Below are 56,429 nucleotides of genomic sequence, written 5' to 3' on the forward strand. Positions count from 1 at the left end.
AGCTTCGCGCGGTCGGCGCCGCACCGCTCCTGCCACCGCCTGGCGTGCGTATTGCCCGGCGTGATGAGCGTCGCCCGGTCGTACACCTCGGCGGCGAGCCTGCCGTGGAAGGCGGCGAGCAGCGCCCGTACCGGCGCGCTGCGGGCCGGGTCACCCGCCGCCAGGTAGTGCGCGCGAAGCTGCACGCCGTACTCGGTGACCAGCAGCGGAACACCGAAGAAGCGTTTGCCCAGCAGCCCCGGCAGGGCAGCGGGCCCGCCGGAAGCCGCGTGGCACAGGTCGACGGCCCCGAGGCTCTCGTCGTCGTACCAGTCCAGCGAGAGCGGCCGCAGGGCGCGTTCCAGCAGGTCGACGCATTCGAGGTAGTCGGGGACCTTCGCGGCGTGTACGGCGCGGTTCGCGCCGGGGGCGCGGCAGGCGGCCTCAAGGGCGCGCACGGCGGTTTCGGAGCGCAGGGCGGCGTGCAGCCCGCCGCGCTCCCCCGCCAGTTCCGCGAGCCCGTAGAGACCGGCGGCGAAGCGCTCACCCGCGCCTTCTTCGTCCGGCGCGCAAATCGCACCGGCCAGCTCGCCGAAGTGCTCTGCGAAGCGACGCCGTTCGCGCCGTCCGTACGTACCGCCGTTGTCCTGCGGTGCCCACAGCGGCGCGGTGCGCACGCGCCGCACCTGGGGCGGTAGCTGGGTCCAGCCCCCGGCCTCCTGGCGGGCGCTGCGGCTCAGGGCGTAGATGTCGTACTCGTGCTGCGCGAGCCCGCGCACGAGCCGGTCGCACCAGAGCCTGGACTCACCTGTCGCATACGGGTAGCCACCCTCGGTAAGCAGTCCGATCCGCACGAGTGCACCCCCGATCTCCCTTGTGGGCGGCCGCCGTTGGTCCGGCGACTCGCAGCGGGACCGACCGTATGCGGACATGCCGGTGACGCGACGGACGGTTGTCCATCGCGCCACCAAAAGGGGTGAACACGCGTAACTTTCGCCTCGCCGTAGCGTTCTGTCGCGCTATGAGGCTGATCGGTTACGAAGTGTCAGGCTGCGGCCGGCGTGTGGAGGTACTCAACTGCCGGGGAAGACCCAGGGGTTGGGCTTGCATGCGATGCCGCCGATGTCGAGCGACTTCGTCTGCTGCTGCATGATCGGGGCGAGTTCGCCGGGCGTTTCACAATTCTTGTGACCGTGCCCGAGCCGGTGGCCGACCTCGTGATTGATGAGCATCTGCCGGTACGCGAACATCTTGTCCTTGCCGAACGTCTCGGCACCCTGCGCCCACCGGTACGCGTTGATCATGACGCGCTCGGTCGCCGCCGAATCGCACGAGACGTTGCCGGAGAGCGTGTCGAGGCCGGACTTCGCGCACCACACGCCGGTCGTGCCCGGGCTTGCGAGCGTGACGACGAAGTCGGCCCGCCCCGAGGAGACCCGCTCGAACGTCATGGCGCCGTTGTGCGCCCAGCTCCGGTCGTCGTTGAGGGTCTCCTGCACGGCGCGGGCGAAGAGAGCGCCGTCGAGGCCCAGCCCCTTCTCGACATCGACCCGGTAGGAGTACTTCTGCCCCTTGCCGGGCGCCTTGTCGAATCCGCCGATCGCCTGGAATTCCCCCCCGCCCGTCAGCTTCGGGTCGATCGGGTACGTCCTGGCCATCTGCTGTTCGTACGTCGCCGGGGCGGCCGCCGCTTCCCGCGACGGCGTCGGCCGGGCGTCCGAACGCGAGGCGTCGCTCTCGACGGTGTTCCGGTCACCGGTGGCCGGGGACGCCACGGGGGCCTTCTCGCCCTGAGCGACCTGCCCGGCCACGACAACGGCGAGCACGGTGGTCACGGCGGCTGCGGCGATCCCGGTGAAGGCCCGTCCCTTGCCGCTCTTGGCCGGTGCGCCGTGGACCTCGTGGCCGTCCTGGCCGTCGCCGGAATCGCCGTCGCGACTGTCACGGCCGTCGCGGGCGGCGCCGCCGGCATCCGTGACCGAGCCGACGGGACCGGCCGCCGACGGGAACCTCGGCGCGGCGTCGAACGCGTCGACGAACTCCTGCCGCGGTCCCGGAATCCGGGCTCCGGCCGCCGTGTAACGCGCCTGGGCCTGGCCCGGCCCTCCGTGCGCGCCCTGCGCCCCCTGCTGCGCGCCCTGCTGCGGGCCGGGCGGCCCCTGCGGCCCGCGAGGAGCCCCCTGCCAGTCGCCGTACCGGTCGCCGGGCGCGGCGCCCCAGCCGCCGCCGTGCTCGCGCTGCTCGGGATGCCCGCCGCGCACGTGCGGCACCCCGTGAGCCGGAGTGCCGCCGTACTGCTGATGCTGCGGATGCTGCTGCTGTGGCCGCTGGGGCGCGGGCGCCGGTGCGGCGTCGTACGCCGCCGCTCGCGCACGCCCGTGTCGTCCGCCCACCGCGTCCGGACCTGCCGCGACCCCCTCGCCGGGGCCCGGTATGGCGGGTTTTTCGGCCGCCCCCTTGGGTGCGGGGCCTCGGCGACTATGACGTCCCACGCGCCCGATCAGCTCCTACCGCTGTCGTCCATCAGTTCCCGGACAGCACTGGCGACCGCCTCCGGATATTCCATCATCGCCACGTGTCCGGCGTCGGGCAGGGTCAGCAGCCGTGAATCGCGGAACGCCGCGGCAGCCTTGCGCGCCATACGGTACGACACGAGCTGATCCCGCCCTCCGTACACCAGCAGCGTCGGCGCGAGCACCCGCTCCGCCTGCCGCCACAGACCGTGCTGACCGCCCAGCGTGTAGGCGTCGACGATGCCCCGCGCGGACCGTGTCATCGCGTCCCAGAAGTACGGCAGTTCCAGCCGCCGCTGCATCTCCTGCACGGCGTGCTGGAAGGCCTCGGGCGTGACCGCCTCGGGATCGCCGTAACAGAGCGCCATCACACCGCGCGTGCGCTGCTCCGCCGTCCAGTCCTTGCTGAGCCGGCCGAACAGCGTGGCGACCCCCGGCAGTGCGAGCAGCCCGGTCGGCACCGCCGCGCGCTGCACCCGGAGTTCGGGCAGAGCGGGCGATACGAGCGTGAGCGTGCGCACCAGGTCGGGTCTGACGGCCGCGATGCGCGTGGCGACGGCGCCGCCCAGCGAGTTGCCGAAGAGATGCACCGGTCCGCGCCCCCTCGCGTCGAGCAGCCGGATGCACGCGCGCGCCTGCCCGCTGACGGAGTAGTTGCCGTCGTCGGGCGGCGGGGAGTCCCCGAAGCCGGGCAGGTCGACCGCCTCGCCGTCCACGCGGTCGGCGAGCAGCGGCATCAGGGCCGACCAGTTCTGCGAGGAGCCGCCGAGCCCGTGCACGTACAGCGCGGGCGGCAGTCCGGTGCGCGCCGGAGGCCGTGTGCGTACGTTCAGCGTCAGCCCCGGCAGGGTGACGGAGCGCAGCTTCTCCCCCTCGGCGACCCGCACGGCACTGACCCGCGGCACCGCCGCGGCGGCGGCGAGGCTGGATCCGGGCAGCTCGGTCGAAGACATGCGGCAATGTTACGAGACGATCACGCACTGAATCGTGTGTTCGCCGTCACAGATCTACCCTCGGAGCAAAGGGGGTACGCGCCCGCCCCCCGCTTCCTCCCGAAAGGCAGCCCGCATGTCTCTCGACCCGACCGACCCCGACACCTTCGAAGCAGAGGAGTCCCTCGACGAACCCGACGAGCTCGACAACGACGCCTCCGAGGCCGACGCCGCGGAGCAGCGCAAGGAGTGGCAGGAGGCCCACGACGACCGTCCGACCGGCATCGACACCGGGGAGGCGACCGACGGGGACGCCGCCGAGCAGGCCCGCGTGGTCACCGTCGACGAGGACGACTACCGCTGACGCGACCGGCCGCAGCACCCGGCCGGTGTCCGATCAGCACGTGATCGGCCTTCCGCGGCCGTCCGGTCCGTGAAATTCTCCGTCCGCACCGCGCGCTCCCGCATTACCCAAAAGTACGATGGCGGGCGCGGCGCACACGGCGCACGGAACGGCCGTGCTGTTGAAAGGCCGCGACACTGAAAGACATGGGAGGCGGCGTGACAGCCACCGAGCAGACAGAGGCGGCACGCCCACGCGGCACACGCCTGCCCCGCCGAGCCCGACGCAATCAACTTCTGGGCGCGGCGCAGGAGGTCTTTGTCGCGCAGGGGTACCACTCGGCGGCGATGGACGACATCGCCGAGCGCGCCGGTGTGAGCAAGCCGGTCCTGTACCAGCACTTCCCGGGAAAGCTGGAGCTGTACCTGGCCCTCCTGGACCAGCACTGCGATTCGCTGCTCCAGGCGGTACGTACCGCCCTGGCCTCGACCACGGACAACAAGCTGCGCGTGGCCGCGACGATGGACGCCTACTTCGCGTACGTCCAGGACGAGGGCGGCGCGTTCCGACTGGTCTTCGAGTCGGACCTGACGAACGAACCCGCTGTGCGCGAGCGCGTCGACCGCGTGTCGCTCCAGTGCGCCGAGGCGATCAGCGAGGTCATCGCCGAGGACACCGGCCTGTCCAAGGACGAGTCGATGCTGCTGGCCGTCGGCCTCGGCGGGGTGTCGCAGGTGGTCGCCCGCTACTGGCTCTCCAGCGGCAGCACGATCCCGCGCGACACGGCGGTGCAACTGCTGACGTCACTCGCCTGGCGCGGCATCGCGGGCTTCCCGCTGCACGGCAGCGAGCACTGACGCGGTGCGCCGCGGCACGTGTCCGGGACGTGTTCCCGGTGCGTGTTCGCTTCTGGCGTGCGGCGTCGGAGCGTTCCGTGTCCCCTCACCGGGCTAATGTGTGCTGCGTACAGCGCGGCTGACCGCGCACCGCAGCACTGATGACCGTCGGAGGGACATAGCCGTGGAGGTCAAGATCGGCGTGCAGCACGCGCCCCGGGAGATCGTTCTGGAGAGCGGGCAGTCCACCGAGGAGGTCGAGCGCGCGGTATCCGACGCGCTGGCCGGCAAGGCGCAGCTGCTCAGCCTCAAGGACGACAAGGGCCGCACGGTCCTCGTTCCGGCTGACCGGATCGCCTACGTGGAGATCGGCGAGCCGACGACGCGCAGGGTGGGCTTCGGCGCGCTGTAGGCGCCGGTTGCAGAGCAGCACCACACAGCAACACCACAGACGGAACCGGCCCGGTGGGATGTCCCACCGGGCCGGTTCCGTCTGTTCGTACGTTCGTCGTACGCGTCCCCCGTCGCGGGGCCGGGGGAGGGTTGCCTTCCGCGAGGCGGGGGTAGTACGGGCTACGACCCATTCGCACCCTGGCCGCACGGGAGGAAACCACGTGATCCTGGAAGCTCTCGGCTCCATCGCCCTCGGCTTCGCGCTGGCCTGGGCCGCCGCCCACCGGCTCGGGGACCGGCTGCCCGCACGGCGCGTCGTCCTGGCCGCGGGCCCGCTCGGGGCCCTGTTCGGTGCGTACGTCACACACTCCGCACTCGGGCCGGGTCATGTCGTGGCGACGCTGATCGGCGCGGTGGCGGTGGGAGCGGTCCTGCTGTCGCTCCTCATCCGCCCCAGGGGCCGCATTCGCCGTTCGGCGGCGGCGTAGCGTCCGTACGCGGCGCTACGCCGCCAGGCCGAGCGCGGCCATGCGCTTGGTGTGCGCCTCGGTGATCCGGGAGAACATCCGTCCCACCTCCGCCAGGTCGAATCCGTCGGCGACGCCGCCCACGAGCATCGTGGAGAGCGCGTCGCGGTCCGCCACCACCCGCTGCGCCTGCGACAGCGCCTCGCCCATCAGCCTGCGCGCCCACAGCGCGAGCCGGCCGCCGCAGCGCGGGTCGGCCTCGATCGCGGCGCGTACCTTCTCCACCGCGAAGTTCCCGTGCCCCGTGTCGTCGAGTACGGCGAGCACCAGGGCGCGGGTGTCCGAGTCGAGCCGCTCCGCGACCTCACGGTAGAAGTCGCTGGCGATCGAGTCTCCGACGTACGCCTTGACCAGGCCTTCCAGCCAGTCGGACGGCGCGGTCTGGCGGTGGAAGTCGTCGAGCGCCTTCGCGAAGGGTTCCATCGCCGCGGTCGGCTCCTCGTCGATGGCGGTCAGCCGGTCCCGCAGCCGCTCGAAGTGGTGGAACTCCGCGGACGCCATCTTCGCCAGCTCGGCCTTGTCGGCGAGCGTCGGGGCGAGCTTGGCGTCCTCGGCGAGGCGCTCGAAGGCCGCCAGCTCTCCGTACGCGAGTGCGCCCAGCAGGTCCACGACAGCGGCGTGGTAGTTCGGCTCGGCGGACGCCGTCGCCCAGTCCTGGGCGGCGATGCCGGTCCTGGGTGTCTCTTCGGGTGCAGTGGCGTTGTCAGGCGTCTCCATGAACCGCACAATAGCCCGCTCTCACGGGTGCGTAAGGGCCTGGTCAGCCACTGCCGTCACCCCGTTCCGGTAAATCGTACCGACACACCTGCGCGATTCCGGGGTACAGTGGTAAAGCGCTTAGCAGAGTGTCCAAGACACTTCGCGGCGCATTTGAATGAGGATGCCCGGTCGGTGGCCCGATCGGCTCCGACCCGACAGCCCTCCACGCGGGGCGTACCAAGGCGTACGACCGCAAGATGAGGGGCCCCCTCAGCGACACGAGCGCTTGAGCGACGGCACGTGGTCCCGCGCCCCCGGCCCATTTTTTTGGCCGGACGAGAACCAGGCACGGTACGACCCCCTTCGTTCGCCCCGCGTCGCGTCTCACAGAAGAGGCAGCACCCTGACTACGTTCCGAGACCTCGGGATCCTTTCCGAGACCGCCGAGGCCCTTGAGGCCGTCGGCATCATGTCCCCCTTTCCCATCCAGGAGATGACGCTCCCCGTCGCACTCTCCGGCAGCGACGTCATCGGCCAGGCCAAGACCGGCACCGGCAAGACGCTCGGCTTCGGCCTCCCGCTGCTGGAGCGCGTGACGGTCCCGGCGGACGTCGAGGCGGGCCGGGCAGCGCCCGAGAAGCTCACCGAGGCTCCGCAGGCGCTCGTCGTCGTACCCACCCGTGAGCTGTGCCAGCAGGTGACCAACGACCTGCTGACCGCCGGCAAGGTGCGCAACGTCCGCGTGCTCGCCATCTACGGCGGCCGTGCGTACGAGCCCCAGGTGGAGGCGCTCAAGAAGGGCGTCGACATCGTCGTCGGCACGCCCGGACGTCTGCTCGACCTCGCCGGCCAGAAGAAGCTCGACCTGTCCCACGTGCGTTCCCTCGTCCTCGACGAGGCCGACGAGATGCTCGACCTGGGCTTCCTGCCCGACGTCGAGAAAATCATGAAGATGCTGCCGCCGAAGCGCCAGACGATGCTGTTCTCGGCGACCATGCCGGGCGCCGTCATCGGCCTGGCCCGCAAGTACATGTCGCAGCCGACGCACATCAGCGCCACCTCGCCCGACGACGAGGGCGCGACCGTCGCGAACATCACGCAGCACGTCTTCCGCGCGCACAACATGGACAAGCCGGAGCTCGTCTCCCGCATCCTCCAGGCCGACGGCCGCGGGCTCGCGATGATCTTCTGCCGTACGAAGCGCACCGCGGCGGACATCGCCGAGCAGCTCGAGAAGCGCGGCTTCGCCTCCGGTGCGGTCCACGGTGACCTCGGCCAGGGCGCCCGTGAGCAGGCGCTGCGCGCGTTCCGCAACGGCAAGGTCGACGTGCTGGTCTGCACCGACGTCGCGGCGCGCGGTATCGACGTCGAGGGTGTGACCCACGTCATCAACTACCAGTCGCCCGAGGACGAGAAGACGTACCTGCACCGCGTCGGCCGCACCGGCCGCGCGGGCGCGAAGGGCATCGCCGTCACGCTGGTCGACTGGGACGACATCCCGCGCTGGAAGCTGATCAACAAGGCGCTGGACCTGCCGTTCGACGAGCCGGAGGAGACGTACTCCACGTCTGCTCACCTGTACGAGATCCTCAGCATCCCCGCCGGCACGAAGGGCATACTGCCTCGGGCCGACCGGACCCGCGCGGGTCTGCGCGCGGAGCAGGTCGAGGACCTCGGCGAGACGGGTGGGCGCGGGCGCAAGTCCGCGCCGGCCGCTGCCGCCGCGCCCGCCATCGCTGAGGAGCGTGCCCCGCGTACGCCGCGTCAGCGTCGTCGTACGCGCAACGGCGCACCGGTGTCGGCCGACGAGGCGACGGCGGTTTCGCAGGCCCCCGCGGCCGCCGAGGCCACCGAGGCTCCCGCCGAGCCGCGCACTCCGCGCCGCCGTCGCCGCACCCGCGCGGCCGAGGCCGTCGTGGAGACGGTGGAAGCTCCGGTCCCCGCCCCCGCTGCGGAGCCCGAGGCCCCGAAGGCACCCCGCCGTCGCACCCGCGCCGCCGCCGCCGTGGACACGGTGGACACGGTGGAGACGGCCGAAGGCCAGGTCCCCGCCCCGGCGGCGGAGTCCGAAGCCCCCAAGGCACCCCGCCGCCGGAGCCGCGCGGCCGCCGCCGTGGACACGGCCGAGTCCCAGGTCCCCGCCCCTGCGGCGGAGCCCGAGGCCCCGAAGGCGCCCCGCCGCCGTACGCGCGCCACGAAGCCGGCCGAGGCCGCCACCGAGGCACCCGCGCCCACCGAGGCCGAGGCAGTCACCGAGGCTCCGGCGAAGGCACCGCGTCGCCGCACCCGCGCCGCCGCCGTGGACACGGCCGAAGGCCAGGTCCCCGCCCCCGCAGCGGAGGCGGAAGCCCCCAAGGCACCCCGCCGCCGCACCCGCGCCACCAAGCCGGCCGAGGCCGCCACCGAGGCGGAAGCCGCGCCGGCCAAGGCACCTCGCCGCCGCACCCGCGCGGCAGCAGCGGTGGACACGGCCGAAGGCCAGGTCCCCGCCCCCACGGCGGAGGCGGAAGCCCCCAAGGCACCCCGCCGCCGCACCCGCACCACCAAGCCGGCCGAGGCCGCCACCGAGGCACCCGCGCCCACCGAGGCGGAAGCCGCGCCGGCCAAGGCACCGCGCCGCCGCACCCGCGCGGCCGCTGCGGTCCAGCCGGAAAGCTGAGCAAGGCAGGCTGAACAAGGCAGGCTGAGCAAGCCGGTCCCGATGGCCCGGCCCCCGTTCGCGGGGGCCGGGCCATCGGCGCGTTAGCCTCGTCGCATGAGCAGGCCGCCCACCTTCACCCCGCCCCCCGGCACCCGCGCCCTCCCCCTGCGCACGTCGCGCGGCGTATTCGCCGCGCTCGAAGCGGAGCCCCGGCACGCGGAGCCCAGAGGCACCGCGCTGCTGCTCCCCGGGTACACCGGCAGCAAGGAAGACTTCATCGCGATGCTGGTGCCCCTCGCGGAGGCGGGCTACCGGGTCGTCGCGGTGGACGGGCGCGGCCAGTACGAATCCGAGGGCGCGGACCGTCAGGAGGCTTACGCCCAGAGCGAGTTGGGACTTGACGTACTCGCGCAGGCAGCGGCTGCCGGTACGCCCGTACATCTCGTCGGGCACTCGCTCGGCGGTCAGATCTCCCGCGCGGCCGTCCTGCTCGACGCTTCGCCGTTCGCGTCGCTGACCCTCATGTCGTCGGGGCCCGCCGAGGTTTCGCCCGCGCAGCAGCGGAAGATCGCACTGCTGACGGAGGCCCTGGGTGCCATGACGATGGCTCAGGTGTGGGAGGCCATGGTGGCGCTCGATCCACCGGAGGACGCCGACCTCGACGGCACCGCCCTGCACGCCCGCTGGCTGCGGCACAATCCCGCCCAGCTCATCGCCACCGGCAGGCAGTTGACGGCCGAGCCGGACCGCGTGGCCGAACTCGCCGCGGTGGGACTGCCGGTGCATGTGGTGTCGGGGACCACGGACGACACCTGGCCCGTGCCGCTGATCGACGAGATGGCCGAACGGCTCGGCGCGTACCGGACGGTGATCGAGGGCGCCCAGCACTCACCGAACACCGACCGCCCGGAGGAGACAGCGAAGGCACTGGCGGGCTTCTGGGACGCCCTTTAGCGACCGGCGCCCCCGCCGGCCGGAAGCCGGCAGTCAGCAGTCAGCAGCCTCAGTACTGCGCCTGGAGGTGCTGCCAGAAGCCGTCCCGCAGTGCCCGGCGCAGGTCGGCGTGGCCGCGCAGGGAACGCTGGAGCAGCCGTTCCGCCTCCACCAGGAGTTCCTGGTCCACCGATCCCGGCAGGTAGGGATGGCCCGGCAGCAGGTCAGCCAGCGATTCCCGCCCCCGCGCGCCCAGCCACGCCGCCGCGATCTGCGCGCCGATGAAGCGTACGTCCTCGCGGGTCGGCCGTGGGGTGCCCTCGTTCTCGTACGTCGTCACCGGGCGCCGTGTGACGTACGGCTTGCAGAAGTCGAGGTCGAACGTGCGCTGGCTGTCGACCTCCCACAGGAGCGGCTCGGCCTGGTTGCGCCCCTCCCCCGCCTCGATGCCCCACAGGTGGACCCGTGCGCCGTACCCCTGCGCGGCCTCGACCGCCGACACCAGGTCCTCGTCGCCGCCCACCAGCGCCGCGTCGCTGATCGCGCGGTGCCTGGCCAGCGACTCCAGGTCCGTACGGATCAGGGAGTCGACGCCCTTCTGCTGGTTGTTGGCGTTGAGGTTGCCCAGGCGGACCTTGACGTCGGGCAGCTCGGCGATCGACTGCTGCTCGGTGGTATGGATGCGGCGCCTGGCTCCGTCGTACCAGTACACCCGCAGCAGCCTGCTGTCCGCGAAGATCGTCCGGGCCTTGTCGATGAACGCCTCGATCATCCCTTCCGCGTCGAGGTCGAAGGACCTCCGGTCCTCGGTCCCGGTCACGAGCAGACCGGCCGCCGCGTAGACATATCCGGCGTCGACGAAGATCGCATGGGTGGAAGGAGTCTTCGCCACCTCGGCGAGCATGCGCTGGAGGAGCTCGTTGGTCCGTTCCAGGCGGGCGGTGACCCTGGCGAGTTCAGTGGGGCCCGAAGGCTGTGCGTCGTCCATACGGCTCTCATTGTCCGTGGCGTGAGCGAGCGGGCACAACCGGTCCGGCTACCAGCCGGTATTTAGAGAGTCGAAAGTTTTCTTTAGTGTAGGGAATGACTGCGGTGTGCACACCGTTGTAACCGTCAGAGAACGCGGGGCGCCTAGCCTCGCGTTCCCACACATAGTTCTCCAGCAGGAGGATCAGACGAAGGGAGAAGCCTTGCGCTTCGAAATCATGCGCCTGGACGACGTCGACGGTTCCGCCGTTGACAGCACCGTCGTGGACGCCGCCTCCGTCAACCGGATCGTGCAGCAGGCCGCCTCTGTCGGCCAGCGCATCTATATCCGCCCGGCCGAGACCTCGGCTTCATAACACTCTGTAGTGGTTTGTTTGGTGAGGTAAGCGCCCCCGTACACCGCGTACGGGGGCGCTCGTGCGTCAGGACCGGGTCAGGTGCCCTGGATGACCTGAGTAACGCCGTTGATGATCTGCTGCACCGCGATCGCGGACAGCATCATGCCGGCGAGGCGCGTCACCAGGACCACGCCGCCGTCCTTGATCACTCGGATGATCAGCAGCGAGTACCGCATGGTCAGCCACAGGACCACATGCATCACGACGATCGCCGCCCAGACCGAGACCTGCGCCTTGACGCTCCCGGCGTGCTGTACGGCGAGGATCACCGACACGATCGCGCCGGGGCCCGCGAGCAGCGGCATCCCCAGCGGTACGAGGGCGACGTTGACGTCTTTCGTCTGCGTCGGCTCGTCGGTCTTGCCGGTCAGGAGGTCGAGCGCGATCAGGAGCAGCAGCAGACCGCCCGCGATCATCAGCGCGGGAACGGAGACATGCAGGTAGTCGAGGATCTGCTGGCCGAGGACGCCGAAGACGGCGATCACGCCGAAGGCGACGGCGACGGCCTGCCAGGCCATCCGGCGCTGCACCTTGGCGGGCCGGCCCGAGGTCAGGGCAAGGAAGATCGGGGTGATCCCAGGGGGGTCCATAATCACAAAAAGCGTGAGAAAGAGGGATCCGAAAACAGCGAAGTCGAGCACAGTGAGGCCTTGCGAGAAGAGGGTCTTACGAGGGAGGGGGAACGGGGAACGCCGCGAAGTCGGGAAACGCGGAGTTACGGACGGAGACTTCCGCCCGCGCCCGGCACCGGGAACGCGCCGGTCGCGCGCCGCGTGATCTCGCCGTAGATCTCGGGGTCGGTGGTGAACTCCCCGAGCCGTACGGACTTCCGGCTGCCGTGGTAGTCGCTGGACCCGGTGGCCAGCAGCCCGAGGTCGGCGGCGAGGCCGCGCACGCGCGCGCGGGTCGGCCCGTCGTGGTCCATGTGGTCGACCTCGATACCGTCGAGGCCCGCGGCGGCGAGCGCCGCTATCGCGCTCTCGGGGACGGTGTCGCCGCGCTTGGCGGCGCCGGGGTGTGCGAAGACGGTGACTCCGCCGGCCGCCTTGACGAGGCGGATCGCGTCGAAGGGGTCGAGTTCGTGCTTCTCGACGTACGCGCGCCCGCCGTTGGCCAGCCAGTCGGGCGTAAAGGCGTCGGAGACGGTCTCGACGACGCCGAGTTCCATCATGGCGGACGCGATGTGCGGGCGGCCGACCGAGCCGTCTCCGGCGATACGGGCCACCTGGGCCCACTCGATCGGCACACCCAGCTCCTGGAGCTTGCCGACCATGGCCCGCGCGCGGGGCACCCTGTCGTCCCGCACCAGCTCGCGCTCGCGCGCCAGCTCGGGCTCGTCGGGATCGAAGAGGTACGCCAGCATGTGCAGCCCGATGCCGTCCAGGCGGCAGGAAAGCTCGGCGCCGGTGACGAGGGTCAGCCCCGCGGGGAGTGCGGCGATCGCCTCGGCGTGGCCGCGGGTCGAGTCGTGGTCGGTGAGCGCCACGACGTCGAGTCCGGCCGCCGCGGCGTTGCGCACCAGCTCGGCCGGGGTGTCCGTGCCGTCCGAAGCCGTGGAGTGGGTGTGCAGGTCGATCAGCACGACGCTTGACTCCGGGGCTCGGCGGGACGGGGGACCGGTCAAGGATAGCCGGGATTCGAACACCCACGGGCCCGCCCACGTTCTCTCCGGCGGAACCGGAGGAACCGGCGGTCAGGCCAGCAGTCGCGAGGAGAGCGCCCCGCAGGGCACGAGCTCCACCTCCGCGCCCGCGTCGCGCAGATCGGTCAGTATCAGTTCGTCGTACATCATCACGCCCGACTGCTCCGGCCAGACGATGACCCACAGCCACAGCCCGCACGCCTCGCCCGCGAAGGCCGCGCGGTCGTCCGGGACGCCGGACAGGTGCCACAGCGGGGTGGGCCGGCCGGCCGCGAGCAGCTTGGCCTGCGGTGGTTTGTCCATGCTCATGTGCGCTCCGGGATCGGGCCCCTCCACACCGGCATAGCGCGCGCCGAGGCCGACGCCGAGCTCCTCGGCGACCAGCAGCATCTCGCCGAGGCCGCCGAGCGGACCGGGTCCCGAACAGGCGACGACGGTGGCGCGCGAGCCACTGCGGTCGTCACCGGCGCAGGTCACGCCCGTGAACAGCCAGCCGACCGGCAACGGCCATGGCATCCACACCGGAACCTTGGCACGCTTCACCGCGACCGTGAGCGCCTCGACACTGGGCGGCACCACGGGCTGCAGCGGGTGCACCGTCCCATGCACATCGCACTGCCAGGAGTCGGCAAAGAGACCGGGCGCCCTGACCCGGCCACCGCACTTCGGGCAACTGGGTTCGCCCCTCATAGGGCCCAACGGTCCTCCCCGGCCGTCCCCGCGTCAAGGACGATCACCCGTCCGGAGCGTGCCTCACCACGGAAATCCAGATGCACTGCGCATCGATTTGTTCCTCCAACTTATATCTGTGCATGGAGCAACGATCAGTCCAGCGGCACGGACGTGCGCAGCGGGTCGCGCAGGTCCGTACCGTGCGACAGCCAGCGCTCCTGGAGCTCCTGCGCGCCCTTGACGCGCTTCCACGCCGCCTCGTTCGGCGTCATGGGCAGCAGCGGAAGGAAGCGCACCGGGTCCATCGGGGCGTCCAGCTCCAGGTCCTCGACCAGGCCGCCGGACTCCGCGACCAGGACGGAGCTGAACGGCGCCCCCGGCCACAGCGGCTCCCCGAGGTCCAGCGAGGCACCCGGAGCCACGATCACGCCCTCCACCTGCGGAGACGCCGCGAGGACCGCGAGCGGGCGCAGCACCTTGTCGGTGTCGGCCAGACCGGCCCGTACCGACAGGACCAGCTCGGCGCGCGGGCCCTTCACCGGATCGGCGAGGACGGCGGTCGGGTCGGCCATCGGCTGGGCCGACATACCCAGGGTGGCGTAGCGGACGACGTCGCCGTCCACGAAGCGCAGTACCTCCATACGGTCCGTACCGAGGAACGTGACAGCGGCGCGCGCGTCCGGTTCGCCCAGAGCCGTACGCAACCTGGCCTCTACCCGCGCAAGAACGTCTCCCATGCCCGCGAGCATAAGTCGCGTATGGAACGGGAAGAGGGAGAGCCTTGACACAACAGTGGGCTGATACTCTTGGCCGCTGGTCAGGGCAGCACGCAGAAGCGTGGCTTTCGAGCCCCGACATGACGTCATCCCCCACGGGGGACCGGCCGGAGGAGGTGGGGCTGCGGTGGATCGAAGTCGTCCCGGCAGTACCAACCGCTCTTCCGCACCGCCAGTGTTCCCCTGGGCCTGAAACCTTTCGTACCCGGCCGCCAACCGGTGAAACCCATGGGGCTCACGGCATTTCGCGCTACGGAAGAGCACTTCGTTTTTGCCTGATCCGTGTCTGAGCGAACGCCGTCACCGCGTCTTGCGGTGCCGCCCGCTTTGCCGACGTACGGCCGCCCCGACGCCGTGGCCCGCACGTCTCCATTCCGGGCAGCGCCATGCCTCGCAGACGGCTTCTCCGTGAAGGAGCCCGCCATGTCGATGATCCGTGACCTGCGCGCAGCGGTCCGTCCGTCCCTGCGCAAGAGCAGCGCCGTGTACAGCAGTTACGACGCCACCCGTGACCCGTCCGCGAGCAGCGCGGTCGTGGACTGCGCCGTCTACCGCGACGGGCGCCGGGTGAAGGCCGCCGAGTGCCTCACCCCGCACGAGGCGATGACCCACGTCCGGGAGGGCGGCGGCTTCGCCTGGATCGGCCTGCACGAGCCGACCGAGGCCGAATTCGCGGGAATCGCCGCCGAGTTCGGGCTGCACCCGCTGGCCGTGGAGGACGCCGTACACGCACACCAGCGGCCCAAGCTGGAGCGGTACGACGACACCCTGTTCACCGTCTTCAAGACGATCCACTACGTCGACCACACCGAACTGACCGCGACGAGCGAGGTCGTGGAGACCGGTGAGGTGATGTGCTTCACCGGCAAGGACTTCGTCATCACCGTCCGGCACGGCGGCAAGGGCTCGCTGCGCGCGCTGCGCCACCGGCTCCAGGACGACCCGGAGCTGCTGGCCAAAGGGCCTTCGGCGGTGCTGCACTCGATCGCCGACCATGTCGTCGACGGGTACATCGCGGTGGCGGCGGCCGTGCAGGACGACATCGACGAGGTCGAGATCGACGTCTTCTCCGCGCCGGCCAAAGGGAGCCCGCGGGGCTCCGACGCGGGCCGGATCTACCAGCTCAAGCGGGAAGTCCTGGAGTTCAAGCGGGCCGTCGCGCCGCTGCTGCGGCCGATGCAGCAGCTCAGTGAGCGGCCGATGCGGCTCGTCGACCCGGACATCCAGAAGTACTTCCGTGACGTCGCCGACCACCTCGCGCGCGTGCACGAGGAGGTCGTCGGCTTCGACGAGCTGCTGAACTCGATCCTCCAGGCCAACCTCGCGCAGGCGACCGTCGCCCAGAACGAGGACATGCGAAAGATCACGTCCTGGGCGGCGATCGTGGCCGTACCGACGATGATCTGCGGCGTGTACGGCATGAACTTCGATCACATGCCGGAGCTGCACTGGCGGTACGGCTACCCGCTCGTCCTGGGGTCGATCGTGGTGGTCTGTGTGTCCATCCACCGCACGCTCAAGCGGAACGGCTGGCTCTGACGACGAGCGCGAGGCCGGCCAGGATCACCACCAGGGCGGGGTAGGCGGCCAACGGCGGCTGCTGTCCCAGCCAGAGCGCGGCGATCAGGGCGGCGCCCGGGGTCTCCAGGAGTATCGCCGTCGAGGTGACAGAGGGGCCCAGGGTGCTCACGACGCGGTTGAGCAGGGAGTGGCCGAGGAGCTGGGCGGCGGCGGTGAGTGCGGCGAGCTGGAGCCAGGTCGTGGTGTCGTAGCCGCCGAGCTCGGCGCCGGACACCAGGCAGGTCGCCAGCAGGATCAGCGCGGTCGTGGAGTAACAGATGTAGGTGTACGCGGTCGTGCTCACGGTCCGCCTGACCTCCGCCCCGAGCAGGACGTACCCGGCGGCCGCGATGCCGCCGCCGAGCGCGAGCGCGTCGCCCGCGAGGGCGCGCGGCGAGAGCGTCATGTCGACGCCGGTCAGGATGACGACGCCGACGACGGCGAGCACGGTGCCGGCCCACACCATGCGGGACGGCCGGTGGCCGCGCATCCGCAGCAGGATCGTCGTCCAGATGGGTGTGGTCGTGCAGAGCGCGGTGGAGGACGCGACCGAGGTCATCCGCAGGCTGGGCAGCCAGAGCCCGAAGTGCAGGGCGAGCAGGGCTCCGGCGGCGACGGCGAGGAGCAGCGGCCTGCGCGCGATGCGGCGCAGCTCGGCGCGGTGCTTGAGCAGCACCACCGGGCTCAGTACGCCGACCGCCATGGCGTTGCGCCAGAACGCGATGGCGAGCGCGGGGGCGGCGGTCGCCGCGATGAGCGGCGCGGAGAACGACACGCTGGCGACGGCGACGCCGAGCAGGATGAGGTCGATGCGGGGCGCGGTGTGGAGTCCGGGGGGCGGCGGACCGGTCGGCGCGGTGGCGGTCATGCCGTCGGGGCGGCGGGCTGTTGCGGGCACGGGGGTCACGGTAAGGGGTACGACTGGCTGACGGAACTGTCGGTCCGCACCCCGGAATCCCTGAGCGCCGGACCGGCCGCTGGTTGCCCCACTGGGCAACCTCAGCCCCTCCGGCACACTCAGCCCGTCGGGCACTTGAGGACATCGGGTCTGGGGCGGAGCCCTCACGCGGCGGAGCCGCGAAGTGTCCCAGCGGGAAGCGGGAAGGGGCGGGCAGGGGAACAGTCCCGCAGCGCACCGCCTAGGCTTGCGGCCATGACGCAGACCTTGCTCGACCAGGCCCTCGTCGAGGAGGCCACCAAGAAGTCCGGCCTCATCTGGGTACGAGGCACCGGCCCCGCCCGCTCCCTGTGGCACGTGTGGCACGACGGCGCCGCGTACGTCGTGGGAGACGGACCGGGCGAGCAGCCCTTCCCCGGACTGGCCGACGGCGCCCGCGCCGAAGTCACCGTACGCAGCAAGGACAAGGGGGGCCGACTCGTCACCTGGACCGCCACCGTCACCGAACACCCGCCGGGCACCGAGGCGTGGGAGGCCGCCGTAGCCGAGCTCAAGGGCAAGCGCCTGAACGCGCCCGACGCCGAGCAGATGACCGAGCGCTGGGCCCGCGAGTGCCGCGTACTGCGTCTGGAGCCGCAGAGCGCGACCACCGACCTGCCGGACGGTTCGCTCGCCGCCAAGCCCCTGCCGACGAGCGCCACGACGCGGCTGCCCGTACCGGCAGCCCTCCCCCGCCTCCTCATGAAGCGGAAGAAGAAAAAGGGCTAGGACGCGTCCGAGGTCTTCGGGAGCTGGCCACCGTAGTCGACCGTCTCGTCCTTGCCCGGCGCCTCAAGCGCGAACTCCTCGTCCCAGTCGGCCAGCCGCACCACGCCCGCGCCGCCCGCCCGCTCAAGCTTCAGCGGATACGGCGTGCCGAGCAGCGACACGGCGAGCGTCCCGCCGGTGCCCTTGCCGCCGGTGACCTCGATCGTCCGGACGCCGCCGACCTTCGGCCGGTCGCCCTTGCTGAGCTTGCCGTGCAGTCCGAGCAGTCCGTCGAGCAGGACGCCCTTGTCCGTGAAGCCGCGCAACTGGTCGTAGGCCGGGTCGTCGTCCGGCACCTTGACGTACTTGTCCTCCAGCTTGCCCGCGGCCGCCCCGTCGGACCCGGACGGCTGCCCCGCCCCGTGGTCCCAGAAGTCCGCGCCGGCCTTCATGAACAGCTCGTCGTCGATGCGCAGCAGCTCGAACGTGCTGCCCCTGGACGTCACGGAGCCCGTGCCGCCGTCCTCCTTGAGGCGCATGTCGAGCTTGTACGAGCGTCCCTTGCTGACGACGGTGCCCGACAGCCGTACCGATTCCGCGTCGCGCGCCGCCTTGCGCGCCTTGGCCTCGATGGCCGGCGCCGAGAGTCTGCCCACCCCGTTGGTCCCCTTGTCCGGGTCGACCGGTTCCTCACCGCAGGCGGTGAGCGCCGCGGTCAGCCCGACGCACACAACGCCGAGTAGGGCGGCCCGGCGAGCTCGGGCGGCCGGGGGAAATGCAGTCACAAGCGCACTGCCTCTCATACGGGTGTCCGGGGTGGCAGCAGGCAGCGTACCTGTGCCGTCTACGCCGTCCGGAAGAGAGCCGTCCGGACGCCCCTTCGGAGCGGTGTGGACCGGCACCGGCTAGCCTGAAATCGTTATCCGCCCCTATTTGTCCACACAGGGAGGCGCACCATATGGCATCAGGCGCCCCCCGGGTCTTCGTCTCGCATCTCGCGGGCATCGCCGTCTTCGACCCGAACGGTGACCAGGTCGGCCGGGTGCGCGACCTGGTGGCGATGCTGCGCGTGGGCAACAGGCCGCCGCGTCTGCTCGGTCTGGTCGTCGAGGTGGTGAGCCGCCGCCGGATCTTCCTCCCCATGACGCGCGTGACGGGTGTCGAGTCGGGACAGGTCATCACGACGGGCGTGGTCAACATGCGCCGCTTCGAGCAGCGCCCGACCGAGCGGCTGGTCCTCGGCGAGCTTCTCGACCGCCGGGTGACCCTCGTGGAGACGAGCGAGGAGGTCACGGTCCTCGACGTGTCGATCGTGCAGCTCCCCGCCCGCCGTGACTGGGAGATCGACAAGGTCTTCGTACGCAAGGGCAAGGGCGGCGCGCTGCGGCGGCGTGGGGAGACGCTGACCGTGGAGTGGTCAGCGGTGACCGGCTTCTCGCTGGAGGAGCACGGACAGGGCGCGGAGAGCCTCCTGGCCACCTTCGAGCAGCTTCGCCCCGCCGACCTCGCCAACGCCCTGCACCACCTGACGCCCAAGCGCCGCGCCGAGGTGGCCGCGGCGCTCGACGACGACCGGCTCGCTGACGTACTGGAAGAGCTGCCCGACGACGACCAGGTGGAGATCCTCGGCAAGCTCAAGGAGGAGCGGGCGGCCGACGTGCTGGAGGCGATGGACCCGGACGACGCCGCCGACCTGCTGTCCGAGCTGCCCGAGGAGGACAAGGAGCGGCTGCTGATGCTGATGCGACCGGACGACGCGGCAGACGTACGGCGGCTGCTGGCGTACGAGGAGCGGACGGCCGGCGGTCTGATGACGACCGAGCCGATCGTGCTGCGGCCCGACGCGACGGTCGCGGACGCCCTGGCGCGCGTACGGCAGCAGGACCTCTCCCCCGCGCTCGCCGCGCAGGTGTACGTCTGCCGGCCGCCGGACGAGACACCGACGGGCAAGTACCTCGGGACGGTGCACTTCCAGCGGCTGCTGCGGGAGCCGCCGTTCACGCTGGTCAGCTCCGTCGTGGAGTCCGATCTGCCGCCGCTGTCGCCGGGCACGCCGCTGCCCGTGGTGACGAGTTACCTGGCGGCGTACAACATGGTCGCCGCGCCGGTCGTGGACGCGGGCGGCTCGCTGCTCGGCGCGGTGACGGTCGACGACGTACTCGACCACCTGCTGCCCGACGACTGGCGCGAGACGGAGTTCCACGAGCCGCCGCCGCAGACGCCGGGGGCCGTGCGGGACGGGGAGGCCGTTCGTGGGCACTGACAGGAGCGCCGAGCCGAGGGACCGCGTCCGGACCGCGACCGGCGCGAGTGCGCTGCCGCGCGCCTCCCGCGTGCGCCTGGACCAGCCGCGGCCCGCGCGCACGCGGCTGCTGCCGGAGTACGACCCGGAGGCCTTCGGCCGGTTCTCGGAGCGGATCGCGCGCTTCCTGGGCACGGGGCGCTTCCTGGTCTGGATGACCCTGACCATCGCCGTGTGGGTGGTCTGGAACATCTTCGCGCCCCCCGCGCTGCGCTGGGACGAGTACCCGTTCATCTTCCTGACGCTGATGCTGTCCCTCCAGGCGTCGTACGCCGCCCCGCTGATCCTCCTCGCGCAGAACCGCCAGGACGACCGGGACCGGGTCACCCACGAGCAGGACCGCAAGCAGAACGAGCGGTCCATCGCGGACACCGAGTACCTCACGCGGGAGATCGCGGCGCTGCGGATGGGGCTCGGCGAGGTCGCCACCCGCGACTGGATCCGCTCGGAATTCATGGACCTGGTGAAGGAGATCGAGGAGCGGCGCTCCCTATTCCCGCCCGAAGCCGCTTCCGAGAGTGACGAAGGCGACCGCTGACAGGGCTTTCCCGCTGCGGCGGTACGCGCCGTACCATCGGCGTATGGCTATGGAAGACGCGGTGCGCGAAGCACTGGCGACGGTGAACGACCCCGAGATCCACAAACCGATCACTGACCTCGGCATGGTCAAATCGGTCGAGATCGGGGCAGACGGTGCGGTTGCCGTCACGGTCTATCTCACCGTCTCCGGCTGCCCGATGCGCGAGACGATCACCACCAACGTGCGCGAGGCGGTCGAGCGCGTCGAGGGTGTGACCAGCGTCTCCGTCGAGCTCGACGTGATGAGCGACGAGCAGCGCAAGGAACTGGCGGGCGCCCTGCGCGGCGGCACCGCCGAGCGCGAGGTGCCCTTCGCCCAGCCCGGTTCGCTGACGCGGGTGTACGCGGTGGCGTCCGGCAAGGGCGGCGTCGGCAAGTCCTCGGTGACGGTCAACCTGGCCGCCGCGATGGCGGCGGACGGGCTGAAGGTCGGCGTCGTCGACGCGGACATCTACGGACACAGCGTGCCGCGCATGCTGGGCGTGGACGGCAGGCCCACCCAGGTCGAGAACATGATCATGCCGCCGTCGGCGCACGGGGTGAAGGTCATCTCCATCGGGATGTTCACGCCGGGCAACGCGCCTGTGGTGTGGCGCGGGCCGATGCTGCACCGAGCCCTCCAGCAGTTCCTCGCGGACGTGTACTGGGGCGACCTGGACGTGCTGCTGCTCGACCTGCCGCCGGGCACCGGTGACATCGCGATCTCGGTGGCGCAGCTCGTGCCGAACGCCGAGATCCTCGTCGTGACCACGCCTCAGCAGGCGGCGGCCGAGGTCGCCGAGCGGGCCGGCTCCATCGCCGTACAGACCCACCAGAAGATCGTCGGCGTCGTCGAGAACATGTCGGGCCTGCCGTGCCCGCACTGCGACGAGATGGTCGACGTCTTCGGCACCGGTGGCGGCCAGAAGGTCGCCGAGGGGCTGACGAAGACGACCGGCGCCAACGTGCCGGTGCTGGGCGCCATCCCCATCGACGTACGGCTGCGGGAGGGCGGCGACGAGGGCAAGCCCGTCGTGCTGACCGACCCGGACTCGCCGGCCGGTTCGGCGCTGCGCACGATCGCGGGCAAGCTGGGCGGCCGCGCGCGCGGTCTGTCGGGCATGTCGCTGGGGATCACCCCGCGCAACAAGTTCTGACGCGAGACTGCGAGCCGTGGGCACAACCGCCCACGGCCCGCACGCACGCGCGTACCCGAAGGGGGGCGCCGCTCCTGACGAGCGGCGCCCCCCTTCGGCGTACAGCGGAAGGCCGTACGCTCAGCCCTGCTCGTACGTCGTGATGTCCTTGATCACCGCGAAGCCCAGCCCGTACGCGCTCATACCGCGCCCGTACGCCCCGAGGATCGCGCCGTCCTCCCCGGCACCCGCCAGCACCCAGCCGTACTCCGACTCGCGGTAGTGGAAGTGCGTCGGTACGCCGTCCACCGGCAGCGACAGCGTCGACCAGGCCGGCCCCGACAGGTCGTCGGCCAGCTCGAAGGCCGTCTCGGTCTGCTGGTCCAGCCAGTCGTCGCGCAGGGAGTGGTCAAGCTGGGCGGGCCAGGTGGACGAGAGCAGGCCCGAGCCCGCCAGCCAGGCGGCGGAGGAGACCGACGTGGCCTCCAGTACGCCCGTACCGTCGCCGCTGCGCCGCACGGGGCTGCTGGCGACGGTGACGACCACCGCGAAGCGCTCCTTCTCCTGGGCGTCATCGGCGGCGGGCCTTATCGACGGCTCCTCACCGTGGCCCGTGGAACCGTGCTGCACTGTGCCGTCCGCCGCCGTGCCGACCTGCATCAGCCAGCGGGGCCCGGTGAACGCGTCGTCCAGTCCGTACCAGGGGAAGGGCGCGCGCAGATAGCCGTCGACCGTACGCCGGGCTGCTGGCACCCCCTCCGCTGTGGATGTGCTGGGCGCCAGGGGTGCTCCCTGCGCTCCGACCCGACTCGTGGTCTCCATCTGTCCGGCCGCCTCCTTGATCCGTGGCGTCCGGACACGGCCCGCCCCCCTCGGGCGTCCTCACATCCGGACAGATGGAGGATAGCCACCTTGGTGCGGCTCGTCCGGAAGGGCGGCTTTCAGGTGGCGTCGGCGTCGAACGGCGGGCGCTCGCTCTGAGCGGCGGTTTCGCGCTTCTTGAGCAGGTCGGGAGTGCCGGTGGAGTCCTTCGTCAGGTTCGCCTTACCGGCCGAACCGTTCGAACCGTTCACAGAACCGGCCGGCGAACCGGTCGACGAACCGCTGTCGCGCCCGTTCACGGCGTCCGCGACCTCGGCCATCTCGCTCTTGAGGTCGAAGCTGCTGCGGATCTCCTTGAGACCGAGGTCGTCGTTGTCCATCAGCTGCTTGCGGACGAAGGTCTTCGGGTTCAGGTCCTCGAAGTCGAAATCCTTGAATTCCGGGCCGAGTTCCGAACGAATGTCCTGCTTCGCGCTCTCGGAGAACTCACGGAGCTTACGGATCATCGCCGAGGCGTCCTGAATGAGCTTCGGCAGCTTCTCCGGCCCGAACACGAGCACAGCGAGAACCACGAGCGTCACCAGCTCGAGTCCGCCTATGTCACTGAACACCTTGTTGCTCCTTGGGTTCTCCGCGCCCGCAGGTCGGGTGGGCCTCCCCCGCCGCAGGCAGAGGACCGGTCCGGGCCCGGTCCACGGTACCCGCCCAATCTGTCCGGACGGTACCTTCACGTAACACTCACGTGGACCTCGGCGCGCGCTTCCCTCAGTTGCCGTCCGCCGAGCCGAGGGTCACGGAGACCGTCCGCTCCTTGCCCGCGCGCACCACGGTCAGTTCCAGCCGGTCGCCGGGGCGGTGGGCGCGGATCTTGACGATCAGCTCCTGCCCGTTGTGCACCTTCTGGCCGTTGACCTCGGTAATCACGTCGCGGGGCGCGATCCCGGCGCGGGCGCCGGGGCCGCCGGGTGTCACCGCCGGGCCGTCGGCGCCCTTGGTGCCGACGCGGGCGCCGTCGCCCGCGTACTTCATGTCCAGCGTGACGCCGATCACCGGGTGCGTCGCCTTCCCGGTGTTGATCAGCTCCTCGGCGACGCGCTTGCCCTGGTTGATGGGGATGGCGAAGCCCAGGCCGATGCTGCCGCCCTGGCTGCCTTCGAGGCCCGCACTGTTGTCCGCGGCGCGTATGGCGCTGTTGATGCCGATGACGCGGGCCTGGGCGTCCACCAGGGGGCCGCCGGAGTTGCCCGGATTTATCGGGGCGTCGGTCTGGAGCGCGTTGACGTAGCTGACGTCGCTGCCGTCGCCCTTCTCGCCGCCCGCCGTGATGGGGCGCTCCTTGGCGCTGATGATCCCGGAGGTGACCGTGTTCTGGAGGTCGAACGGCGCGCCGATGGCCACCACCGGGTCGCCCACCTGGACGTTCTCGGAGTTGCCGAGGGGCAGCGGCTTGAGCCCGTCGACACCGAGAACGCGGACGACCGCGAGGTCGTAACCGCTGTCCTTGCCGACGAGCTCGGCCTTCGCGGTCTGGCCGCCGCTGAAGGTGATGTTGATGGTGCCGTCGGTTCCGGCGGGCTCGACCACATGGTCGTTGGTGAGGATGTGACCCTTGGCGTCGAGTACGAAGCCGGTACCCGTGCCCTGCTCGCCGGCCCCGCTGACGTGCAGCGTGACGACGCTGGGCAGGGCGCTGGCCGCGATGCCCGCGACGCTGTCGGGTGCGCGGCCCTTGCCGTCCACCGGCTGGGCCTGGGGCAGCTCGACGCGGGTGATGCCGCCGTTGCGTTCGATGTACGCCCCGACGCCGCCGCCGATGCCGCCGGCGACCAGCGCGATCAGCAACGCCCCGACGAGCAGCGTGCCCCGCCGCCCCTTCTTCTGCCGCCCGCCGCCCGCCGGATCACCGGGGTGGACCAGCGGCTGCTGGGGGGCGCCCCAGGGGTCGTACTGCAGCCAGTGGGAAGTCTGAAGGTGCGGCTGTTGCTGATGCGGGTGCGGGTGCTGGTGCTGCGATGGCAGGGCCATGGGGACACCGGCCCCGTTCGTCGCGGACGCACCCGGCGCTCCGGACGCTCCCGGTGGTACGAACGTGCCCTGCGGCGGAGTCGCCACCGGCCGCTGCACGGGCGGCGCGGGCGCCCAGGGCCCCGGTCCTCCGTAGGGCGGTGTCGCGTACGGATCGACCGCATGCAGAGGCTGCGAACGCGCCCGCGACACGGAGCCGACCCCGACGGCGGCCTCCTGCGACAGGGGCTCGACCCCGGCGGCGGGCTGCGGCGCGGGTTCCGCCTGCGCGGCTGCGGCGGCCCGCTGCGACGCGGAGCCGACCTCGGGAGCCTGCCCCGGCGCGGGGACCGTCGACGTGGACGCCGGCTCGACGGCTCCCGCCGGCCGGGGCTCGGCCGCGGCGGCCCGCTGCGGCGCGGGGGCGGCCTCGGGGGCCTGCTCCGGCGCTGGAGCGACATCGGCGGTCCGCTCCGGTGCGGGGGCGGCCTGCGTGTACGTCGGGTCGACGGGTTCGGGCGGCCGGGGGGCAGTCGCGGGGGGAGCCGTTTCCTGGGGGCTCTCCTGTGGCCGCTCCGGTGCCCCGTGTACCGGTGCGGGACGGCTCCACCACTTTGCCTTCGGCCCGGTGGGCCTGCCCTCGTTCATGCTCTCCCCGCACCCCACGAGCACGCCCGCAGGGCCGTGCCAACTCGTCGTCCGTGCCCCCTCGGGGCACCCCTCCCAGGATTCAACCAGCCTCAGGGGGAAACGGGCAGCCAGGGAGCCAACGGAACAGCCGGCTGAAGCGGCGACGGCGCCGCGGTCACCGGCGGGCGGTGGCCGGGGTCGTACGCGAGCGACAGGGCAGCACCCGACCGGCGTATGAGCGGCAACGGTGTCTGACCGGTGAGCACGGGCGCCGGGAACGGCTGGACCAGCGAGAGCCCCTGCGCGCCGCCCTGGCCCGTCCCCGCTCCGAAGAGCCTGGACGGCACGGCGGCGTTGGTACCGGCGTGCGTACCGGCACTGGCACTGGGGCTGGCACTGGCTGCGAGGAGGCCGTTGCCCGTCGTGCGGCGGCGGGTGTTCTCCGTGGCCGCACCGCTCGGACTCGCCGCGCGCACCGGTGTGACCTTGTTGCCCGAACCCGCGCCCCTCGCGGTGGGTTCGCCCGTAGAACCGACCGGCATGGCCCCGCCGAGCGCGAACGCGGCAAGCGACACGGCGCTCGCAGCCGCGAAGGCAAGCCGCCTCCCGCGCCCGCCCGAACGCTCCGCCTCCGCGCGGCCCACGTCATGGATACGGAAGCCACGGCCGGGTGCGGCGCCGGGAAGGACGCCGGTGTGCCCGGCGGCCGGGGTGTAGCCGAAGTCGAAGCTGCTGCCGGGTCTGCCGGGTCTCGCTCTCGGGGTGTCGGCTCCGAAGGCTCCGTGACCGAAGCCCGCTTGCCCGAACGGCCTCGCGTCGTTGTCGCCGTCGTCACTGCCGGGACCGCCGCCGGGCAGCCCCTGGAGCCGGGCGAGCAGGCCCTCGGAAGGCGGCGGCGGCGCGGTCGTGGAGAAAACGCTCTTCAGGCGGCGCTGGGCGTCGGCCTCGGCCTTGCACTTGGCACAGGTCGCCAGGTGCGACAGGACACGCTCGCGGACGTCATGGCTCAGCTCGCCGTCCACCAGGGCGGCCAGCCGGTCCCCGAGGTGCTGCTCGGCGGAGGTCGGTCGGGTGCCACTCACTCGGCTCCGCCCTCTCCGCCCACCGCTGACACGCCGGTGCCCACGCTCGCGAGCGAGCGCTGCTCGGCACGCGCCTCGGGAGACCGGTGCTGGAGAGCCTTGCGCAGGTGGGAGCGGCCGCGGTGGATCCGGCTGCGTACGGTCCCGAGCTTGACGCCCAGCGTCGCGGCGATCTCCTCGTACGACAGTCCCTCGATGTCACAGAGCACGACCGCCGCACGGAACTCGGGCGCGAGGGTGTCCAGCGCCTGCTGGACGTCCGCGTCGAAGTGGGTGTCGTTGAAGACCTGCTGCGGGGACGGCTCACGGCTCGGCAGCCGCTCCGCGGCGTCCTCGCCGAGCGCGTCGAAGCGGATGCGCTGCTTGCGGCGGACCATGTCGAGGAACAGGTTCGTCGTGATGCGGTGCAGCCAGCCCTCGAACGTGCCGGGCGTGTACGTCGACAGCGACCGGAAGACGCGGACGAAGACTTCCTGGGTGAGGTCCTCGGCGTCGTGCTGATTGCCGGTCAGACGGTAGGCAAGGCGGTAGACGCGACCACTGTGGGTGCTGACGATCTCCTCCCAGGTGGGAGGAGTCCACGCCTGAGATTCCGCATCTGAGGCGAAGGTCGCGGTCTGCGCGGAATGCGTGGAAGGTGTGCGGTCAGCAATGTCGGTCACGGATTTCGGCTCACCCGCCGACCTGAGAAAGCGCCGCAGCACTCCTCCCCGATCCACAGGCGCAGCCGCACCTCCCCTATCGGCTCTGGTGGTGTCCAGTGGAGCCCCTACCATAGCCACCTCGCCCGTTAGCTCCGGATAAGCATCTTTACGCGAATTTGGAAACCGCACGCGGTCCTGATCCATGTCTCCCCCTGCCTCTCTCAACGCCCGGTCCCATCTGCGGGTTCCCGACGTCAGCGGATACAGTCACGGTTGCGCCAACTACGGGGACAGGAGAGGGCCATTACCGCCAACCGGCAGACGAACTGGGCGTTCGCCGACGCCTTTGTCGCCGAGGACGAAGCCCTGCACTGGGCGCGTGATCTGGCCCGGGAGGCAGGACTGCGCGCGGTGTCTCCCGGCACAGGTGCCGCGCTGCGGCTCCTCGCCGCCACCGCGGACGCCAAGGCAGTGGCCGAAATCGGTACGGGTACGGGCGTTTCCGGCATCTATCTGCTCAACGGGATGCGGCCCGACGGCGTACTCACCACCGTGGACCCCGAGCCGGAGTGGCAGCAGTTCGCCCGCGAGGCGTTCCGCGCGGCCGGCTACGCCGCGAACCGCGCGCGTTTCATCCCCGGACACGCCCTCGACGTACTTCCCCGTCTCGCCGACGGGGGGTACGACCTCGTCTTCTGCGACGGCGACCGGCTTGAGTACATGGACTACCTCGCTGAATCGTTGCGCCTGCTGAAGCCCGGCGGAATCGTCGTGTTCGAGGGCGTTTTCGCGGACGGCCGCACGGTCGACTCGGCCGCGCAGCCCGCGGAGGTCCTGCGTCTGCGTGAGCTGCTGCGCGCGGTGCGCGAGAGCCGCCGACTCCTCCCCACGCTGCTCCCGGTGGGCGACGGCCTGCTCTGCGCGGTACGCCGCGACTGACCGGCGCCGACGCGCCGCCCCCGCGCACAGCACTGCCCCGGCACGCTTGCGGCGTACCGGGGCAGTGAAAAGTTCGGGCGCTTCCGCGTCAGCCGACGACCTTCTTCAGAGCGTCGCCGAGCGCATCGGCCTCATCCGGAGTCAGCTCGACGACAAGTCGTCCGCCGCCTTCGAGCGGAACGCGCATGACGATGCCCCGCCCCTCCTTGGTCACCTCGAGCGGGCCGTCGCCCGTTCGCGGCTTCATGGCCGCCATGCTCGTTCCCCTTCCTGAAACCAGCTCATCGCAGCCGGCGGCCCCGTGTCGGGCAGCTGTGTCACCGGCATCGAACACATTGCTTCCAGGTCATTATCCCGCATGGCGGACCCCAATGACCAACATCGCTCGGCATCGCTTGTGCAACGCGCTCTCTCAAAACCACTCAATTCGGCGGTCCGCCTGCGATACTTCGCCGCCGCCGGGCACCCAGCGACCTCACATTGTTAGACGCAGGTCACATGTGCAGCCCCGGTGATCTCCGCCATGCTGGGCAGGACATGCCTGCCCGAGCCGCAAAAGGGGACCCATCCATGGCCGACACCGTGCTCTACGAGGTGACCGACGGACTCGCGACGATCACCATCAATCGTCCCGACGCCATGAACGCCATGAACACCGAGGCCAAGGTCGCCCTGCGGGACGCGGTGCAGGCCGCGGCCGCCGATCCGGCAGTACGGGCGGTCCTGCTCACCGCCGCCGGCCGGGCGTTCTGTGTGGGGCAGGACCTCAAGGAGCACATCGCCTCACTCGCCGCCGACCGCGAGACGGGTACCGGCCAGACCATGAGCACGGTGCGCGAGCACTACAACCCCATCGTGCGGGCCCTCACCGAGATGCCGAAGCCCGTCGTCGCCGGAGTCAACGGCGTCGCCGCCGGCGCGGGCGCGGGCTTCGCGTTCGCCGCGGACTACCGGGTCGTCGCCGACACCGCCGCCTTCAACACCTCCTTCGCGGGGGTCGCGCTGACCGCCGACTCGGGCGTCTCGTGGACGCTGCCGCGCCTGATCGGCCGGAGCCGCGCCGCCGACCTGCTGCTTTTCCCGCGCTCGATCTCCGCGCAGGAGGCCTTCGACCTGGGCATCGCCAACAAACTGGTGCCCGCCGCCGACCTGGCCGCCGAGGCCGCGACCGTCGCCCGCACCCTGGCCGCGGGCCCGACGCTCGCGTACGCCGCGCTCAAGGAGTCCATGGCGTACGGCGCGGACCACAGCCTGAGCGAGACCCTCGAAAAGGAGGACGAACTCCAGGCGCGGGCGGGCGCGTCGCAGGACCACGCCATCGCGGTCCAGGCGTTCATCGCCAAGGAGAAGCCGGCGTACCTCGGCCGCTGACGCCCGCCAGGCCCGTGCCGGCCCCGCCGCGCGCCACGCACTGAGCGAGATGGTCGTCGACCAGACCGCACGCCTGCATCAGGGCGTACGCCGTCGTCGGGCCGACGAAACGTATGCCGCGCTTCTTGAGCGCCTTGGACAGCGCTATGGACTCCGGAGTGATCGCGGGCACGTCCGAGATCGTCTGCGGGGCCGGGCGCGTCGCGGGCTCCGGAGCGTACGACCAGATCAGGGTGTCGAGCTCGCCGGGCTGCCAGCCGGCGAGCGTCCTGGCGTTGGCGAGGGTCGCCTCGATCTTGGCGCGGTTGCGGATGATGCCGGGGTCGGCGAGCAGGCGCGCGGCGTCCTCGTCGGTGAAGGCGGCCACCGACGCGATCTTGAAACCGGCGAAGGCGTTACGGAAGCCCTCGCGGCGGCGGAGGATCGTCAGCCAGGAGAGCCCGGACTGGAACGCCTCCAGGCAGAGGCGTTCGTACAGCGCGTCGTCGCCGTGGACCGGGCGGCCCCACTCCTCGTCGTGGTACGCGACGTACTCCTCGGTGGCCAGGCCCCACGGGCAGCGCGGGCGGCCGTCCGGGCCCGGCTCGGCTCCGCCGGTCATGACCGTGGCTCCTCGCCCGGCGTATCTGTGAACGAGCCGTCCTTGAAGAGGTCGGCGCCGCCGACCGCCCTGGCCTGGACACCGGCCAGGGCCGCCTCAAGCTCCGCGATCCGCGCGTCGCGCTCGGCCAGCTCGGCGCCGAGGCGGCCGAGCACGTCGTCGACGTCGCCCATCCGGTAGCCACGGGGCGCCAGCGGCAGGCGCAGCGCCTCGACATCGGCGCGGCCCACCGGCCGCGTCGCGGGCAGCGGGTCCACCAGTTGTTCGGGCGCTGCTTCGGGCAGCACCCCGCCGCTGTCGCTGCCGCCTCCGCCGACCACGGCGAGGGTGACCGCGGCGACCACCACGACCATCGCCACCACCAAGAACAAGAACACGAGCGTCTCCCCGGGCCACGCGCAAAGCGCAAACTGTCCAGTCCCGATCGTGCCATGCGGCACTGACAGTTAAGGTCGCAGGCGACCGACGCGAGGAGGAAACACGGTGCTCAGGCTGGGACGGCGCGAGTTCGCAGCGCACGAGCCGGTGATCATGGCGATCGTGAACCGGACCCCTGATTCGTTCTACGACCAGGGTGCGACGTTCCGCGACGAGCCCGCGCTCGCCCGCGTCGAGCAGGCGGTCTCGGAGGGCGCCGCCATCATCGACATCGGTGGTGTGAAGGCCGGCCCCGGCGAAGAGGTGAGCGCCGCCGAGGAGGCCCGCCGCACGGTGGGTTTCGTGGCCGAGGTGCGCCGGCGCCACCCGGACGTGGTGATCAGCGTCGACACCTGGCGGCACGAGGTGGGCGAGGCGGTCTGCGCGGCGGGGGCGGACCTGCTGAACGACGCGTGGGGCGGTGTCGATCCGCGGCTGGCCGAGGTGGCGGCCCGTTACGACGTGGGCCTGGTGTGTACGCACGCGGGCGGAGCGGAGCCGCGGACGCGGCCGCACCGGATCACGTACGACGACGTCATGGCGGACATCCTCGCCGTGACCCTCGGGCTGGCGGAGCGCGCGGAGAAGCTGGGCGTACGGCGCGACGCGATTCTGATCGATCCGGGGCACGACTTCGGGAAGAACACCCGGCACAGCCTTGAGGCGACCCGGCGGCTCGGCGAGATGGTGGAGACGGGCCGTCCTGTCCTGGTCTCGCTGTCCAACAAGGACTTCGTCGGTGAGACGCTCGACCGGCCCGTGAAGGAACGGGTGGTCGGGACGCTGGCCACGACGGCTGTTTCGGCGTGGCTGGGCGCGCAGGTCTACCGGGTGCACGAGGTCGCGGAGACGCGGCAGGTGCTGGACATGGTGGCATCCATCGCGGGCCACCGGCCTCCGGCGGTGGCGCGGCGGGGCCTGGCCTGAGGGCGCGGCGGCTGGGGGCGCGGGGCGGCTCGGGGCGCGGGGCGCCACGGCGGGCGGGCCGGGGCCGCTGCGCGGGGCTGAAGCCCGCGCAGCGGTGTCCCGGTTACCTCTCCGACTCCTTCGAGACCAGAGCCACCGCTTCCTCCACGCTGTCCGTCACGTGGAACAGCAGCAGGTCTCTCTCCGACGCCTTCCCCTGCGCGATCACCGTGTCGCGCAGCCAGTCGACCAGTCCGCTCCAGTACGCCGTGCCGAAGAGCACGATCGGGAACCGCGTGACCTTGCGGGTCTGGACCAGCGTCAGCGCCTCGAAGAGTTCGTCGAGCGTGCCGAGGCCGCCCGGCAGGACCACGAAGCCGTGCGCGTACTTCACGAACATGATTTTGCGGACGAAGAAGTAGCGGAAGTTGACGCCGATGTCGACGTGCGGGTTGATGCCCTGCTCGAAGGGCAGCTCGATCCCGAGGCCGACCGAGATGCCTTTGGCGTCCCGCGCCCCCTTGTTCGCCGCCTCCATCGCTCCGGGCCCGCCGCCCGTGATCACCGCGAACCCGGCTTCGGCCAGGCCCCTGCCGAGCTCCACGCCCGCTTCGTAGTCGGGCATGCCGGGCCGTGTGCGCGCCGAACCGAAGACGCTGATGGCGGGCGGCAGTTCGGCGAGGGCGCCGAAACCGTCCACCAGCTCCGCCTGCATCCGCATGACCCGCCAGGGGTCCGTGTGCACCCAGCCGGTATCACCGTTGGAGTCCAGCAGCCGCTGGTCGGTCGTGCCCGGCTGGATTTGGTCGCCGCGGCGCACCACAGGCCCCAGACGCTGCTCTTCCGGTACCCGCTCCTCTTCAGGAATCGCCATGCCGTACTCCCTCCGCTGCCGAACATTGTCCGGACAGCGTAGGTCCACACCCGTGACGAACAGTGAAATTCAGGCCGTCAGCCAGGCGCGAAGTCGCTCCTCGCAGTGCGTGATCCTCTCGACGGCCACGTGCTCGTCGCGCTTGTGCGCGAGAAGCGGGTTCCCCGGACCGTAATTGACCGCCGGCACCCCGACGGCGCTGAAGCGCGAGACGTCGGTCCACCCGAACTTGGGCTGAGCGGTGCCGCCCACCGCCGCCATGAACGCGGCGGCGGCCGGGTGCGAAAGACCCGGCAGGGCCGCCCCCGAGTGGTCGTCCACGACGAACTCCGCGATGTCGCAGTCCGCGAAGACCTCGCGTACGTGCGCGAGCGCCTCCTGCTCGCTGCGGTCGGGCGCGTAACGGAAGTTGACCGTCACCGTGCACGCGTCGGGGATGACGTTGCCCGCGACACCGCCCTCGATCGCGACGGCGTTGAGACCCTCGCGGTACTCCAGGCCGTCGATCACGGGCCGCCGCGGCTCGTACGCCGCCAGCCTGGCCAGGATCGGCGCGGCCGTGTGGATCGCGTTGGACCCCATCCAGCCGCGCGCCGAGTGCGCCCGCTCCCCCGCCGTGCGCAGCAGCACCCGCAGTGTGCCCTGGCAGCCGCCCTCGACCTGCCCGTCGGACGGTTCGAGGAGTACGGCGAAGTCGCCCGTCAGCCAGTCGGGGTGGGCGTCGGCGACGTGCCCGAGGCCGTTGAGGTGCGCGGCGACCTCTTCATTGTCGTAGAAGACGAAGGTCAGGTCACGGTTGGGCTCGGGGACCGTCGCGGCGATACGGAGTTGCACCGCGACGCCGGACTTCATGTCGCTCGTACCGCAGCCCCACAGAACGCCGTTCTCGTCGAGCCTGGACGGCACGTTGTCCGCGATCGGGACGGTGTCGATGTGCCCGGCCAGGATGACCCGCTCGGCGCGCCCCAGATTCGTACGGGCCACCACGTTGTTGCCGTACCGGTCGACAGTGAGGTGCGGCAGCGCGCGCAGCGCCTCCTCGACGGCGTCGGCGAGGGCCTTCTCGCCGCCGCTCACCGACGGGAAGTCGACGAGCCGGGCGGTCAGCGCGGGGGCGTCCAGGAAGAGGTCAAGCGGAGTTTCGGCCATGCCCCCGAGACTAACCGGCACTGGCCGGAGGCCGCCGGGCCGTCCGCGAAAGGAGTCGTCCCCCGGAAGGGGCGGAAACGGCCTCCAGTACCTTAGGCAGCGTGTCTGAGTCCACCACTTCCGTAACTCGCGGCCGTGCCCTGCGCATCACGGCGGGCGTCGCCGTGCTGCTCGCGCTGGCCGGGTACCTGGTGGCGCAGTACGTGACCGGCGGCGCGGGCGCACCGCGCTGCGTCGTGCGCTCCGCGGAGGGCGACGGGACGACGTACGAGCTCAGTCCGGAGCAGGCCGTGAACGCCGCGACGATCTCCGCCGTCGGCACCTCGCGCGGGCTGCCGGAGCGGGCGGTGACGATCGCGCTCGCCACCGCCCTCCAGGAGTCGGCGCTGCGCAACATCAAGTACGGCGACCGTGACTCGCTCGGCCTCTTCCAGCAGCGCCCGTCGCAGGGCTGGGGCACCCCGAAGCAGATCCTCGACCCCGGCTACTCGGCCGAGAAGTTCTACGAGCACCTGGAGAAGGTGCCCGGCTACTCCCGGCTGCCGCTGACCGTCGCCGCCCAGCGCGTCCAGCGCAGCGGTTTCCCGCAGGCGTACGCGAAACACGAGCCGGACGCGGCGCTGCTGGCCGCCGCGCTCACCGGGCGCGCGCCCGCGTCGCTGACGTGCTCGGCCCCGCGTGACGCGCAGCCGGGCAGGCCGGCCGACGTACGGGCCGCGCTGATAAGGGATTTCGGGCCGGACGTACTGCCCAAGGCTCAGGCCGCCGGGTCGGCGGACGAAGCGGACTCTGCAGGCACAGCGGACACAGCGGGCGCGGCAGGTGCGGCAGGCGCGGCAGGCGCGAGCGCGAAGTTCGGCAGCACCCCCGCCGCGGCGACCGTGACCGTGCCCGTACCCGCGCAGGCGGCGGGCGCCGCCAGGAGCGCCGGCGACCGGCGCGGCTGGGAACTCGCGCACTGGGCCGTCGCCCACGCCGCCGAGTTCCGCATCGAACAGGTCGTCTACGCCGGCCGCGTGTGGACCACCGGCGATTCAGGAAAGAAATGGCAGTCCGGGAACGCCCGGAACGGCTCCGGAGAGGTCCGGATCACCACCGCTCAATAGTGCGGGCGATCACTCGAAAGCGGTAAGCGGGCCCCGCCGCAGCGGGGGTGCGGACGCACCTGCGGACCCTCACCCCTCCAAACCCGAATTCGCCGGGAAACAAAGGGAACCGGCCCTCGTACGCCGCCTCACGGCGCGGGTTGTTTGCCCGGATTCATCCGGAGCCGATAATGCGACGCATTGCAAACTCTTTACCTTGGTGCACCGCAACCTCACCCTCCCTTTCAGCGGTTGTCACGGCGTCTGATCGTCGGACAGACAGTCTCCACATCAACCTCGTCTCTCCCGTCTAAGGAGCACCATGTCTCTCCCCCTGACCCGTCGGATCGCCCGCGCCGCACTGCTCATCGCGGCCGGCGCAGCCCCCGTGGTCGGTGCGGCCGGCTCCGCCAGCGCCGCTGAGCTCCCCGCCGCCCCGAACCTGGGTGGCCTGACCGCCCTGGACGGCGCCGGTCTCGGCGACACCGTCGACAGCACGGCGCAGAAGAGCTCCAAGACCGCGGGTGACACCGGCAGCCAGGCCGTCAAGAAGGCCGTCCCGGCCGCCGGCAAGACCGTCGGCAAGGCCGGCAAGACCGCCACCCCCGCCGCGCAGAAGGCGGCCGGTGACGTCACCGGCAGCGCCGGTGAGGTCCTCGGCGACACCACCAAGACCGCGGGTGGCGGCCTCCCGGCCGCCGACGCGCTGCCCACCGGTGGCAGCCTGCCGACCAGCTCCCTGCCCAGCACGGGCCTGCCGCTCGGCTAGTCCGTACGCAAACAGAAGGGGCCCCGGGGGAGCGTGAACTCCCCCGGGGCCCCTTCGCGTACGTACGAAGTGATCAGCCGCCGAGGCGCTTGACCGCCGCCGCGACGCGCTCGTCGGTGGCCGTGAACGCCACCCGTACGAAACGGTCTCCCGCGGGCCCGTAGAAGTCGCCCGGAGCCACCAGGATCCCCAGCCCGGCCAGGTGGGCCACCGTCTCCCAGCACGGCTGGTCGCGCGTCACCCACAGGTACAGGCTCGCCTCGCTGTGCTCGATCCGGAAGCCGTGCGCCTCCAGCGCGCCGCGCAGCGCCGCCCGCCGGGCCGCGTACCGCTCGCGCTGCTCGGCCACGTGCGTGTCGTCGCCGAGCGCCGCGACCGTCGCCGCCTGGACCGGCGCCGGGGTCATCATGCCGCCGTGCTTGCGGATCTCCAGCAGGTCGCCGAGCACGCCCGCGTCACCCGCCAGGAACGCGGCGCGGTAGCCGGCCAGGTTGGAGCGCTTGGAGAGCGAGTGGACGGCGACGATGCCCTCGTACGTACCACCGCACACATCGGGGTGCAGTACGGAAACGGGCTCGGCCTCCCAGCCCAGCTCCAGGTAGCACTCGTCGCTGAAGACCAGCACCCCGTGCTCGCGCGCCCACGCCACGATCCGGATCAGCTCGTCCTTGGCCAGGACGCGGCCCGTGGGGTTGGAGGGTGAGTTGAGCCAGAGCAGCTTGACGCGGGCGGGGTCGAGGTCCGCGACCGGATCGTTGTACGCGACCGGCTCGGCCCGCGCCAGCCGTGCGCCCACCTCGTACGTCGGATACGCGAGCCGGGGGTACGCCACCTGGTCCCCGGGGCCCAGACCCAGCTGCGTCGGCAGCCAGGCCACCAGCTCCTTCGAGCCGACCACCGGCAGGACGTTGGCGTGCGCCACACCGCGCGCCCCGAGGCGCCGCCCGGCCCACCCCGTGAGCGCGTCCCGCAGCTCGACCGTGCCCCACACCGTCGGATAGCCGGGAGAGTCCGCCGCCGCCACGAGGGCCCGCTGGATCAGCTCGGGAACCGGGTCGACGGGCGTGCCGACGGACAGGTCCACGATGCCGTCCGGATGGGCGGCCGCCGTCGCCTTGTACGGCTCCAGCTTGTCCCAGGGGAAGGTGGGCAGGCGGTCAGTGACTGCGGACACGGTGGATCGCTTTCTGGTGCTCGTACGGGCTTCGGATACGCCTCGGTCCCGTACGGCGAGCAGGCCGTACGGGACCGGGGCGGCGCACTTGCCTCGCCGCTTACTGGTTCTGCGGCGGGAGCGCTGCGATGAAGGGGTGGTCGCGCTCGATCAGGCCGAGCTTGGAAGCACCACCGGGCGAGCCGAGCTCGTCGAAGAACTCGACGTTCGCCTTGTAGTAGTCCTTCCACTCCTCGGGGGTGTCGTCCTCGTAGAAGATGGCCTCGACCGGGCAGACCGGCTCACAGGCACCACAGTCGACGCATTCGTCCGGGTGGATGTACAAGGACCGGGAGCCCTCGTAGATGCAGTCGACCGGGCACTCCTCGATGCACGCCTTGTCCTTGACGTCGACACAAGGCTGCGCGATGACGTAGGTCACGCTGTCGTTCCTCCTCGATAGGGCGCGGCGGGCCGATCTGCGGCTCCGTCCACGTGGCGCGCGGGAGCGCGGCGTCGTCGATGCCCGCCTCTAGTATCTCCGTTCCCGGGCACGATCCGAACAGGAGGGGCGGACAGAGCTGTGGAATTCACTACCGGCGGACGACTTGAGGTCCGTATTTCGCCTGATGACGTGGGCAAACGTGTATCAGTCAGGCGCCTCGACGAAGCCGGAGCGCCGGGGGCGAAGTTCGCTGACACGGTCGGTGTTCTCACATCCTGGGACAGCGGTGTGCTGACGATCACACGGCGCGACGGCGAGTCCGTCCGTATCGCGGAGTCGTCCCTGGTCGCGGGCAAGGTCGTGCCGGCCGCCCCGGCCCGGCGGCGCGGCCCCGCGGCGACCTTCGAGGAGCTCGCGCGGGTCTGCGCGCGGGCCTGGCAGCCGGTCGAGAGCGAGCCGCTCGGCGAGTGGCTGCTGCGCGCCGCCGGCGGCTTCACCCGGCGCGCCAACTCGGCGTTGCCGCTCGGTGATCCCGGCATGCCGGTCGGCGCGGCGCTGGAGCGGGTACGGGAGTGGTACGCCGCCCGGGGGCTTCCCGCGTACGTCCAGGTCGCCACCGGCGCCGAGGGCACGCAGGAGCTTCTCGCCGCCGAGCTGGAGCGGTGCGGGTGGTTCCGCGAGGTCACCGCGCAGGTACGGATCGCCGCGCTCGCCCCGATCGGCGATCTGGACGCGGACGTCTCACGGGTCCGGATCGTCCGGGCGTGCGACGCGGGCTGGCTCGCGCGGTACCAGCGGTTCGAGGAGCCGGGGCCGCACGTGACGAAGGTGCTGGCGAGCGGCCCCTCGGTGTGGTTCGCCTCCGTCCCCGGCGGCGGGGAGGTGCCCGCCGCCGGGGACGGAGGCGGGGAGGTGCCCGCCGCGATCGGGCGGTGCGTCGTCGACGGGCGGTGGGCCGGGTTCATGGCGGTCGAGGTCGACCCGGCGTACCGGCGGCAGGGGCTCGCCAGTGCGGTGATGACGGCGCTGGCCCGGCAGGCGCTGGACGAGGGCGCTTCGGCCGCGTGGCTCCAGGTCGAGGACGACAACGACGGTGCGCGGGCGCTGTACGACGGCATGGGCTTCGCCACCCATCACAGCTACCACCACTTCCGACCGGCCTAGGCGGTACGAAACACGTATGCGACGACCCACCGAGTCCGAACGACGCCGGCGCTTCGCCGAGGAAGCCCGCTCGGAGCGGCCCGACCTCGCGCTGCTGTGCCTGCTGGTGGGCGCGGAGGCGGATGCCTCGCTGGACGAGGCCGGGATGGACGCGGCCGAGATCGAACTCGACCGGCTGGCCGGTCTGCTGCCGTTTCGCCCCGGCGGGGCGCGGGGGTGGGCGTCCGCCGTGTCCGAGCTGCTGGGGGAGCGGTGCGGGTTCGGGGGGACGCCGGGGGACTACCAGCGGCTGGAGTCCTCGCTGCTGCACGAGGTGCTGCGGCGGCGGCGCGGGCTGCCGATCCTGTTGTCGGTGGTGTGGATCGAGGTGGCGCGGCGGGCGGGGGCGCCGGTGTACGGGGTCGCTCTGCCGGGGCACTTCGTCGTGGGCTTCGGCGGCCGGGACGAACAGGTGCTGGTCGACCCGTTCGACGGGGGGCGGCTGCTGACGGGGGCTGACGCGGAGCTGCTGGTGGCGGGGGCGACGGGGGAACCGCTCGACCCCTCGATGCTGGTGCCGGCGGATCCGCTGGAGATCGTGCTGCGGATCCTGAACAACATCCGGGCGTGGGCGGCGGCCCGCCCGGAGCGTACGGATGTCCAGCTGTGGGCGGTGGAGCTGTCCCTGCTGCTGCCGTCGCACGCGGCGCGGCTGAGGTTCGAGCGGGCGCAACTGCTGGTGCAGCGGGGGGATTTTCTGGGCGGGGCGGCGGAGATGGAGGCGTACGCGGACGTGGTGGCGGCGGTGGACCCCACGTCGGCGGAGGCGATCCGCCAGCGGGCGGGGGCGGCTCGGGCCCGGCTGAACTGAGGCCCTGGGGGGCTGCGGCTCTGGGTGGGCTGAGGTCCTGGGTAGGCTGCGCTGACCGGTTTCTGGTGCCGGGGGCGGGCCGCTCCGGGGGCGGCATTCGGGACTGCATGATTTAGCCGCGGATCGGCGTTCTTTGTACGACGCCCACTCCCTGCGCACAAATCACGCTTTACGTCCCGAACACCGCCCCCTGCGCGACCCGCCCCCTCCGGACGGTGGGGAGGTGCGGGTAGTGACATGCGGGTGGGGACGTGCCGGGGGGACGTGCGGGGCACCCGCCCCCTCCCGCCGGTGGGAACGTGCGGGGGGGCGGGGCGCGTCGCGGGGGGCGGGAATCTCTTAGCTCGGGTTGAGGCTGATCTCCTGTACTCGCTCCGCCGGGGTCTTGCCCAGGAGGGCCGTGCGCATGGCGAAGGCCACGTCGTCCGCGGTGACCGGGTGCTTCTTGCCGTCGCCCTTGGTGATCTGGACGCCGTCGAACACGCCCTCCAGCAGTTGCTCGATCGCCGGCTTGTTGTAGACGTCCACCAGACGGCCGTCGATCGGCTTCATGGAGAGGATCTTCGGCAGGGATCTCGCCGGGCCGAACTGGATCTGCTTGCCGCCGGCCTTGATCGTGATCAGGCCGGACATCGCGGGCTGCGCGAATTCCTTCATGGCCCGGTCGAGTTCGGCCTTGTCGATCGTCGGGGCCTTCGTGATGACGGGCAGCTCCACCGTGTTCGGCTTGCCGGTCTCCACCTGGGCGCGGTAGGCGTCCCTGACCCGGACCATTGAGCGGGCGACGTCGAGCTGCTTGCCCGCCTTCCCCGGTACGGCGATCGCCTTGCCCGGTACGAACTTGATCGTGCCCTCGCTGGCCGTGCCCGAGGTGCCCGCCAGGTCGGCGAGTGCGACGCTCAGCTTCTCCTCGTCGACCGGGATCACCGGCTGGGCGACGCGCTCGCCGCCGAAGAGGGAGCCGATCACGGAGACGGGGTTGTAGTCGCTGCCCGCGGCGCCGCGCACGGTTTCCTGGCTGTCCAGGGTGAGGCCCGCGTTGGACGGCGGGAGCTTCGTCTGCTTGCCGTCGACGGTGAGCTGAAGCGGGGTGGCGGCGCGCTTGCCGAGGGCGGCTTCAAGCTTGCCGACCGCTTCCTCCTTCGTGCCGCCGCCGATGTCGACGCCGAGGACAGTGGTGCCCTTCGGTACGTCGGAGTGGTTCATCAGGAGACCCGCGCCGTACGCCACACCGGCCACGGCCACACCGCCCACGGCCAGCAGGACCAGCTTCGAGCGGCCCTTCTTGGCGGGGGCGGTAGGGGAAGGGGGCGGTGTGGTGCGCGCGGGCGCTTCCGGGCCCGCCGGGGCGCCGGACAGGTTGGGCCCCAGGTCCGGGACGAAACGGGCGTCGGCCTGCGGCGGGGCGAACGGCGAGTGCCGGTCGGGCGGCTGGACCACGGGGATGCCACTGGTCAGCGTGTCACCGGAGACATTGCCGCCCGCCGGGGTGCCGGGGGCCGGGCTCTGGGGCGTCAGCACGGCGGTGTCGTCGCTCATGCGCGGCGGGCCCGGAACCGAGCCAGTGGCCGCACCCGGCGGACGTACACCCGCTGAGGGGCCGGAAGAGGAACCGGGGCTGGGGAACGGGCCGCCGATGCTCGGACCGGGGAACGTCGCACTGCCGGTGGCCGGACCGGCGGTCGGGCCCGAGGGGCCCACGGGGCCGACCGGACCGGGCCCGCCCGCGCCGGGGCTGCGGCGCGGCAGGGGCGCGGTGGCCCCCTGGCGCTGCGGCTCTTCCGGCGTGAAGTACGGGAGGTCGGGGCGCTGCCCGCTGCCCGGCGCCGGGTCGGGCGCGGCGGCGGACGGCGGGGGTCCGGCCGACGACTTGCGCGGCGCGAACCAGTCGCTGGCCGGCGGCTTGTCCTCGCCGGAGCCGTAGCCCGGTTCGTCCGGCAGTGCCGGCGCCCCGGTGTCCCGTGACGGCTCGGGCGGGCGCGGCGTACTGCCCGTGCGCTCGCCGTTCGCGGGCGAGGACGGCGGCTCCACGTCACCCATGGGCGTACGCATGACGACCGGCGGGATCGGCCGCGACCCGGGGATGTTGATCCGGATGCGGGTGGTCAGCGTGGTCTCGGTTCTGGGCTCGTCCGGTTCCGCCTGTCCGGCGCCCTCGGCGCCGCCGTCCTGCCCGGCGTGCGACGACGGATACTGGCGGGATCCGTACGGCGGCGTACCCGAGGGGTACGCGGCTCCGCCACGCCCCTGGGGGCCGGACGACGAACTGTCAGTTTCACGACTCAAGGCAGGTTCTCCCGGTTAGCTCCGCTCGCCCGCTCTTACCTGGTACTGCGGGCGGCTCGGCGGCGCGCACCACCATACTGGCCGCCGCCGACGGGCGCCCCGCACCCTTGGCAGCGGGTTTCCGACGGCTGTGCGGGCGCGGTTGGTTCACGGACTCAAGTGGCACGTCATTTGCCAAGTCGGGCGCCCGGCGGGCCCTGTGGCGGCAATTGCACCATCGTGGCGCAGATCACAGCGATGGCCATCCCGCCCAGCATGTAGGCGTACGACACGGAGTCGCCGCCGATGAGCAGGTCACCCTCGGGGCGGCTGACGGTCAGCAGGACGATGGCCACGAGCCATCCCGCGGCGGACGCGCCGACGCCGGACCTGGTGCCGGTGGCGTACATACCGCCGTAGAAGAGGCCTGTCGTGGCGAGCAGCGCCAGCAGCAGGCCGCCGGGGAACCACGCCGTGTGGACGAGGACGCCCGCCGCGCCGACGACCGCGCCCAGCAGGACGAGGAAGACGTAGGCGCCGATGCGGGCCGGGGTCGGGGTCATGGCGTCACTCCCGCGAAGAGGTCGGTTTCGCGGCTGCCGGCGGCGCGTTCGCCTCGTACCAACTCGTAGTACTCCGTGGTCAGGACGGGCTGCCCGAGGTTGTTGGAGAGGGCGAAGAAGTCGCCCTCCACCGCGATCTGGGTGGCGTGGGCGCGCATCGCGGCGGTCTTGGCGGCGGCGTACGCCGTGCCGTCGATCTCGGTGGTGATCACCGCGTCGTCGACCACTCCGGGGATGTCGTCCACGGCCCCGGTTGCGGGGAAGCTCACGCGGGCCGCGCGCAGGCGGGCGAAGCCGTCTTCGGCGTAGCCGCGCGGTACCCGGTTCCAGTAGATCTTGGCGATGGTGTGGGGCGCGCCGAGGTCCTCGCGGAAGCTTGCGTCGGCCGCGAGGTCGGCGGCGCGCATGGCGACGCGGTGGGCCTGGATGTGGTCGGGGTGGCCGTAGCCCCCGTCCGGGTCGTAGGTGATGAGGACCTGCGGGCGTACGGAACGGATCACCTCGACCAGGTACGCCGCGGCCTCGTCCACCGGCGCGGCCCAGAAGGCGCCTTCGCGGTGGTTCTGCGGGGCGCCCATCATCCCGGAGTCGCGGAACCGGCCGGGGCCGCCGAGGAAGCGGTGGTCGGTGACCCCGAGCTCCTTCATCGCGGCGGCCAGTTCGGCGACGCGGTGGGCGCCGAGGGTGTCGTCGCGGTCGGCTGCCAGGTGCGCGAGGGCGGGCGGGATGACCTCGCCCTCCTCGCCGAGGGTGCAGGTCACCAGGGTGACCCGGGCGCCCTCGGCGGCGTACTTGGCCATGGTGGCGCCGTTGTTGATCGACTCGTCGTCGGGGTGCGCGTGCACCAGAAGCAGACGACGGGCTGGGTGGTCCTGGTCCGTCATGGGACCACCCTACGAGGCGCCGCTCAGAACTTGATGCCCCCGATCATCCCGGCCACGTTCGTGGTCAGTTCGTTGATCGTGGGTGCGATGGAGGAGCTGGCGAGGTAGAAGCCGAGCAACACGCAAACCGCCGCGTGTCCGGCTTTGAGACCCGATTTCCGGACCATCAGGATGACGATGATCGCCAACAGCACTACCGCCGAAATCGAGAGTGCCACGGCGGTTCACCTCCACTTAATCGGGTCCAAACGGGCATGCGGACAGTCGCCAGCAGGTTCATACCCACCAAGCGCTACGGATCATAACTATCCGTGCGTACGCATTAATCGGTGCACGGCAGCACGAGGGGCGCATGGAGTTGCCAACGGGCGGTAGCTTCGGGCATATGACGTCGAATCAGCTCTCCTTTCCCCGGCAGCACGCGAGGACGCAGCGCTTCACCCTGGGGGCGCCGCGCGCGTTCACGGTGTCGCCCGACGGGACGCGTGTGGTGTTCCTCCGCTCCTCCTCGGGCACCGATCGCGCGAACCGGCTCTGGGTGCTCGACCTGGAAGGGGGCGCGCAGGAGCGCATCGCGGCGGACCCGGAAGAGCTGCTCGGCGGCGCCGTCGAGCGGCTGTCGGCGCAGGAGAGGGCGCGGCGCGAGCGCAGCCGGGAAGGGTCCGCGGGGATCGTCGGCTACGCCGTGGACGCGGCGGTCGAGCTGGCGGCGTTCGCGCTGTCGGGGCGGCTCTTCTCGGCCGAGCTGCGGGCCGGCACCGCACGCGAACTTCCCGCCAGGGGGCCGGTTCTCGACCCCCGGCCCTCACCGGACGGACTTCATGTCGCGTACGTCGCCGGGGGCGCCCTGCGGGTGATCGGCGCCGAGGGCGACGGCGACCGGGCGCTGGCCGAGCCGGAGGACGAGAACACGACGTACGGCCTGGCGGAGTTCGTCGCGGCGGAGGAGATGGCCCGCTCGCGCGGCTTCTGGTGGTCGCCGGAGTCGGACCGGCTGCTGGTGGCCCGCGCCGACGACACGTCCGTGACGCGCTGGTGGATCTCCGACCCGGCGCAGCCGGAGCGCGAGCCCGCGCGGGTCGCTTACCCGGCGGCGGGGACGCCCAATGCCGAGGTGCGGCTCTTCCTGTACGGGCTGGACGGCGGCGAGCGTACGGAGGTGGTGTGGGACCGGGGCCGGTATCCGTATCTGGCGCGGGTCCACTGGTCGGAGGCGGGCGCTCCGCTGCTGCTCGTGCAGGCACGGGACCAGCGCAGCCAGCTATATCTGGCGGTGGACCCCGGTACGGGTGCGACGCGGACCGTGCATGTGGACGAGGACGCGGTGTGGCTCGATCTTTTCGACGGGGTGCCGGTCTGGGCGCCGGACGGGCGGCTCGTACGGATCGCCGACGAGGGCGGGGCGCGGGTGCTGACCGTCGGGGACCGGGTGCTGACCGGGCCGCAGTTGCAGGTGCGGGCGGTGCTGGACGTATCGGACGGTGACGTGCTGGTTTCCGCTTCGGCGGGGGCGGAGGCGGCCGCTGCGGAGGTCGGCGAGGTGCACGTCTACCGGGTCAACGAGCTGGGCGTGGAGCGGCTTTCGGAGGGGCCCGGCGTGCATTCCGCGGTGCGGTCGGGCGGGGTGACCGTACTGGCTTCGGCGCGTCCGGAAAGCAGCGGCACGGTGGTTCAGGTGCTGCGCGACGGCAAGCGGGAGGCCGTGGTCACGTCGTACGCCGAGGAACCTGTGCTGCGGGCGGAGGTGCGGCTCGTGGAGGGGGGCGCGCGGCGGGTTCCGTGCGCCGTTCTGCTCCCGGCGGGTTATGCGGAGGCGGATGGGCCGCTTCCGGTGCTGATGGACCCGTACGGAGGACCGCACGCGCGGCGCGCTGTCGCCGCCCACAACGCCCATCTGACGTCGCAGTGGTTCGCCGACCAGGGCTTCGCGGTGGTCGTCGCCGACGGGCGGGGGACGCCGGGCCGCTCCCCCGGCTGGGAGAAGGCGGTCAGGGACGCGTTCACCCTCACGCTCGACGACCAGATCGAGGCGCTGCACGCGCTGGCCGCGGACTTCCCGCTGGACCTGGGGCGGGTCGCGATCCGTGGCTGGTCGTACGGCGGCTATCTGGCGGCCCTGGCGGTGCTGCGCCGCCCGGACGTCTTCCACGCGGGGATCGCGGGCGCGCCCGTCACGGACTGGCGGCTGTACGACACGCACTACACGGAGCGCTATCTCGGGGATCCGGGCGTGCGGCCGCAGGTGTACGCCGCGAACTCGCTCGTCACCGACGAGGGCCTGTCGCAGCCGGCCGAATCGCCGCACCGGCCGCTGATGATCATCCACGGGCTGGCGGACGACAACGTGGTGATGGCGCACTCGCTGCGGCTGTCGTCGGCGCTGCTGGCGGCGGGGCGGCCGCACGAGGTGCTGCCGCTGTCGGGCGTGACGCACATGACGCCGCAGGAGGAGATCGCGGAGAACCTGCTGCTGCTCCAGGTGGACTTCCTGAAGCGGTCGCTGGGGTTGCGCTAACCCCTGCGGGGCCGGGCCCCGAGGCGGGATACCCGGCCGGGGGCGACATGGCGCGCCCCCGGCCGGGAAACGGCACCCGCACGGCCGTACGTTGTTCAGCGTGACGCGTTCGTATATCGGAGTCGCGTCAGTCAAGTTGCTTGCGTGTTAACGAAATTGATCGGCACTTATGGCGTGATGTCGCCCGCCACCGCCCCCTGTCAAGCACGTAGCCACCTCGATCTGCAAAACCTTCGCTCAAGATGCGAAGGAACGTCGCTCTCATCCCCGCCGGGCTCTTGACTCGCGTAAGCCCGCATTGCCACAGTCCGCTCATCTTCGACGTGTTTCTCGGTGGGGGCGTGACGCGATGACGAGTGCATCCCGAGCTGCTGCAGGGGAAGTTGACGCCCCGTCCCAGCTCGCCGGGCGCTCACCGGGGCAGCTCATGTGGCGTCGTTTCAAACGCGACAGAGCGGGTGTCGTCTCCGCCTACGTCGTGATCTTCTTCTTCGCGGCGGCACTGCTCGCCCCGGTGATTTCCTGGCTGTACGGAAAGAATCCGTACACCACCTACGGAATCGAGCGCCCCGGCCTCCTGAACGAATTCTTCTATCCGGCGAAGCCGAACGGCGGCATCGACAGCGAATTCTGGTTCGGACTCGAACCGGGTCTCGGCCGCGATGTGTTCACGCAGCTCTTCTACGGCATGCGTACGTCCCTGATGATCGCCACCGCCACCACGGTCCTGTGCGTGGTCACCGGCATCCTGATCGGCGTCACCGCCGGCTATCTGGGCGGCAGGACCGACTACTTCCTGGGCCGCTTCATCGACCTGCTGCTCGCCTTCCCCTCGCAGTTGTCGTTCGTCGCCTTCACGCCCGTCGTGTACGCCCTCTTCGTCAGTCCGGAGAAGGAGACGCCCACGTATCTGCGTGTCATCACCCTGATCATCGTGATGTGGGCGCTGGGCTGGATGGGGCTCGCCCGCATCCTGCGCGGACAGGTGCTCTCGCTGCGCGAGCGGGAGTTCGTGGAGGCCGCGAAAGTGACCGGCGCCTCACCCTGGCGGATCATCCGCAAGGAGCTGCTGCCGAATCTGTGGACTCCGCTGCTGGTCCAGTCGACGCTGATGCTGCCGACGTTCGTGACGGTCGAGGCCGGGCTGTCCTTCCTCGGTGTGGGGATCATCGAGCCGACGCCCGACTGGGGCCGGATGTTCGCCGCGGGCGCCCGCCACTACGAGAACGACATCACCTACATGTTCTTCCCCGGCATCGCGATGGTGATCTTCGTGGTCGCCTTCAACCTGCTCGGGGACTCGGTCCGGGACGCCTTCGATCCGAAGACGAAGCGCTGACCGCTGTACGTACGGCATCGGCACCACAGGGCAACGACGGACAGGCAGGTGCGACATTCCATGAGGACGTCCATGAGGAACAGAGGACGGCTGGGGGCCGTGGGTCTCGCTGTGGGAGCACTCCTGCTCTCGGCGTGCAGCAGCGGCGGGGGCGGGGGCGGCGGAAACGGCAACGAGCCCCCCAAGGGGCCCGACAAGAACCGGGCCGACAACTACTCGCTCGGCACCAAGGCGGACTCCACCGGCCCCGCGCCCGAGGTCCCCGGCTCCAAGAAGGGCGGGACGGTCAACGTCCTGCAGCGCGACGCCTTCACGTACCTGGACCCGGCACAGATCTACTACGCCGACCAGCTCACCGTGCAGATGCTGTACAACCGCTCGCTGACCTCGTACAAGATCGACGAGAAGGGCCAGGTCAAGCTGGTCGGGGACCTCGCCACCGACACCGGCAAGGTCTCCGACGGCGGCAAGACCTGGACGTACACGCTCAAGGACAACCTGAAGTTCGAGGACGGTACGCCGATCACCTCGGCCGATGTCCGCCAGGCCGTCGAGCGGCTGTACGCGCCCTGGGCGACCGACGGGCCGCTCTACATCCCGCAGTGGCTCTCCGGTGAGGGCCAGGAGTTCCGCAAGGCGCTGCCGGACGGTCCGTACAAGGGCAAGCACCTGCCCGCGAGCGTGCTCGACACCCCGGACGAGAAGACCATCGTCTTCCACTTCCAGCAGCCGCACGCGGACACCCCGTACGCCGTCGCCATGCCGAACATCGGCGCCGTACCGGCGAAGGGCGGCAAGGACACCGGGAAGAACTACAACACGCGCCCGGTGTCGTCCGGCCCGTACAAGATCGAGACGCTCAAGGCGGGCAAGCAGCTCACGCTGGTGCGCAACGAGAACTGGGACCCGGACAGCGACCCGATCCGTCACCAGTACCCGGACAGGTTCGACATCCGTTTCGGCGTACAGGAGCCCGACTCCGGGCGCCGGCTGCTGGCGGACCGCGGCAGCGACAAGAACGCGATGTCCTTCAGCAACGCGGTGACGATCGAGGTCGGCCCCTCGGTGAAGAACGACGCCGGCACCACGTCGCGGACGTTCAACGAGGTTCAGCCGTACGTCGACTACATGGCCATCAACATGCGGCGCATCAAGGACAAGAAGGTCCGCGAGGCGCTCGCCTACGCCCTGCCCAACGGCCAGATCCTCGGCCAGCTCGGCGGCCCCAACGCCGGCCAGATCGCGGGCAACCTGCTGGCGCCCTCGCTGGCGGGCTGGAAGGACAGCGACCCCTTCGGCAAGAAGGCCAAGCCGAACGGCGACCCGGTCAAGGCGAGGGCGCTGCTGAAGGAAGCGGGCAAGGAGGGGCAGGAGATCGTCTACGCCTACCCCAACACCACCGAGTACCAGAAGATCTCGGTCGTGGTCGCCCAGGCGCTGGACAAGGCCGGCTTCACGGTCCAGAAGAAGGAGATCGACTCCAACAACTACTCGACCGAGATCTCGAAGGTCAACAAGAAGATCGACATTCACCGCGCCTCCTGGGGCGCCGACTGGCCGGTCGGCTCGACCGTCGTCCCGCCGCTGTTCCACGGGCGCGGCGTGGCGGACGGCGGCCAGAACTACTGGCTCCTGAAGGACGCCGGGGTGGACGCGGAGATCGACCGGATCAAGGGGATAACGGACGTGAAGACCGCGTCCGGCGAGTGGGTCGAGCTCTCGGAGGAGATCCTCACCGAGCACGTTCCGGGGGTGCCGATCTTCTACAACCGTCAGTGGTCCATCTGGGGCTCGGGCCTCGGCGGCGTGAAGTACCACTCCGTCTACGGCACCACGGACCCGACGGGGGTCTTCGTCAAGTAGCTCGTACGCATCCGACCGCCGTGCCACCCGCCGCAGACCGCCCCCCGGCCGCCTGCGGCGGGGCCGGCCCGGCGCCCGTACCGGAAGACCTGCGACGCCATGCTTCGATTCCTCGTACGCCGCTCCCTCGGGGCCCTCGTCATCATCTTCCTGATCTGCGCGATCACCTTCTTCCTGTTCTTCGCGCTGCCGTCCGAGCCGGCCCTGCTGGCCTGCGGGAAGAACTGCGGCGACCCGGCTCTCATCGAGCAGATCAACCGGAACCTCGGGCTCCACGAGCCTGTCCCCGTGCAGTTCTGGCATTACGTCGTCGGCATCTTCGCGGGCCGCGACATGGAGGTCGGCAACTGCCCGGCGCCCTGCCTCGGCTACTCCTTCAACGACTCGCAGCCGGTCTGGGAGACCATCCTCGACCGCTACCCGACCACGCTCTCCCTCGCCTTCGGCGGCGCGGCCGTCTTCCTGGTCACCGGCGTGGCCATCGGCATGATCGCCGCCGCCCGCCGGGGCACGGCCACCGACAAGTTCTTCAGCTCGCTGTCCCTGATCGGCAACTCGCTCCAGATCTACTTCATCGGCGTCATCGCGATGTGGCTGTTCGTCGACACCTGGGGAGTCTTCGACCGGCCCGAGTACTTCCCCCTCACCGAGAACCCCGCCAAGTGGTTCGGGGGGATGCTGCTGCCGTGGCTGGTGCTGTCGATCATCTTCATCGCCAACTACAGTCGCATGACGCGCTCCCAGATGATCGAGCAGCTCAACGAGGAGCATGTGCGGACCGCGAGGGCGAAGGGCATGAGTGGGCGGACCGTCTTCTTCCGGTACGCCTGGCGGGGCGCCATCGCGCCCATCGTCACCATCGTCGGCATCGACCTGGGCTCCCTCTTCGGCGGCGCGATGATCACGGAGTTCACGTTCACGCTGCACGGCCTCGGGCGGCTCGCGGTCAACTCCGTCACCGAAAACGATCTGCCGATGCTGATGGGCGTGATGCTGTTCAGCTGCACCGCGATCGTGATCGCCAACATCGTTGTGGACGCCCTGTACGCGTACATCGACCCGCGTGTGCGGCTGTCCTAGGAGACGGGGAACGACGACGTGACCACATGTGCCAAGCCAGAGGACAACGCGGCCACGCCGGCCGGCGCACCGGGCAGCGCGTTCCTGTCCGTACGCGATCTGTACGTCCACTTCTCGACCGAGGACGGCATCGTCAAGGCCGTCGACGGGCTCTCCTTCGACCTGGAGCGCGGCCGTACGCTCGGCATCGTCGGCGAGTCGGGGTCGGGAAAATCCGTCACGGGTCTGTCCGTCCTCGGGCTGCACGATCCGATGCACACCGAGACCCGCGGCGAGATCCTGCTCGACGGGCAGGAGATGACGGGCGCGGGCGAGAAGACGCTGGAGAAGCTGCGCGGCAACAAGGTGGCGATGATCTTCCAGGACTCGCTGACCGCGCTGTCGCCGTACTACACGATCGGCCGGCAGATCTGCGAGCCGTACCGCAAACACACCGGCGCCTCCCGCAGGGCGGCGTGGGCGCGGGCCGTCGAGTTGCTCGGCCGGGTCGGCATCCCGCAGCCGAAGCTGCGCGCGCACGACTACCCGCACCAGTTCAGCGGGGGCATGCGCCAGCGCGCGATGATCGCGATGGCGCTGGTCTGCGACCCCGAACTGCTGATCGCGGACGAGCCGACGACCGCGCTGGACGTGACCGTACAGGCGCAGATCCTGGACCTGCTCAGCGATCTCCAGCAGGAGTTCGGCTCGGCGATCATCCTCATCACGCACGATCTGGGTGTGGTCGCGAACACGGCGGACGAGCTGCTGGTGATGTACGCCGGGCGGGCGGTGGAGCGCGGCACGGTGTCAGAGGTGCTGCGGGCACCGCAACATCCGTACACCTGGGGGCTGCTGACCTCCATGCCGCGCCTGGAGTCCGATGTCAGCGAGGCGCTGACGCCGATCCCCGGCGCCCCACCGAGCCTGCTGGCGACGCCCACGGGGTGCCCGTTCCATCCGCGCTGCGGATATCCGGCGGAGGTGGGCGGGACGCGGTGTGAGGACGAGCGGCCGCTGATCGGGCCGGGGCGCGGCTCGGCCTGTCATCTGAGCGCCGGGCAGAAGCGGTCCTTGTTCATCGAGCAGATCAAGCCCCGGCTGGGTTAGGGAGAGTGACGACATGGCGACGCCCGAGGGCATCCTTCCGTCTCCCCGTGACGACGCGGCCCCTGCGGCGGCCGGTGAAGCGCTGCTGTCCGCCGAGGGGCTGACCAAGCATTTCCCGATCCTCGGCGGGTTTCCCTTCCGGCGGAAGGTCGGCGCCGTACAGGCGGTCGACGGCATCGACCTGACCGTGCGCGCCGGCGAGAGCTTCGGCCTGGTCGGTGAATCGGGATGCGGGAAGTCGACGACGGGGCGGCTGCTGACGCGGCTCCTGGAGCCGACGGCGGGGCGCATCACGTACCGGGGCGAGGACATCACGCACGCGAACCGCAAGCAGCTCGCGCCCATCCGCTCCGAGATCCAGATGATCTTCCAGGACCCGTACTCGTCGCTGAATCCCCGGCAGACGGTCGGCACGATCATCTCGGGCCCGATGGAGATCAACGGTCTGAATCCGCCGGGTGGGCGGGAACGGCGGGTGCGCGAGCTGCTGGAGACGGTCGGGCTCAACCCCGAGCACTACAACCGCTTCCCGCACGAGTTCTCCGGCGGCCAGCGGCAGCGCATCGGTGTGGCGCGGGCGCTGGCGCTCGAACCCAGGCTGATCGTGGCCGACGAACCGGTCTCGGCGCTGGACGTCTCGATCCAGGCGCAGGTCGTCAACCTGCTCCAGGAGCTCCAGCGGGAGCTGGGCATCGCCTTCCTGTTCATCGCGCACGACCTGGCGGTGGTACGGCACTTCTCGCAGCGGGTGGCGGTGATGTACCTCGGCAAGGTGGTGGAGGTCGGCGACCGGGACTCGATCTACCGCCGGCCGCGTCACCCGTACACGCACGCGCTCCTGTCCGCCGTGCCGGAGGCGGCGTTGACGGACGCCGACGAGGAGGGCGGGGGGCGCGAGCGGATCCGGCTGGCGGGGGACGTGCCGTCGCCCGTGTCGCCGCCGTCGGGATGCCGGTTCCGTACGCGGTGCTGGAAGGCGCGGGAGCGGTGCGCGGAGTCGGAACCGCTGCTGGTCCGCGTCGCCGGCAACCGCGTGGGGCACCTGACGGCGTGCCACTTTCCGGAGGACCCGACGACGGCGGCCGACGCCCGCGAGGAGGCGGTGGTGCTGGATCCGGCGTTGCGGGGGGTGCGGCAACCATCCAGCCCGTCCGGCGTTTGAGGACACGCCCGTAGGGCGTCCGGGGGTCCGGGGGCTTGCCCCCGGTTCGGGCAGGGGCGGGTCGGGGAAGGCCCGCCGCAGGCGCACCCGCCCCACCCGCAGCGCCTACGCCCCCTCCGCCGGAACCACCCGCTTCGCCTCCGCGAAATGGCATGCCGAATCGTGCGCCGCCGGCGACTCCTCGCCCCGGAAGACCGCCGGCACCGCCAGCAACGGCACCTCCGTCGCACACCGTTCCCGCGCCTTCCAGCACCGCGTGCGGAACCGGCAGCCGGAGGGGATGTTCGCGGGCGACGGGACGTCACCGGAGAGCAGCACGCGCTCGCGGTGCTCGCGCGCCGTCGGGTCCGGCACGGGCACGGCGGAGAGCAGCGCCTGGGTGTAGGGGTGCGTGGGGTGGTCGTAGATCTCCGCGTCCTTGCCGGTCTCGACGATCCGCCCCAGGTACATCACCCCCACCCGGTCGGAGATGTGCCGCACGATCGACAGGTCGTGGGCGATGAAGACGTAACTGAGGCTGAAATCCTGCTGGAGCTTGTCGAGCAGGTTGATGACCTGCGCCTGGACGGACACGTCCAGCGCCGACACCGGCTCGTCGGCCACGATGATCTCCGGCTGGAGCGCGAGCCCGCGCGCGATGCCGATGCGCTGCCGCTGGCCGCCGCTGAACTGGTGCGGATAGCGGTTGATGTACTCCGGATTGAGCCCGACCACGTGCAGCAGGTCCTGGACCTTCTGCCGCCGGCTGCCCCTGGGCGCCACCTCGGGATGGATCTCGTACGGCTCACCGATGATGTCGCCCACCGTCATACGGGGGTTGAGCGACGTGTACGGGTCCTGGAACACCATCTGGATGTTGCGCCGCACCGCCTTCAGCGCCCGCCCCGACAGCTTGGTGATGTCCTCGCCCTTGTAACGGATCACCCCGGCCGTCGGCCGTTCCAGCTGCACCAGCAGCTTGGCCAGGGTCGACTTGCCGCAGCCCGACTCGCCCACGATGCCGAGCGTCTCCCCCGCCACCAGGTCGAGATCGACGCCGTCGACCGCCCTGACCGCGCCGACCTGCTTCCTGAAGACGACGCCCCGCGTGAGCGGATAGTGCTTGTGCAGCCCGCGGACCTCAAGGATCGCCTCAGCCATGGAGCGCCTCCTGCCAGAAGTGGCAGGCGCTCCCGCGGCCGTCCGGCACGTCGTACAGCGGCGGCACGTCCGTCCGGCACACGTCACGGGCCAGCGGGCAGCGCGGATGGAAGGCGCAGCCGGGCGGGATGCGCACGAGGTTGGGCGGCAGGCCCTTGATCGCGTACAGCTCCTGCCCCTTCTGGTCGAGACGCGGGATCGATTCGAGCAGGCCCTTCGTGTACGGGTGCGCCGGCGCCTTGTAGATGTCGTGCACCGGCGCGCTCTCCACGATCCGCCCGGCGTACATCACGGCGATCTTGTCCGCCACGTCCGCGACGACACCCAGGTCGTGCGTGATGAGGATGAGCCCCATGTCGAGCTCGCGCCGCAACTCCGCGAGCAGATCCATGACCTGCGCCTGTACGGTCACGTCCAGCGCGGTCGTCGGCTCGTCCGCGATGATCAGCGAGGGCTCCAGGGCCAGCGCCATCGCGATCATGATGCGCTGGCGCATACCGCCCGAGAACTGGTGCGGGAACTGCCCGACCCGCTCCCGCGCCGCCGGGATACGCACCCGGTCCATCAGCTCGACGGCCTTGTTCTTCGCGTCCTTGCGCGACATCCCCCGGTGTACGACGAACATCTCGCCCAGCTGTTCGCCCACGCTGAGCACGGGGTTGAGGGCGGACAGCGCGTCCTGGAAGATCATGGCCATTTCCCGGCCCCTGACCTTTTGCCGCTCGTCCTCCCTGAGCTGGAGCAGATCGCGGCCCTGGAAGACGATCTCACCGCCCGTGATCCTCCCCGGCGGCATGTCGAGGATGCCCATGACCGCCTGCGCGGTGACGGACTTGCCCGAGCCGGACTCGCCGAGCACGGCGAGCGTCTCGCCCTCGGCGACGCGGTAGTTGACCCCGTTGACGGCCTTGGCGATCCCGTCGCGGGTACGGAATTCCACGTGCAGGTCGCGCACTTCGAGCAGCGGGGCGGGAGTGGCGGCGGTCATGGCGGGGCTCCTCAGCGCAGCTTGGGGTCGAGGGCGTCGCGCACCGCGTCGCCGAGCATGATGAACGCGAGCACCGTGATCGCGAGAGCGCCGGCCGGCCAGAGCAGCATGTGCGGGGCGTTGCGGACGTACGGCGAGGCGGCGGAGAGGTCGATGCCCCAGGACACCGTCGGCGGTTTCAGGCCGACGCCGAGGTACGAGAGGGTGGCCTCCAGTGAGATGTACGTACCGAGGGCGATGGTCGCCACGACGATGACCGGGGCGACGGCGTTGGGCGTGACGTGCCGCAGCAGCATCCGCGCGTTGCTCGCGCCGAGCGCGCGCGCCGCCTGCACGTAGTCGTTCTGCTTGGCGGTGATGACCGAGCCGCGTGCGATACGGGCGATCTGCGGCCACCCGAGCAGCACGATGAACCCGATCACCGGCCAGACGGTGGTGCTGGTGATGACGGACAGGAAGACGAGGCCGCCGAGGACGACCGGGATGCCGAAGAAGACATCGGTGATCCGGGACAGCAGCGCGTCCCACGCGCCGCCGAAGAAGCCGGCGAGCCCGCCGAGGACGCTGCCGAACAGGGCGACGCCGAGGGTGGCGCAGACACCGACGGTCACCGAGGTCCTGGCGCCGTACACCGTCCGGGTGTAGACGTCGCAGCCCTGGCCGTCGAAGCCGAAGGGGTGGCCGGGCTGGGAGCCCTCCTGGGCCTTCCCCAGGTCGCAGTGGAGCGGGTTGCCGCTCGCGATGAGGGACGGCCAGAGGGAGATGACGACCAGAAAGGCGATGACGAGCCCGGAGATGATGAAGACGGGGTTGCGGCGCAGATCGCGCCAGGCGTCGGACCACAGGCTGCGCGCCCGTCCGGGCTCGGCGGTGCCGGTCCCCCGCGGCCCGCCACCGGGCCGCTGCTCCGGCGTCTCGCCTTCCTCCATGGCGAGATCCGTCGCTCCCCCGGCGCCGACCGCCGGGATCGTCGCGTCGGGTTCGTAGGGCGGCTCAGGCATACCGGATCCTCGGGTCGAGTACGGCGTACAAGAGGTCGACGAGCAGGTTCGCCAGCAGGAAGACCAGCACCAGGACGGTGACGAAGCCGACGACCGTCTGGGAGCTCTGGCGCAGGATGCCCTGGAAGAGCTGGTAGCCGACGCCGTGGATGTTGAAGATCCGCTCGGTGACGATCGCGCCGCCCATCAGGGCGCCCACGTCCGTGCCGATGAAGGTGACGACGGGGATCAGCGAGTTGCGCAGCAGGTGGCGGGAGATGACGCGGCGCCTGGGCAGGCCCTTGGCGACGGCTGTACGGACGTAGTCGGCGCGGGAGTTCTCGGCGACGGAGGTCCTGGTGAGGCGGGTGACGTACGCCAGTGAGACCGAGGCCAGGACGAGTCCCGGCACCAGCAGCTCATCGACGGTGGCCGCGGACGAGACCGATGGCCTGATGACCCCCCATTTCACGCCGAGCAGGAGCTGGAGCAGCAGGCCGGTGACGAAGGTGGGGACCGAGATGACGACGAGGGTGACGAGCAGAACGCCGGTGTCGACGGGGCGGCCGCGGCGCAGGCCGGTGACTACGCCCAGGCTGATGCCGATGACGATCTCGAAGGCGATGGCGACGAGGGTCAGCCGGATGGTGACGGGGAAGGCGGTCGCCATCAGTTCGGTGACCTTCTGGCCGTTGAAGGCGGTGCCGAAGTCGCCGGTGAAGACGTTTCCCATGTACGTCAGGTATTGCTGCCACACGGGCTTGTCGAGGCCGAACTCCGCGCGGAGGCGGGCGGCGGTCGCGGGGTCGCACTTCCGGTCGCCGCACAGGCCGGCGATGGGGTCGCCCATGACGTTCACCATCAGGAAGATCAGCAGTGTGGCGCCGAAGAAGACCGGGATGATCTGCAGCAGACGCCGGATCACGTACCGTCCCATGGAGGCTCCCGTGTCAGTTGACCTTGATCTCGTTGTAGACGGGGACGCTGAAGGGGTTCAGGGTCACGTGGGAGATCCGGTCGGAGTAGCCGGCGCTGCCGTTCTGGTACCAGAGCGGGATGGCTGCCATCTCGTCCCGTACGACCTTCTCGGCGTCCTGGAACTTCGTGACCGCCTTCGCCGCGTCGCTCTCGGCGTTGGCCTCGTCGATGAGCCTGTCGAACTCCTCGCTGGCCCACTTGCCGTCGTTGGACGAGGCGTTCTCGTAGTAGAGCGGCTGGAGGAAGTTCTGGATCAGCGGGTAGTCCATCTGCCAGCCGGCCCGGAAGGGGCCGGTCATCTTCCGGTTCATGATCTGGTTGCGGTAGTCGGCGAAGGTGCCGACGGGGTTGCCTGTGCAGGCGCGGTCGTTGTCGAGCGCGTTGTTGATGCTGTTGCAGACCGCGTCGACCCACTCCTTGTGGGAGCCGGTGTCCGCGTTGTACGTGATCTTGAACGTTCCGCCGGGGATGCCGCCGCCCTCGGCGACCAGTCTCTTCGCCTCGGCCGGGTCGAACTCGCACGCCTCGCCGCACAGCGTGTTGTCGAACCCGCCCTCCTTCTTGAGGACCGGGGAGGTCCAGTCCCTGGCGGGGGTGCGGGTCTTCTGGAAGATCGTGTCGGTGATCTGCTGCCGGTTGATGGCCATGGACAGCCCCTTGCGGACCTTCTCCATGCCGTCGGCGTGCCACCGCTTGTCGTAATACGGAAAGGAGAGGGTCTGAATGATGCCGGCCGGGGTGTTCATGTACCGGTCGCCCAGGTCGGCCCGGACGTTCTTGAGCTGGGAGGCCGGTACGTCGTCGACGAGGTCGAGGTTGCCCGCGGTGAGGGCGGTGTAGGCGGTGTTGTTGTCGGTGAAGACCTGGAGGTCCACGCCGCCGTTCCGCGCCTTGTCGGGGCCGGGGTACTGCTCCCACTTGCGCATGCTCATCTGTGAGCCCTTGGCGTACGACGCGACGGTGTACGGGCCGTTGCCGACGGGCTTGGCCAGCCAGGCGTCGTGGTCGTCGAAGAACGCCCTGGGGAGCGGCGCGAAGGCGTTGTAGCCGAGGGTCTCGGGCCAGGTGGAGAACTTCTGGGTGAGCTTGACGGTGAAGGTCCTCGCGTCCTTGACCCTCAGCCCTGAGAGGGTTTCGGCGGTGGGCCTGCCCTTCTCGGGATGGACCTTGTCATAGCCCTCGATGTAGCCGAAGAAGTAGGCGTTG

Annotated in this window: 57 protein-coding genes (2 of these 57 only partly in view); 25 read left to right on the forward strand and 32 right to left on the reverse strand. The window is 71.0% G+C overall.

Annotated features, from left to right (window positions below):
- The 3 genes from G412_RS0108875 to G412_RS0108885 all read right to left on the reverse strand — a co-directional run.
- A protein-coding gene (locus tag G412_RS0108875) for a DUF3492 domain-containing protein (protein ID WP_028811786.1) crosses the window boundary here: on the reverse strand, positions 1-833 show its 5' end (the start). 931 nt of this gene lie to the left of the window's left edge; the window shows 833 of its 1,764 coding nt (coding positions 1-833); the start codon lies at positions 831-833; the stop codon falls past the left edge of the window.
- A 219-nt stretch (positions 834-1,052) separates the two neighbouring features.
- Entirely contained in the window at positions 1,053-2,471 is a 1,419-nt protein-coding gene (locus G412_RS0108880; protein WP_078606867.1) for a DUF3152 domain-containing protein, read from the reverse strand.
- 8 nt (positions 2,472-2,479) lie between these two features.
- Positions 2,480-3,445, reverse strand: a complete 966-nt coding sequence (locus G412_RS0108885) for an alpha/beta fold hydrolase (protein ID WP_028811788.1) — start codon at positions 3,443-3,445, stop codon at positions 2,480-2,482.
- Between the two features lie 115 nt (positions 3,446-3,560).
- On the opposite strand from G412_RS0108885, the gene G412_RS0108890 reads away from it, so the two are divergent.
- From G412_RS0108890 to G412_RS0108905, 4 genes are all read left to right on the forward strand, one after another.
- Positions 3,561-3,788, forward strand: a complete 228-nt coding sequence (locus tag G412_RS0108890) for a hypothetical protein (RefSeq protein ID WP_028811789.1) — start codon at positions 3,561-3,563, stop codon at positions 3,786-3,788.
- A 197-nt stretch (positions 3,789-3,985) separates the two neighbouring features.
- A complete protein-coding gene (locus G412_RS0108895; protein WP_028811790.1) occupies positions 3,986-4,624 on the forward strand; it encodes a TetR/AcrR family transcriptional regulator in 639 nt (212 codons plus the stop codon).
- Positions 4,625-4,787: 163 nt separating this feature from the next.
- Entirely contained in the window at positions 4,788-5,015 is a 228-nt protein-coding gene (locus tag G412_RS0108900; protein WP_028811791.1) for a DUF3107 domain-containing protein, read from the forward strand.
- 202 nt (positions 5,016-5,217) lie between these two features.
- Positions 5,218-5,484 (forward strand): hypothetical protein, encoded by a 267-nt coding sequence (locus G412_RS0108905; protein ID WP_028811792.1) that lies wholly within the window; start codon positions 5,218-5,220, stop codon positions 5,482-5,484.
- Positions 5,485-5,499: 15 nt separating this feature from the next.
- On the opposite strand, the gene G412_RS0108910 is transcribed toward G412_RS0108905, so the two are convergent.
- On the reverse strand, positions 5,500-6,240 hold the full coding sequence (locus G412_RS0108910; protein WP_037648205.1) for a ferritin-like fold-containing protein: 741 nt from the start codon (positions 6,238-6,240) through the stop codon (positions 5,500-5,502).
- A 451-nt stretch (positions 6,241-6,691) separates the two neighbouring features.
- Between G412_RS0108910 and G412_RS0108915 the strand changes: the two genes are divergently transcribed.
- Together G412_RS0108915 and G412_RS0108920 are read left to right on the forward strand one after the other, a co-directional pair.
- The gene (locus G412_RS0108915) at positions 6,692-8,881 is read left to right on the forward strand and encodes a DEAD/DEAH box helicase (protein WP_425274455.1); all 2,190 of its coding nucleotides are present in this window, start codon (positions 6,692-6,694) and stop codon (positions 8,879-8,881) included.
- Positions 8,882-8,977: 96 nt separating this feature from the next.
- A complete protein-coding gene (locus tag G412_RS0108920) occupies positions 8,978-9,817 on the forward strand; it encodes an alpha/beta fold hydrolase (RefSeq protein WP_028811795.1) in 840 nt (279 codons plus the stop codon).
- Positions 9,818-9,866: 49 nt separating this feature from the next.
- Here G412_RS0108920 and G412_RS0108925 read toward each other — a convergent pair whose 3' ends face one another.
- Positions 9,867-10,784 (reverse strand): NYN domain-containing protein, encoded by a 918-nt coding sequence (locus G412_RS0108925; protein WP_028811796.1) that lies wholly within the window; start codon positions 10,782-10,784, stop codon positions 9,867-9,869.
- Between the two features lie 202 nt (positions 10,785-10,986).
- On the opposite strand from G412_RS0108925, the gene G412_RS40085 reads away from it, so the two are divergent.
- Positions 10,987-11,139: a hypothetical protein gene (locus tag G412_RS40085; protein WP_093799180.1), complete on the forward strand. Its 153-nt coding sequence runs from the start codon at positions 10,987-10,989 to the stop codon at positions 11,137-11,139.
- A gap of 77 nt (positions 11,140-11,216) precedes the next feature.
- On the opposite strand, the gene G412_RS0108935 is transcribed toward G412_RS40085, so the two are convergent.
- The 4 genes from G412_RS0108935 to G412_RS0108950 form a co-directional block, all read right to left on the reverse strand.
- On the reverse strand, positions 11,217-11,822 hold the full coding sequence (locus G412_RS0108935; protein ID WP_028811797.1) for a MarC family protein: 606 nt from the start codon (positions 11,820-11,822) through the stop codon (positions 11,217-11,219).
- Between the two features lie 74 nt (positions 11,823-11,896).
- Entirely contained in the window at positions 11,897-12,763 is an 867-nt protein-coding gene (locus G412_RS0108940; protein WP_028811798.1) for a PHP domain-containing protein, read from the reverse strand.
- Positions 12,764-12,874: 111 nt separating this feature from the next.
- Positions 12,875-13,513, reverse strand: coding sequence for a DUF6758 family protein (locus tag G412_RS0108945; RefSeq protein ID WP_028811799.1), 639 nt, complete (start codon positions 13,511-13,513; stop codon positions 12,875-12,877).
- Positions 13,514-13,647: 134 nt separating this feature from the next.
- Positions 13,648-14,232 (reverse strand): suppressor of fused domain protein, encoded by a 585-nt coding sequence (locus G412_RS0108950; RefSeq protein ID WP_028811800.1) that lies wholly within the window; start codon positions 14,230-14,232, stop codon positions 13,648-13,650.
- Between the two features lie 462 nt (positions 14,233-14,694).
- Between G412_RS0108950 and G412_RS0108955 the strand changes: the two genes are divergently transcribed.
- A complete protein-coding gene (locus G412_RS0108955; protein ID WP_028811801.1) occupies positions 14,695-15,810 on the forward strand; it encodes a magnesium and cobalt transport protein CorA in 1,116 nt (371 codons plus the stop codon).
- Here the strand turns inward: G412_RS0108955 and G412_RS0108960 are convergent.
- Complete coding sequence (locus tag G412_RS0108960) at positions 15,788-16,699, reverse strand: DMT family transporter (protein WP_037648096.1); 912 nt, start codon at positions 16,697-16,699, stop codon at positions 15,788-15,790. The two genes, G412_RS0108955 and G412_RS0108960, sit on opposite strands and share 23 nt — an antisense overlap.
- 285 nt (positions 16,700-16,984) lie before the next feature.
- On the opposite strand from G412_RS0108960, the gene G412_RS0108965 reads away from it, so the two are divergent.
- Positions 16,985-17,497 carry a hypothetical protein gene (locus G412_RS0108965; RefSeq protein WP_028811803.1) on the forward strand — a complete coding sequence of 171 codons (513 nt, stop codon included), beginning with the start codon at positions 16,985-16,987 and terminating at the stop codon, positions 17,495-17,497.
- Here G412_RS0108965 and G412_RS0108970 read toward each other — a convergent pair.
- Positions 17,494-18,261: a hypothetical protein gene (locus G412_RS0108970; protein WP_028811804.1), complete on the reverse strand. Its 768-nt coding sequence runs from the start codon at positions 18,259-18,261 to the stop codon at positions 17,494-17,496. The two genes, G412_RS0108965 and G412_RS0108970, sit on opposite strands and share 4 nt — an antisense overlap.
- A 173-nt stretch (positions 18,262-18,434) precedes the next feature.
- Here G412_RS0108970 and G412_RS0108975 point away from each other — a divergent pair, with 173 nt between their 5' ends.
- From G412_RS0108975 to G412_RS0108985, 3 genes are read left to right on the forward strand one after another with little or no spacing between them, the layout of a single operon-like run.
- Positions 18,435-19,739 carry a magnesium transporter MgtE N-terminal domain-containing protein gene (locus G412_RS0108975; RefSeq protein ID WP_028811805.1) on the forward strand — a complete coding sequence of 435 codons (1,305 nt, stop codon included), beginning with the start codon at positions 18,435-18,437 and terminating at the stop codon, positions 19,737-19,739.
- Positions 19,729-20,316, forward strand: coding sequence for a DUF1003 domain-containing protein (locus G412_RS0108980; RefSeq protein WP_028811806.1), 588 nt, complete (start codon positions 19,729-19,731; stop codon positions 20,314-20,316). The genes G412_RS0108975 and G412_RS0108980 overlap by 11 nt, the downstream gene beginning before the upstream one ends.
- 43 nt (positions 20,317-20,359) lie before the next feature.
- Entirely contained in the window at positions 20,360-21,493 is a 1,134-nt protein-coding gene (locus tag G412_RS0108985) for an Mrp/NBP35 family ATP-binding protein (protein ID WP_028811807.1), read from the forward strand.
- A 120-nt stretch (positions 21,494-21,613) separates the two neighbouring features.
- On the opposite strand, the gene G412_RS0108990 is transcribed toward G412_RS0108985, so the two are convergent.
- The 5 genes from G412_RS0108990 to sigE form a co-directional block, all read right to left on the reverse strand.
- Positions 21,614-22,294 (reverse strand): hypothetical protein, encoded by a 681-nt coding sequence (locus G412_RS0108990; RefSeq protein ID WP_028811808.1) that lies wholly within the window; start codon positions 22,292-22,294, stop codon positions 21,614-21,616.
- A gap of 119 nt (positions 22,295-22,413) precedes the next feature.
- Positions 22,414-22,905, reverse strand: a complete 492-nt coding sequence (locus G412_RS0108995; RefSeq protein WP_028811809.1) for a sec-independent translocase — start codon at positions 22,903-22,905, stop codon at positions 22,414-22,416.
- A 154-nt stretch (positions 22,906-23,059) separates the two neighbouring features.
- Positions 23,060-24,946: a S1C family serine protease gene (locus tag G412_RS0109000; RefSeq protein WP_028811810.1), complete on the reverse strand. Its 1,887-nt coding sequence runs from the start codon at positions 24,944-24,946 to the stop codon at positions 23,060-23,062.
- 92 nt (positions 24,947-25,038) lie between these two features.
- Positions 25,039-26,010 (reverse strand): anti-sigma factor family protein, encoded by a 972-nt coding sequence (locus G412_RS0109005; RefSeq protein WP_028811811.1) that lies wholly within the window; start codon positions 26,008-26,010, stop codon positions 25,039-25,041.
- Positions 26,007-26,786: an RNA polymerase sigma factor SigE gene (sigE, locus tag G412_RS0109010; protein WP_208857849.1), complete on the reverse strand. Its 780-nt coding sequence runs from the start codon at positions 26,784-26,786 to the stop codon at positions 26,007-26,009. Before sigE ends, G412_RS0109005 begins: the two co-directional genes overlap by 4 nt.
- Positions 26,787-26,927: 141 nt before the next feature.
- Between sigE and G412_RS0109015 the strand changes: the two genes are divergently transcribed.
- Positions 26,928-27,593 (forward strand): O-methyltransferase, encoded by a 666-nt coding sequence (locus G412_RS0109015; protein ID WP_028811813.1) that lies wholly within the window; start codon positions 26,928-26,930, stop codon positions 27,591-27,593.
- Between the two features lie 88 nt (positions 27,594-27,681).
- On the opposite strand, the gene G412_RS37815 is transcribed toward G412_RS0109015, so the two are convergent.
- A complete protein-coding gene (locus G412_RS37815; protein WP_003966491.1) occupies positions 27,682-27,849 on the reverse strand; it encodes a DUF3117 domain-containing protein in 168 nt (55 codons plus the stop codon).
- Positions 27,850-28,163: 314 nt separating this feature from the next.
- On the opposite strand from G412_RS37815, the gene chcB reads away from it, so the two are divergent.
- Entirely contained in the window at positions 28,164-28,964 is an 801-nt protein-coding gene (gene chcB, locus G412_RS0109025; protein ID WP_028811814.1) for a 2-cyclohexenylcarbonyl CoA isomerase, read from the forward strand.
- Here the strand turns inward: chcB and G412_RS0109030 are convergent.
- On the reverse strand, positions 28,927-29,565 hold the full coding sequence (locus G412_RS0109030) for a DNA-3-methyladenine glycosylase I (RefSeq protein ID WP_028811815.1): 639 nt from the start codon (positions 29,563-29,565) through the stop codon (positions 28,927-28,929). The genes chcB and G412_RS0109030 overlap by 38 nt on opposite strands.
- Positions 29,562-29,942 carry a hypothetical protein gene (locus G412_RS33700; protein ID WP_051338213.1) on the reverse strand — a complete coding sequence of 127 codons (381 nt, stop codon included), beginning with the start codon at positions 29,940-29,942 and terminating at the stop codon, positions 29,562-29,564. Before G412_RS33700 ends, G412_RS0109030 begins: the two co-directional genes overlap by 4 nt.
- A gap of 106 nt (positions 29,943-30,048) precedes the next feature.
- Here G412_RS33700 and folP point away from each other — a divergent pair, with 106 nt between their 5' ends.
- Positions 30,049-30,909: a dihydropteroate synthase gene (gene folP, locus G412_RS0109040; protein WP_028811816.1), complete on the forward strand. Its 861-nt coding sequence runs from the start codon at positions 30,049-30,051 to the stop codon at positions 30,907-30,909.
- A gap of 103 nt (positions 30,910-31,012) precedes the next feature.
- Here the strand turns inward: folP and G412_RS0109045 are convergent, their stop codons facing one another.
- On the reverse strand, positions 31,013-31,762 hold the full coding sequence (locus G412_RS0109045; protein ID WP_028811817.1) for an LOG family protein: 750 nt from the start codon (positions 31,760-31,762) through the stop codon (positions 31,013-31,015).
- A gap of 69 nt (positions 31,763-31,831) precedes the next feature.
- Positions 31,832-32,911, reverse strand: coding sequence for a succinyl-diaminopimelate desuccinylase (gene dapE / locus G412_RS0109050; RefSeq protein WP_028811818.1), 1,080 nt, complete (start codon positions 32,909-32,911; stop codon positions 31,832-31,834).
- A 101-nt stretch (positions 32,912-33,012) separates the two neighbouring features.
- Between dapE and G412_RS0109055 the strand changes: the two genes are divergently transcribed.
- Both G412_RS0109055 and G412_RS0109060 read left to right on the forward strand, forming a co-directional pair.
- On the forward strand, positions 33,013-34,017 hold the full coding sequence (locus G412_RS0109055; protein ID WP_028811819.1) for a VldE C-terminal domain-containing protein: 1,005 nt from the start codon (positions 33,013-33,015) through the stop codon (positions 34,015-34,017).
- 301 nt (positions 34,018-34,318) lie between these two features.
- The gene (locus tag G412_RS0109060) at positions 34,319-34,765 is read left to right on the forward strand and encodes a hypothetical protein (RefSeq protein WP_028811820.1); all 447 of its coding nucleotides are present in this window, start codon (positions 34,319-34,321) and stop codon (positions 34,763-34,765) included.
- Positions 34,766-34,838: 73 nt separating this feature from the next.
- On the opposite strand, the gene G412_RS0109065 is transcribed toward G412_RS0109060, so the two are convergent.
- Both G412_RS0109065 and fdxA read right to left on the reverse strand, forming a co-directional pair.
- Positions 34,839-35,939, reverse strand: coding sequence for a bifunctional succinyldiaminopimelate transaminase/glutamate-prephenate aminotransferase (locus tag G412_RS0109065; RefSeq protein ID WP_028811821.1), 1,101 nt, complete (start codon positions 35,937-35,939; stop codon positions 34,839-34,841).
- Between the two features lie 100 nt (positions 35,940-36,039).
- Positions 36,040-36,360: a ferredoxin gene (gene fdxA / locus G412_RS0109070; protein WP_018089397.1), complete on the reverse strand. Its 321-nt coding sequence runs from the start codon at positions 36,358-36,360 to the stop codon at positions 36,040-36,042.
- Positions 36,361-36,501: 141 nt separating this feature from the next.
- Here fdxA and G412_RS0109075 point away from each other — a divergent pair, with 141 nt between their 5' ends.
- Positions 36,502-37,527 (forward strand): GNAT family N-acetyltransferase, encoded by a 1,026-nt coding sequence (locus tag G412_RS0109075; RefSeq protein WP_028811822.1) that lies wholly within the window; start codon positions 36,502-36,504, stop codon positions 37,525-37,527.
- A gap of 16 nt (positions 37,528-37,543) precedes the next feature.
- Entirely contained in the window at positions 37,544-38,377 is an 834-nt protein-coding gene (locus G412_RS0109080; protein ID WP_028811823.1) for a transglutaminase family protein, read from the forward strand.
- A 339-nt stretch (positions 38,378-38,716) separates the two neighbouring features.
- Here the strand turns inward: G412_RS0109080 and G412_RS0109085 are convergent, their stop codons facing one another.
- The 4 genes from G412_RS0109085 to G412_RS0109100 all read right to left on the reverse strand — a co-directional run bounded on the left by G412_RS0109085 (position 38,717) and on the right by G412_RS0109100 (position 42,307).
- A complete protein-coding gene (locus G412_RS0109085; protein ID WP_028811824.1) occupies positions 38,717-40,663 on the reverse strand; it encodes a peptidoglycan binding domain-containing protein in 1,947 nt (648 codons plus the stop codon).
- Between the two features lie 167 nt (positions 40,664-40,830).
- Positions 40,831-41,205 (reverse strand): DUF6113 family protein, encoded by a 375-nt coding sequence (locus G412_RS33705; RefSeq protein ID WP_037648104.1) that lies wholly within the window; start codon positions 41,203-41,205, stop codon positions 40,831-40,833.
- Positions 41,202-42,089, reverse strand: a complete 888-nt coding sequence (gene mshB, locus G412_RS0109095; RefSeq protein WP_037648107.1) for an N-acetyl-1-D-myo-inositol-2-amino-2-deoxy-alpha-D-glucopyranoside deacetylase — start codon at positions 42,087-42,089, stop codon at positions 41,202-41,204. The genes G412_RS33705 and mshB overlap by 4 nt, the downstream gene beginning before the upstream one ends.
- Before the next feature lie 23 nt (positions 42,090-42,112).
- Entirely contained in the window at positions 42,113-42,307 is a 195-nt protein-coding gene (locus G412_RS0109100) for a hypothetical protein (protein ID WP_028811826.1), read from the reverse strand.
- A gap of 167 nt (positions 42,308-42,474) precedes the next feature.
- Here G412_RS0109100 and G412_RS0109105 point away from each other — a divergent pair, with 167 nt between their 5' ends.
- From G412_RS0109105 to G412_RS0109130, 6 genes are all read left to right on the forward strand, one after another.
- Positions 42,475-44,604: a S9 family peptidase gene (locus tag G412_RS0109105; RefSeq protein WP_028811827.1), complete on the forward strand. Its 2,130-nt coding sequence runs from the start codon at positions 42,475-42,477 to the stop codon at positions 44,602-44,604.
- A gap of 427 nt (positions 44,605-45,031) precedes the next feature.
- The gene (locus tag G412_RS0109110) at positions 45,032-45,943 is read left to right on the forward strand and encodes an ABC transporter permease (protein ID WP_028811828.1); all 912 of its coding nucleotides are present in this window, start codon (positions 45,032-45,034) and stop codon (positions 45,941-45,943) included.
- A gap of 72 nt (positions 45,944-46,015) precedes the next feature.
- On the forward strand, positions 46,016-47,806 hold the full coding sequence (locus G412_RS0109115; RefSeq protein WP_037648111.1) for an ABC transporter substrate-binding protein: 1,791 nt from the start codon (positions 46,016-46,018) through the stop codon (positions 47,804-47,806).
- 99 nt (positions 47,807-47,905) lie between these two features.
- The gene (locus G412_RS0109120) at positions 47,906-48,886 is read left to right on the forward strand and encodes an ABC transporter permease (protein ID WP_028811830.1); all 981 of its coding nucleotides are present in this window, start codon (positions 47,906-47,908) and stop codon (positions 48,884-48,886) included.
- Positions 48,887-48,904: 18 nt separating this feature from the next.
- Entirely contained in the window at positions 48,905-49,975 is a 1,071-nt protein-coding gene (locus G412_RS0109125; RefSeq protein WP_028811831.1) for an ABC transporter ATP-binding protein, read from the forward strand.
- Positions 49,976-49,988: 13 nt separating this feature from the next.
- Positions 49,989-51,137, forward strand: a complete 1,149-nt coding sequence (locus tag G412_RS0109130) for an ABC transporter ATP-binding protein (RefSeq protein ID WP_028811832.1) — start codon at positions 49,989-49,991, stop codon at positions 51,135-51,137.
- A 105-nt stretch (positions 51,138-51,242) separates the two neighbouring features.
- Here G412_RS0109130 and G412_RS0109135 read toward each other — a convergent pair whose 3' ends face one another.
- The 5 genes in view from G412_RS0109135 to G412_RS0109155 are tightly spaced (at most 13 nt apart) and all read right to left on the reverse strand, a layout consistent with a single transcriptional unit that may run on beyond the window.
- A complete protein-coding gene (locus G412_RS0109135; RefSeq protein WP_028811833.1) occupies positions 51,243-52,277 on the reverse strand; it encodes an ABC transporter ATP-binding protein in 1,035 nt (344 codons plus the stop codon).
- Entirely contained in the window at positions 52,270-53,265 is a 996-nt protein-coding gene (locus tag G412_RS0109140; RefSeq protein ID WP_037648115.1) for an ABC transporter ATP-binding protein, read from the reverse strand. The genes G412_RS0109135 and G412_RS0109140 overlap by 8 nt, the downstream gene beginning before the upstream one ends.
- 11 nt (positions 53,266-53,276) lie before the next feature.
- On the reverse strand, positions 53,277-54,266 hold the full coding sequence (locus G412_RS0109145; RefSeq protein ID WP_028811835.1) for an ABC transporter permease: 990 nt from the start codon (positions 54,264-54,266) through the stop codon (positions 53,277-53,279).
- Entirely contained in the window at positions 54,259-55,182 is a 924-nt protein-coding gene (locus G412_RS0109150; protein ID WP_028811836.1) for an ABC transporter permease, read from the reverse strand. Before G412_RS0109150 ends, G412_RS0109145 begins: the two co-directional genes overlap by 8 nt.
- 13 nt (positions 55,183-55,195) lie before the next feature.
- Positions 55,196-56,429: the 3' portion of a peptide ABC transporter substrate-binding protein gene (locus G412_RS0109155; protein ID WP_028811837.1), read on the reverse strand. The gene runs 389 nt beyond the window's last position; only the last 1,234 of its 1,623 coding nucleotides appear in the window; its start codon lies off the right edge, out of view; the stop codon is at positions 55,196-55,198.

Source organism: Streptomyces flavidovirens DSM 40150, from assembly GCF_000429085.1.
Classification (GTDB): domain Bacteria; phylum Actinomycetota; class Actinomycetes; order Streptomycetales; family Streptomycetaceae; genus Streptomyces; species Streptomyces flavidovirens.

Coding starts and splice junctions, on each gene's coding strand:
- G412_RS0108885 (WP_028811788.1), bottom strand. CDS start 3,445: ATGTCTTCGACCGAGCTGCCCGGATCCAGCCTCGCCGCCGCCGCGGCG.
- G412_RS0108890 (WP_028811789.1), top strand. CDS start 3,561: ATGTCTCTCGACCCGACCGACCCCGACACCTTCGAAGCAGAGGAGTCC.
- G412_RS0108910 (WP_037648205.1), bottom strand. CDS start 6,240: ATGGAGACGCCTGACAACGCCACTGCACCCGAAGAGACACCCAGGACC.
- G412_RS0108915 (WP_425274455.1), top strand. CDS start 6,692: ATGTCCCCCTTTCCCATCCAGGAGATGACGCTCCCCGTCGCACTCTCC.
- G412_RS0108920 (WP_028811795.1), top strand. CDS start 8,978: ATGAGCAGGCCGCCCACCTTCACCCCGCCCCCCGGCACCCGCGCCCTC.
- G412_RS0108925 (WP_028811796.1), bottom strand. CDS start 10,784: ATGGACGACGCACAGCCTTCGGGCCCCACTGAACTCGCCAGGGTCACC.
- G412_RS0108945 (WP_028811799.1), bottom strand. CDS start 13,513: ATGAGGGGCGAACCCAGTTGCCCGAAGTGCGGTGGCCGGGTCAGGGCG.
- G412_RS0108950 (WP_028811800.1), bottom strand. CDS start 14,232: ATGGGAGACGTTCTTGCGCGGGTAGAGGCCAGGTTGCGTACGGCTCTG.
- G412_RS0108955 (WP_028811801.1), top strand. CDS start 14,695: ATGTCGATGATCCGTGACCTGCGCGCAGCGGTCCGTCCGTCCCTGCGC.
- G412_RS0108960 (WP_037648096.1), bottom strand. CDS start 16,699: ATGACCGCCACCGCGCCGACCGGTCCGCCGCCCCCCGGACTCCACACC.
- G412_RS0108965 (WP_028811803.1), top strand. CDS start 16,985: ATGACGCAGACCTTGCTCGACCAGGCCCTCGTCGAGGAGGCCACCAAG.
- G412_RS0108975 (WP_028811805.1), top strand. CDS start 18,435: ATGGCATCAGGCGCCCCCCGGGTCTTCGTCTCGCATCTCGCGGGCATC.
- G412_RS0108985 (WP_028811807.1), top strand. CDS start 20,360: ATGGCTATGGAAGACGCGGTGCGCGAAGCACTGGCGACGGTGAACGAC.
- G412_RS0108990 (WP_028811808.1), bottom strand. CDS start 22,294: ATGGAGACCACGAGTCGGGTCGGAGCGCAGGGAGCACCCCTGGCGCCC.
- G412_RS0109000 (WP_028811810.1), bottom strand. CDS start 24,946: ATGAACGAGGGCAGGCCCACCGGGCCGAAGGCAAAGTGGTGGAGCCGT.
- sigE (WP_208857849.1), bottom strand. CDS start 26,786: ATGGTAGGGGCTCCACTGGACACCACCAGAGCCGATAGGGGAGGTGCG.
- G412_RS37815 (WP_003966491.1), bottom strand. CDS start 27,849: ATGGCGGCCATGAAGCCGCGAACGGGCGACGGCCCGCTCGAGGTGACC.
- chcB (WP_028811814.1), top strand. CDS start 28,164: ATGGCCGACACCGTGCTCTACGAGGTGACCGACGGACTCGCGACGATC.
- G412_RS0109030 (WP_028811815.1), bottom strand. CDS start 29,565: ATGACCGGCGGAGCCGAGCCGGGCCCGGACGGCCGCCCGCGCTGCCCG.
- G412_RS0109045 (WP_028811817.1), bottom strand. CDS start 31,762: ATGGCGATTCCTGAAGAGGAGCGGGTACCGGAAGAGCAGCGTCTGGGG.
- dapE (WP_028811818.1), bottom strand. CDS start 32,911: ATGGCCGAAACTCCGCTTGACCTCTTCCTGGACGCCCCCGCGCTGACC.
- G412_RS0109060 (WP_028811820.1), top strand. CDS start 34,319: ATGTCTCTCCCCCTGACCCGTCGGATCGCCCGCGCCGCACTGCTCATC.
- G412_RS0109080 (WP_028811823.1), top strand. CDS start 37,544: ATGCGACGACCCACCGAGTCCGAACGACGCCGGCGCTTCGCCGAGGAA.
- G412_RS33705 (WP_037648104.1), bottom strand. CDS start 41,205: ATGACCCCGACCCCGGCCCGCATCGGCGCCTACGTCTTCCTCGTCCTG.
- mshB (WP_037648107.1), bottom strand. CDS start 42,089: ATGACGGACCAGGACCACCCAGCCCGTCGTCTGCTTCTGGTGCACGCG.
- G412_RS0109105 (WP_028811827.1), top strand. CDS start 42,475: ATGACGTCGAATCAGCTCTCCTTTCCCCGGCAGCACGCGAGGACGCAG.
- G412_RS0109110 (WP_028811828.1), top strand. CDS start 45,032: ATGTGGCGTCGTTTCAAACGCGACAGAGCGGGTGTCGTCTCCGCCTAC.
- G412_RS0109115 (WP_037648111.1), top strand. CDS start 46,016: ATGAGGAACAGAGGACGGCTGGGGGCCGTGGGTCTCGCTGTGGGAGCA.
- G412_RS0109120 (WP_028811830.1), top strand. CDS start 47,906: ATGCTTCGATTCCTCGTACGCCGCTCCCTCGGGGCCCTCGTCATCATC.
- G412_RS0109130 (WP_028811832.1), top strand. CDS start 49,989: ATGGCGACGCCCGAGGGCATCCTTCCGTCTCCCCGTGACGACGCGGCC.
- G412_RS0109135 (WP_028811833.1), bottom strand. CDS start 52,277: ATGGCTGAGGCGATCCTTGAGGTCCGCGGGCTGCACAAGCACTATCCG.
- G412_RS0109140 (WP_037648115.1), bottom strand. CDS start 53,265: ATGACCGCCGCCACTCCCGCCCCGCTGCTCGAAGTGCGCGACCTGCAC.
- G412_RS0109145 (WP_028811835.1), bottom strand. CDS start 54,266: ATGCCTGAGCCGCCCTACGAACCCGACGCGACGATCCCGGCGGTCGGC.
- G412_RS0109150 (WP_028811836.1), bottom strand. CDS start 55,182: ATGGGACGGTACGTGATCCGGCGTCTGCTGCAGATCATCCCGGTCTTC.